At 44.1% G+C, this 56,565-nt stretch carries 58 protein-coding genes, 1 tRNA gene and 2 pseudogenes (1 of these 61 only partly in view); 33 read left to right on the forward strand and 28 right to left on the reverse strand.

The window, feature by feature from the left end; all coding sequences use genetic code 11:
- The 3 genes in view from H7K52_RS02275 to H7K52_RS02285 are tightly spaced (at most 42 nt apart) and all read left to right on the forward strand, a layout consistent with a single transcriptional unit that may run on beyond the window.
- Positions 1-18, forward strand: partial view of a hypothetical protein gene (locus H7K52_RS02275; protein WP_182629616.1) — the 3' end only. Its footprint begins 321 nt before the window's first position; the window shows 18 of its 339 coding nt (coding positions 322-339); its start codon lies beyond the left edge, outside the window; it ends in the stop codon at positions 16-18.
- A gap of 27 nt (positions 19-45) precedes the next feature.
- Positions 46-462 (forward strand): DUF2513 domain-containing protein, encoded by a 417-nt coding sequence (locus H7K52_RS02280; protein ID WP_182629617.1) that lies wholly within the window; start codon positions 46-48, stop codon positions 460-462.
- A 42-nt stretch (positions 463-504) separates the two neighbouring features.
- A complete protein-coding gene (locus H7K52_RS02285; protein ID WP_182629618.1) occupies positions 505-687 on the forward strand; it encodes a helix-turn-helix transcriptional regulator in 183 nt (60 codons plus the stop codon).
- Here H7K52_RS02285 and H7K52_RS02290 read toward each other — a convergent pair.
- Positions 671-1,840, reverse strand: a complete 1,170-nt coding sequence (locus H7K52_RS02290) for a tyrosine-type recombinase/integrase (RefSeq protein WP_182629619.1) — start codon at positions 1,838-1,840, stop codon at positions 671-673. The two genes, H7K52_RS02285 and H7K52_RS02290, sit on opposite strands and share 17 nt — an antisense overlap.
- 193 nt (positions 1,841-2,033) lie before the next feature.
- Between H7K52_RS02290 and H7K52_RS02295 the strand changes: the two genes are divergently transcribed.
- Together H7K52_RS02295 and H7K52_RS02300 are read left to right on the forward strand one after the other, a co-directional pair.
- Positions 2,034-2,108 (forward strand) — tRNA-Arg (locus H7K52_RS02295).
- A 179-nt stretch (positions 2,109-2,287) separates the two neighbouring features.
- The gene (locus tag H7K52_RS02300; RefSeq protein ID WP_182629620.1) at positions 2,288-3,547 is read left to right on the forward strand and encodes a tyrosine-type recombinase/integrase; all 1,260 of its coding nucleotides are present in this window, start codon (positions 2,288-2,290) and stop codon (positions 3,545-3,547) included.
- 245 nt (positions 3,548-3,792) lie between these two features.
- On the opposite strand, the gene H7K52_RS02305 is transcribed toward H7K52_RS02300, so the two are convergent.
- Entirely contained in the window at positions 3,793-4,188 is a 396-nt protein-coding gene (locus H7K52_RS02305) for a hypothetical protein (RefSeq protein ID WP_182629621.1), read from the reverse strand.
- Positions 4,189-4,685: 497 nt separating this feature from the next.
- Between H7K52_RS02305 and H7K52_RS02310 the strand changes: the two genes are divergently transcribed.
- From H7K52_RS02310 to H7K52_RS19025, 4 genes and pseudogenes are all read left to right on the forward strand, one after another.
- Positions 4,686-6,218: a recombinase family protein gene (locus H7K52_RS02310; protein WP_182629622.1), complete on the forward strand. Its 1,533-nt coding sequence runs from the start codon at positions 4,686-4,688 to the stop codon at positions 6,216-6,218.
- Positions 6,219-7,091 (forward strand): ParB/RepB/Spo0J family partition protein, encoded by an 873-nt coding sequence (locus H7K52_RS02315; protein ID WP_182629623.1) that lies wholly within the window; start codon positions 6,219-6,221, stop codon positions 7,089-7,091. It begins immediately after the preceding gene.
- A 7-nt stretch (positions 7,092-7,098) separates the two neighbouring features.
- Positions 7,099-7,971: a plasmid partitioning protein RepB C-terminal domain-containing protein gene (locus H7K52_RS02320; RefSeq protein ID WP_182629624.1), complete on the forward strand. Its 873-nt coding sequence runs from the start codon at positions 7,099-7,101 to the stop codon at positions 7,969-7,971.
- Positions 7,972-8,068: 97 nt separating this feature from the next.
- Positions 8,069-8,699, forward strand: a pseudogene (locus tag H7K52_RS19025) (tyrosine-type recombinase/integrase); the annotation flags it as partial.
- Positions 8,700-8,760: 61 nt separating this feature from the next.
- Here the strand turns inward: H7K52_RS19025 and H7K52_RS02325 are convergent.
- From H7K52_RS02325 to H7K52_RS02335, 3 genes are all read right to left on the reverse strand, one after another.
- Positions 8,761-10,404 carry a tetratricopeptide repeat protein gene (locus H7K52_RS02325; RefSeq protein ID WP_182629625.1) on the reverse strand — a complete coding sequence of 548 codons (1,644 nt, stop codon included), beginning with the start codon at positions 10,402-10,404 and terminating at the stop codon, positions 8,761-8,763.
- Positions 10,405-10,413: 9 nt separating this feature from the next.
- Positions 10,414-11,496 (reverse strand): protein kinase domain-containing protein, encoded by a 1,083-nt coding sequence (locus tag H7K52_RS02330; RefSeq protein ID WP_182629626.1) that lies wholly within the window; start codon positions 11,494-11,496, stop codon positions 10,414-10,416.
- A 114-nt stretch (positions 11,497-11,610) separates the two neighbouring features.
- Positions 11,611-12,222 (reverse strand): hypothetical protein, encoded by a 612-nt coding sequence (locus tag H7K52_RS02335; protein WP_182629627.1) that lies wholly within the window; start codon positions 12,220-12,222, stop codon positions 11,611-11,613.
- A gap of 131 nt (positions 12,223-12,353) precedes the next feature.
- Here H7K52_RS02335 and H7K52_RS02340 point away from each other — a divergent pair, with 131 nt between their 5' ends.
- From H7K52_RS02340 to H7K52_RS02375, 8 genes are all read left to right on the forward strand, one after another.
- The gene (locus H7K52_RS02340; protein ID WP_182629628.1) at positions 12,354-12,887 is read left to right on the forward strand and encodes a hypothetical protein; all 534 of its coding nucleotides are present in this window, start codon (positions 12,354-12,356) and stop codon (positions 12,885-12,887) included.
- Between the two features lie 202 nt (positions 12,888-13,089).
- Complete coding sequence (locus tag H7K52_RS02345) at positions 13,090-13,482, forward strand: hypothetical protein (RefSeq protein WP_182629629.1); 393 nt, start codon at positions 13,090-13,092, stop codon at positions 13,480-13,482.
- A gap of 9 nt (positions 13,483-13,491) precedes the next feature.
- Complete coding sequence (locus H7K52_RS02350) at positions 13,492-14,598, forward strand: relaxase/mobilization nuclease domain-containing protein (protein WP_259400607.1); 1,107 nt, start codon at positions 13,492-13,494, stop codon at positions 14,596-14,598.
- Between the two features lie 296 nt (positions 14,599-14,894).
- Positions 14,895-15,476, forward strand: coding sequence for a DUF4755 domain-containing protein (locus H7K52_RS02355; protein ID WP_259400608.1), 582 nt, complete (start codon positions 14,895-14,897; stop codon positions 15,474-15,476).
- A gap of 135 nt (positions 15,477-15,611) precedes the next feature.
- Positions 15,612-16,259, forward strand: a complete 648-nt coding sequence (locus H7K52_RS02360; protein ID WP_058707759.1) for an EcsC family protein — start codon at positions 15,612-15,614, stop codon at positions 16,257-16,259.
- Between the two features lie 165 nt (positions 16,260-16,424).
- Positions 16,425-17,606 (forward strand): DUF4236 domain-containing protein, encoded by a 1,182-nt coding sequence (locus tag H7K52_RS02365; protein WP_182629632.1) that lies wholly within the window; start codon positions 16,425-16,427, stop codon positions 17,604-17,606.
- Positions 17,607-17,667: 61 nt separating this feature from the next.
- Entirely contained in the window at positions 17,668-18,294 is a 627-nt protein-coding gene (locus H7K52_RS02370; RefSeq protein ID WP_182629633.1) for a hypothetical protein, read from the forward strand.
- A 68-nt stretch (positions 18,295-18,362) separates the two neighbouring features.
- Positions 18,363-19,181: a DUF4225 domain-containing protein gene (locus H7K52_RS02375; RefSeq protein ID WP_182629634.1), complete on the forward strand. Its 819-nt coding sequence runs from the start codon at positions 18,363-18,365 to the stop codon at positions 19,179-19,181.
- Here H7K52_RS02375 and H7K52_RS02380 read toward each other — a convergent pair.
- The 8 genes from H7K52_RS02380 to H7K52_RS02415 all read right to left on the reverse strand — a co-directional run bounded on the left by H7K52_RS02380 (position 19,178) and on the right by H7K52_RS02415 (position 25,904).
- A complete protein-coding gene (locus tag H7K52_RS02380) occupies positions 19,178-19,501 on the reverse strand; it encodes a hypothetical protein (RefSeq protein WP_182629635.1) in 324 nt (107 codons plus the stop codon). The two genes, H7K52_RS02375 and H7K52_RS02380, sit on opposite strands and share 4 nt — an antisense overlap.
- 154 nt (positions 19,502-19,655) lie before the next feature.
- Positions 19,656-20,063, reverse strand: coding sequence for a hypothetical protein (locus H7K52_RS02385; protein ID WP_182629636.1), 408 nt, complete (start codon positions 20,061-20,063; stop codon positions 19,656-19,658).
- A gap of 73 nt (positions 20,064-20,136) precedes the next feature.
- Complete coding sequence (locus H7K52_RS02390) at positions 20,137-20,562, reverse strand: hypothetical protein (RefSeq protein WP_182629637.1); 426 nt, start codon at positions 20,560-20,562, stop codon at positions 20,137-20,139.
- Positions 20,563-22,194, reverse strand: a complete 1,632-nt coding sequence (locus tag H7K52_RS02395; RefSeq protein WP_182629638.1) for a DNA-binding protein — start codon at positions 22,192-22,194, stop codon at positions 20,563-20,565.
- Positions 22,191-23,504, reverse strand: coding sequence for a site-specific integrase (locus H7K52_RS02400; RefSeq protein ID WP_182629639.1), 1,314 nt, complete (start codon positions 23,502-23,504; stop codon positions 22,191-22,193). The genes H7K52_RS02395 and H7K52_RS02400 overlap by 4 nt, the downstream gene beginning before the upstream one ends.
- Entirely contained in the window at positions 23,491-24,711 is a 1,221-nt protein-coding gene (locus H7K52_RS02405) for a tyrosine-type recombinase/integrase (RefSeq protein ID WP_182629640.1), read from the reverse strand. Before H7K52_RS02405 ends, H7K52_RS02400 begins: the two co-directional genes overlap by 14 nt.
- Positions 24,712-25,039: 328 nt before the next feature.
- The gene (locus H7K52_RS02410) at positions 25,040-25,651 is read right to left on the reverse strand and encodes a hypothetical protein (RefSeq protein WP_182629641.1); all 612 of its coding nucleotides are present in this window, start codon (positions 25,649-25,651) and stop codon (positions 25,040-25,042) included.
- Positions 25,652-25,691: 40 nt separating this feature from the next.
- A complete protein-coding gene (locus H7K52_RS02415) occupies positions 25,692-25,904 on the reverse strand; it encodes a helix-turn-helix transcriptional regulator (protein WP_074399304.1) in 213 nt (70 codons plus the stop codon).
- Positions 25,905-26,272: 368 nt separating this feature from the next.
- Between H7K52_RS02415 and H7K52_RS02420 the strand changes: the two genes are divergently transcribed.
- On the forward strand, positions 26,273-28,249 hold the full coding sequence (locus H7K52_RS02420; protein ID WP_182629642.1) for a hypothetical protein: 1,977 nt from the start codon (positions 26,273-26,275) through the stop codon (positions 28,247-28,249).
- 35 nt (positions 28,250-28,284) lie between these two features.
- On the opposite strand, the gene H7K52_RS02425 is transcribed toward H7K52_RS02420, so the two are convergent.
- Positions 28,285-29,094 carry a DUF6387 family protein gene (locus H7K52_RS02425; protein ID WP_182629643.1) on the reverse strand — a complete coding sequence of 270 codons (810 nt, stop codon included), beginning with the start codon at positions 29,092-29,094 and terminating at the stop codon, positions 28,285-28,287.
- 437 nt (positions 29,095-29,531) lie between these two features.
- Between H7K52_RS02425 and H7K52_RS18910 the strand changes: the two are divergent.
- Together H7K52_RS18910 and H7K52_RS02430 are read left to right on the forward strand one after the other, a co-directional pair.
- A pseudogene (locus H7K52_RS18910) lies at positions 29,532-29,709 on the forward strand (Arm DNA-binding domain-containing protein); the annotation flags it as partial.
- A gap of 296 nt (positions 29,710-30,005) precedes the next feature.
- Entirely contained in the window at positions 30,006-30,224 is a 219-nt protein-coding gene (locus H7K52_RS02430; protein ID WP_050540853.1) for a hypothetical protein, read from the forward strand.
- A 232-nt stretch (positions 30,225-30,456) separates the two neighbouring features.
- Here the strand turns inward: H7K52_RS02430 and H7K52_RS02435 are convergent, their stop codons facing one another.
- On the reverse strand, positions 30,457-31,272 hold the full coding sequence (locus H7K52_RS02435; RefSeq protein ID WP_182629644.1) for a serine protease: 816 nt from the start codon (positions 31,270-31,272) through the stop codon (positions 30,457-30,459).
- A gap of 60 nt (positions 31,273-31,332) precedes the next feature.
- Here H7K52_RS02435 and H7K52_RS02440 point away from each other — a divergent pair, with 60 nt between their 5' ends.
- Complete coding sequence (locus H7K52_RS02440) at positions 31,333-31,680, forward strand: hypothetical protein (RefSeq protein WP_008926505.1); 348 nt, start codon at positions 31,333-31,335, stop codon at positions 31,678-31,680.
- A 1-nt stretch (position 31,681) separates the two neighbouring features.
- Here the strand turns inward: H7K52_RS02440 and H7K52_RS02445 are convergent, their stop codons facing one another.
- On the reverse strand, positions 31,682-32,470 hold the full coding sequence (locus tag H7K52_RS02445) for a DUF4225 domain-containing protein (protein WP_182629645.1): 789 nt from the start codon (positions 32,468-32,470) through the stop codon (positions 31,682-31,684).
- Positions 32,471-32,552: 82 nt separating this feature from the next.
- Between H7K52_RS02445 and H7K52_RS02450 the strand changes: the two genes are divergently transcribed.
- Positions 32,553-33,035, forward strand: a complete 483-nt coding sequence (locus H7K52_RS02450) for an Hcp family type VI secretion system effector (RefSeq protein ID WP_008926507.1) — start codon at positions 32,553-32,555, stop codon at positions 33,033-33,035.
- Positions 33,036-33,339: 304 nt separating this feature from the next.
- Here the strand turns inward: H7K52_RS02450 and H7K52_RS02455 are convergent, their stop codons facing one another.
- Positions 33,340-34,209: a helix-turn-helix domain-containing protein gene (locus H7K52_RS02455; protein ID WP_182629646.1), complete on the reverse strand. Its 870-nt coding sequence runs from the start codon at positions 34,207-34,209 to the stop codon at positions 33,340-33,342.
- 177 nt (positions 34,210-34,386) lie between these two features.
- On the opposite strand from H7K52_RS02455, the gene H7K52_RS02460 reads away from it, so the two are divergent.
- On the forward strand, positions 34,387-35,286 hold the full coding sequence (locus tag H7K52_RS02460) for a DMT family transporter (protein WP_008926510.1): 900 nt from the start codon (positions 34,387-34,389) through the stop codon (positions 35,284-35,286).
- A 36-nt stretch (positions 35,287-35,322) separates the two neighbouring features.
- Here the strand turns inward: H7K52_RS02460 and H7K52_RS02465 are convergent, their stop codons facing one another.
- Entirely contained in the window at positions 35,323-35,556 is a 234-nt protein-coding gene (locus H7K52_RS02465; RefSeq protein WP_003848934.1) for a hypothetical protein, read from the reverse strand.
- A 291-nt stretch (positions 35,557-35,847) separates the two neighbouring features.
- Between H7K52_RS02465 and H7K52_RS02470 the strand changes: the two genes are divergently transcribed.
- Complete coding sequence (locus H7K52_RS02470) at positions 35,848-37,074, forward strand: L-lactate MFS transporter (RefSeq protein WP_008926511.1); 1,227 nt, start codon at positions 35,848-35,850, stop codon at positions 37,072-37,074.
- A gap of 48 nt (positions 37,075-37,122) precedes the next feature.
- On the opposite strand, the gene H7K52_RS02475 is transcribed toward H7K52_RS02470, so the two are convergent.
- Positions 37,123-37,998 carry an SMP-30/gluconolactonase/LRE family protein gene (locus tag H7K52_RS02475; protein WP_110411168.1) on the reverse strand — a complete coding sequence of 292 codons (876 nt, stop codon included), beginning with the start codon at positions 37,996-37,998 and terminating at the stop codon, positions 37,123-37,125.
- A gap of 263 nt (positions 37,999-38,261) precedes the next feature.
- Between H7K52_RS02475 and H7K52_RS02480 the strand changes: the two genes are divergently transcribed.
- Positions 38,262-38,435 carry a hypothetical protein gene (locus H7K52_RS02480; protein WP_008926513.1) on the forward strand — a complete coding sequence of 58 codons (174 nt, stop codon included), beginning with the start codon at positions 38,262-38,264 and terminating at the stop codon, positions 38,433-38,435.
- A gap of 75 nt (positions 38,436-38,510) precedes the next feature.
- Here the strand turns inward: H7K52_RS02480 and H7K52_RS02485 are convergent, their stop codons facing one another.
- The 4 genes from H7K52_RS02485 to H7K52_RS02500 form a co-directional block, all read right to left on the reverse strand.
- Positions 38,511-38,792: a lipoprotein gene (locus H7K52_RS02485; RefSeq protein ID WP_182629647.1), complete on the reverse strand. Its 282-nt coding sequence runs from the start codon at positions 38,790-38,792 to the stop codon at positions 38,511-38,513.
- A gap of 274 nt (positions 38,793-39,066) precedes the next feature.
- The gene (locus H7K52_RS02490) at positions 39,067-39,873 is read right to left on the reverse strand and encodes a hypothetical protein (RefSeq protein ID WP_182629648.1); all 807 of its coding nucleotides are present in this window, start codon (positions 39,871-39,873) and stop codon (positions 39,067-39,069) included.
- 9 nt (positions 39,874-39,882) lie between these two features.
- Complete coding sequence (locus H7K52_RS02495; RefSeq protein WP_003848924.1) at positions 39,883-40,335, reverse strand: universal stress protein; 453 nt, start codon at positions 40,333-40,335, stop codon at positions 39,883-39,885.
- A gap of 13 nt (positions 40,336-40,348) precedes the next feature.
- Positions 40,349-41,128, reverse strand: a complete 780-nt coding sequence (locus H7K52_RS02500) for an IclR family transcriptional regulator (RefSeq protein WP_003848922.1) — start codon at positions 41,126-41,128, stop codon at positions 40,349-40,351.
- 149 nt (positions 41,129-41,277) lie between these two features.
- On the opposite strand from H7K52_RS02500, the gene H7K52_RS02505 reads away from it, so the two are divergent.
- From H7K52_RS02505 to ypdK, 3 genes are all read left to right on the forward strand, one after another.
- Positions 41,278-42,876: an MFS transporter gene (locus H7K52_RS02505; RefSeq protein ID WP_182629649.1), complete on the forward strand. Its 1,599-nt coding sequence runs from the start codon at positions 41,278-41,280 to the stop codon at positions 42,874-42,876.
- Positions 42,877-42,878: 2 nt separating this feature from the next.
- Entirely contained in the window at positions 42,879-43,907 is a 1,029-nt protein-coding gene (locus H7K52_RS02510; RefSeq protein WP_008926516.1) for an HlyD family secretion protein, read from the forward strand.
- Positions 43,908-44,110: 203 nt separating this feature from the next.
- Complete coding sequence (gene ypdK, locus H7K52_RS02515; protein WP_099257831.1) at positions 44,111-44,185, forward strand: membrane protein YpdK; 75 nt, start codon at positions 44,111-44,113, stop codon at positions 44,183-44,185.
- A 51-nt stretch (positions 44,186-44,236) separates the two neighbouring features.
- Here ypdK and alaC read toward each other — a convergent pair whose 3' ends face one another.
- Together alaC and H7K52_RS02525 are read right to left on the reverse strand one after the other, a co-directional pair.
- The gene (alaC, locus tag H7K52_RS02520; protein ID WP_008926517.1) at positions 44,237-45,469 is read right to left on the reverse strand and encodes an alanine transaminase; all 1,233 of its coding nucleotides are present in this window, start codon (positions 45,467-45,469) and stop codon (positions 44,237-44,239) included.
- A gap of 117 nt (positions 45,470-45,586) precedes the next feature.
- Positions 45,587-46,111 (reverse strand): GNAT family N-acetyltransferase, encoded by a 525-nt coding sequence (locus H7K52_RS02525; RefSeq protein WP_003848913.1) that lies wholly within the window; start codon positions 46,109-46,111, stop codon positions 45,587-45,589.
- Positions 46,112-46,380: 269 nt separating this feature from the next.
- On the opposite strand from H7K52_RS02525, the gene H7K52_RS02530 reads away from it, so the two are divergent.
- Entirely contained in the window at positions 46,381-48,051 is a 1,671-nt protein-coding gene (locus H7K52_RS02530; RefSeq protein WP_003848911.1) for a sensor histidine kinase, read from the forward strand.
- Positions 48,048-48,776, forward strand: coding sequence for a LytR/AlgR family response regulator transcription factor (locus H7K52_RS02535; RefSeq protein WP_182629650.1), 729 nt, complete (start codon positions 48,048-48,050; stop codon positions 48,774-48,776). Before H7K52_RS02530 ends, H7K52_RS02535 begins: the two co-directional genes overlap by 4 nt.
- Positions 48,777-48,942: 166 nt before the next feature.
- Here the strand turns inward: H7K52_RS02535 and glk are convergent, their stop codons facing one another.
- Both glk and ipdC read right to left on the reverse strand, forming a co-directional pair.
- Positions 48,943-49,908, reverse strand: coding sequence for a glucokinase (gene glk / locus H7K52_RS02540; RefSeq protein ID WP_003848907.1), 966 nt, complete (start codon positions 49,906-49,908; stop codon positions 48,943-48,945).
- Between the two features lie 160 nt (positions 49,909-50,068).
- Entirely contained in the window at positions 50,069-51,721 is a 1,653-nt protein-coding gene (gene ipdC, locus H7K52_RS02545) for an indolepyruvate decarboxylase (RefSeq protein ID WP_182629651.1), read from the reverse strand.
- 219 nt (positions 51,722-51,940) lie between these two features.
- On the opposite strand from ipdC, the gene mgrA reads away from it, so the two are divergent.
- Together mgrA and H7K52_RS02555 are read left to right on the forward strand one after the other, a co-directional pair.
- Positions 51,941-52,930 (forward strand): L-glyceraldehyde 3-phosphate reductase, encoded by a 990-nt coding sequence (mgrA, locus tag H7K52_RS02550; RefSeq protein WP_182629652.1) that lies wholly within the window; start codon positions 51,941-51,943, stop codon positions 52,928-52,930.
- A gap of 172 nt (positions 52,931-53,102) precedes the next feature.
- Positions 53,103-53,522, forward strand: coding sequence for a DUF2502 domain-containing protein (locus tag H7K52_RS02555; RefSeq protein WP_039659602.1), 420 nt, complete (start codon positions 53,103-53,105; stop codon positions 53,520-53,522).
- A gap of 46 nt (positions 53,523-53,568) precedes the next feature.
- Here the strand turns inward: H7K52_RS02555 and H7K52_RS02560 are convergent, their stop codons facing one another.
- The gene (locus tag H7K52_RS02560; RefSeq protein ID WP_039659600.1) at positions 53,569-54,810 is read right to left on the reverse strand and encodes an Nramp family divalent metal transporter; all 1,242 of its coding nucleotides are present in this window, start codon (positions 54,808-54,810) and stop codon (positions 53,569-53,571) included.
- Positions 54,811-55,179: 369 nt separating this feature from the next.
- On the opposite strand from H7K52_RS02560, the gene H7K52_RS02565 reads away from it, so the two are divergent.
- The gene (locus H7K52_RS02565) at positions 55,180-56,370 is read left to right on the forward strand and encodes a NupC/NupG family nucleoside CNT transporter (RefSeq protein WP_003848895.1); all 1,191 of its coding nucleotides are present in this window, start codon (positions 55,180-55,182) and stop codon (positions 56,368-56,370) included.
- Positions 56,371-56,565 lie beyond the last annotated feature (195 nt).

Genomic DNA, 56,565 nt, shown 5'->3' on the forward strand with positions numbered 1-56,565 from the left:
TTAAAGCTGGTGTTATAACTGTCGTGACATGTCACGGAGAAAAATATGAAAATTAACCAGCAATATCTAAAAGATTTACTTATTGCCTTTGAAGATAATGAAGGGCCTCAAACAAACATTCTTGAATTACAAGAAGCTGGCTTTGATTTTTCTGAACAATTATTCATTTTTCATATGCGCTTATTAGATGATAAAAACCTTATTGCTCGAATTGATGGCGAGCCGGGCTTTGGCTTTTACACTGGTGCAGATGATAGCGGAAGCTGGGCAGTTTTGCCTTTAAGGCTTACTGCTCAAGGACATGATTTTATTCAGGCTCTTAGGCAAAAAGAAGTATGGAACTCAGTCAAAGAGAATTTCAAAGATGTAGGTATGTCTACATTGATTGATGTTTCGAAAGAGCTCGCAAAGGGTTTTGCTCTCAAACAAGCAAAGAGACTGACTGGATACGATCCTGATTAAACTTTAAAAATCCCGTTGCAGCGGGGGTGTGTGGAGAAAAATATGCATCAAGATTTCATGAGTGAAAAAGAAGTTATGGCTGAAATTGGTAAAGCGAGAACGGCGCTCTGGAGGCTGCGTAAACAACATGGCTTTCCTGCGCCAGTGCTAACACATCCGGCGCGGTATAGTCGCAAAGCAGTTGAAAAATGGATTTGTGATGGGGGTGTTAACCGAGCTGTTTAACGTGCCAGAATATTTTATCTGCGTACAGCTCATATGCCTTTCTCTGATCTTCCAGCCAGTCGTGTTTGTTGTACACAGCCATGACACCGCCAAGTTCATGCCCCAACATTTTCTCAGTTACATGGGGCATGATTCCTTCACTTGATAAGTTAGTCGCCAGAGAGCGGCGGAAGTCATGGGTGCGCCATTCAGGAATATCAATCGTCTCCCTCAGTTTCCGCATATACAGATTGGAGGAAGAGCGATCTATAGCTTTATCGAGCTCCTGACCTGGAAACAGAATCTTACTCCCATTATTAAGAAGGCGTTCAACCATGGGCTTCATTTGTTCGAAGATCGGACGCCTGATGATGTTGCCCATCTTTGAGTGCTCAGATGGCGTGGTCCATATCCAATCTGTGGTATTGAATTCAGCAGCATTAGCCAGGCGAAGCTCAGACAGACGAGCCCCCCAAAGCAACAGCATTTGATGCAGCAGCCTGTTAGATGTGACGATCTTATTGTTCTCAAGTGCCAGCCATATCTTTGCCAGCTCGCTGTAGGTCAGAACGCGATCACCAACATCAGGCTTCTTGCCAATATTTTTGACACTCAGCTTAGTGATCTCACATGAAGGAATCAGCTGACGGCTAATGCACCAGTGGATGACTGACCGGAGTTGAAGCAACAGAACGCGGGCTTTCTTCTTATTCAACTTCTCTTGCTTATCAAAAAACTGCACCCAGGCTGATACAGGGATGTTAGCAACGGGAACATCCTCAAACTCGCTGTACATTGTGTTGTACACAACCGATTTGTACAGCACCTGAGTATTGTGCTTCAGCCCTTTAACGTATTTTTCCCACCAGTTATCGAGACACTCTTTCAGTGTCAGCTCACCGGTGCTACCGGCAAAATAGGTTTTTGGGTTGACCCCCTTCATGTACAATCCACGCATCTCACCAACAGCAATTCGCGCATCTTTCAATGATGTTGAGGGGTAGCGACCAACAGTGAGACGAACAGGCTTTCCATTCCAGCGATAGCGGTACTGAAATGTAATCGTGCCAGACGGCGTGATTCGAACGCTCAAGCCGTCACCGTCAGTTAGCTCAGCTGGGCCGTTGTAAGCTTTGCCGTTGATACTTCTTAATTTGGTGTCACTCAGCGCCACTGTGATTTCCTGTACACACACTTTGAAAGCATTCTGTACTCAATGTGTACTCAATGGCAAGTGAACGAAGCAATGTTAAAGGTGAATAGCAGGAAACCGAGTGAAACAAAATAGAGCATAAAGCTTGTAAAAATCTGAGGTTTTACGATAGGATGCGAACCGTCGGAACAACTTCAAAACCTCCGCGAACAACGTCCTCTTAGTTAAATGGATATAACGAGCCCCTCCTAAGGGCTAGTTGCAGGTTCGATTCCTGCAGGGGACACCATATGTTAGCCCACCTAAGTATCTTAAAGTCTAGTCAACTCTTCAATTTCAAACGTTTACCTTCTTTTCGTAGCCCACTAACGTACACCGTCATATTTCAAAATCCACGCTGTTTTGTTGGTACATATGTTGGTATTTTAAGTTCGATAATGCAGATACCATCAGAAGAGGGTTTTTAGTATGGCGCTCACTGAGTTAACAGTAAGAAATACAAAGCCTTCTGATAAACCTGTCAAATTGACAGACGGTAATGGTATGCATCTTTTGATCACCACAAGTGGTTCCAAATACTGGCGTTTCCAGTATCGCTTCGCTGGCAAACAGAAAATACTCGCACTGGGTGTCTATCCTGAGGTTTCATTGTCCGAAGCCAGACGACGAAGAGATGAAGCTCGTCAGCTCGTTGCAAACCATGTAGACCCAAGTGAGAAGCGAAAAGCGCAAAAGATTGAGAGCAAGGGCTTGCTAACATTTGAGCAAGTTGCACGACAATGGCATACCAGTAACAGAACCTGGTCAGAAAGTCATAGAACAACTGTTTTGAACAGCCTTGTTTCCCATGTGTTCCCTGTCATCGGCAAACGTAATATCAGCGAGCTAAAAACTCGTGATTTGTTGGTTCCTTTGAAAAAAGCAGAAGCTTCAGGACACCATGAACTGGCTTCCCGCTTACAACAGCGCATTACGGCGGTAATGAGGTATGCCGTTCACAATGCTTTGATTGAACAGAATCCTGCAAACGACCTCGCTGGTGCTGTTGTTTCCACTAAAAGTGTTCATCGCCCTGCCCTTTCTCTGGAACGATTGCCAGAGCTTATGAATCGTTTGGAAGCATATAAAGGAAGAGGCATTACCCAAATTGCAGTGCAGTTAACACTCCTGACCTTTGTCCGTTCGAGTGAACTGCGATTTGCTCGCTGGTCAGAAGTCGATCTCAAAAATTCACTGTGGACTATCCCCGGAAAGCGACAACCTATGGAAGGGGTAAAATATTCTGCAAGAGGGGCAAAGATGAAAACGCCTCATTTGGTTCCATTAAGCTCACAAGCCAAAGCACTTATGGAAGAGCTTCATACGATCAGTGGTAACAAAGAACTTATGTTCATTGGTTTTACCGGGGACGACAAACCTATCAGTGAAAACACTGTCAACAAAGCACTCAGGGCGATGGGCTACGATACGAAAGCTGAAGTCTGCGGGCATGGTTTCAGGACTATGGCATGTAGTGCCTTAATCGAATCGGGATTGTGGTCAAGAGATGCTGTGGAAAGACAAATGAGCCACCAGGAACGCAACAGTGTCCGGGCTGCTTACATACACAAAGCGGAGCATTTGGAAGAACGGAGTCTCATGCTGCAATGGTGGGCTGACTATCTGGAAGCTTGTAAAGAAGCAGCACAGACACCTTTTTCCTTCTCTATTCAGCATTCAGAACAGTAAGTAGCAAACGATACGTATTAAATATTTTATAATCGATAACTCAATGTGGGCTGCGAATATCTATTAAGAATTTAAAGCTTTCCTTTGTAAGATAAACTCAAAGAGGTTGCTAATGAGCATATCGAAATAAATCTGATATTTGTGATAAGAAACTTCGCGATTTAGACTAATAAACTCAAACCGAATAAAAGCCAGCAATCAATGCTTGGCTTTTATATTTTAAAGAAAAATAATTTACATATACTTTATAATCTTTTTTTAAAATTATCATGCTCACCATCATCAGGACTTAATATGCTACTTACCTTAGTTTTTTCTTCTTTAACCCTTCTTCTGACCAGCATGTCCTCAAGGTTGTTCTCAAAATTATTATCAAACAATTCTTCTACGATCCAATGCTCAACCCTACCATTTGATTCGGTATAATGACCTGATAAATCAAAGTTATTTATTATGAACAGTGCTTTTTCAGCAAACTCAAGTTCAAAATATTTCCTAAAAATATCGATTACTATATTCCACCCTGGAAATTTTTTGAAGTGGTCATATACTCCTCTTTCAATAAGTAATTGTGATGTAGTCTCTCCAAGCCTAACCACGACTTCTTTTATATCATCATCTGTTATTTCTTTCTTATCCATAGTAAATCTCCTTTTTAATCGAAAATCATTAAACTATTAATCTTATTTTTTATAAAAGTCAAACCCACTCAATTAATTTATAACCAAAGAGAAATCATATTCTGATATTTTTGCTTAATTCTTATAGACAGTATCATTGAAAAAAATATTGATGTGTTTATTTTTGATTTATTCATTTTATTCAATAAGTTTTATCCTCAATATCAACCAGGCAATATTATCCAAAAAATATGCTCCTCCGAACTCTTTCACAATATGGCTCTCTCATCTTTAAAACGCCCTACTATTAATTCACACTTTATAGGTGAATTTCTATGAATTCTTCCTATTTCATACTGTCCTAACTCCCGCAACCTTAAGCGCTTACTCTCACAGATAAGTTGAGAGATGGCCCATTTGAAAATATGCCATGAGAAAAGAAAAAAGAGTTGCAACTGATAAAGAATTGATCAATTTTTATACAAATCAGTATTCCACAGTTGCACCAAGGCATTGCAATGGACAATAAAATAGAGCAAAAACAGAAGGTTAAAGTAGCCCAATATCTACGGATGTCTACAAATCTTCAGGAATTTTCGTTAGATAACCAAGCTCAGTTCATAAAAAAGTATGCTGACGACAACAATATGGAAATCTTGCATACCTATGATGATGCAGGAAAAAGCGGTGTATCCACGTCAGGAAGGCATGATTTTAATAAGTTAATCAACGACATACTCACTAAGGAAATCAATATTGATGCTGTGCTTGTATATGATGTAAGCCGTTTTGGTCGCTTTAAAGATCCACAAGAAGGAATCTACTATAAATATCTATTAAAAATGAATAAGGTAGATGTCATCTACTGTGCTGAAAATCTTCCTGCGAATAGTGATACTGAGACGTTCATACTTTCATCACTTATGTATGCTGCGGGAGCCTTTAGTAAAAACCTTTCAATCAAAGTATTTGCCGGACATGTAAATCTTGTTAAGCGAGGATACTATCAAGGTGGAGTGCCTGGATACGGACTTAAAAGAAAGTTACTTGATAATAATAACAAAGCGAAAATGATACTCAACAATGGTGAGAGAAAGAGTCTGCAAACAGATAGGATAGTCTTAGTGCCAGGAAGTAAAAAAGAAACGGACTTAGTAAAGAAAATATTTAACATGTTTATTTTTGAAGGATTGAATGAGTATCTCATTGCTTCAAAACTAAACCAAGAAGGATATAAATACAGCGACAAATCGGATTGGACACGAAGCCGGATACATTCTGTGCTTATAAATAATCGCTATACTGGTAAGTATACATATAATCGAACATCTCAGAAACTGAAAACTAAAAGAGTTCAAAATCCTGAAGAAGATTGGATTGAGTATAATTCCTTTTTTAAACCCATAATTTCTGAAGAAAAATTTAGGTTAGCGAAAGAAATTATTAATAACCGCTCAATAAAAATGAGCAATGAAGAGATTCTTGAATTTTTAAAAAAGATCCTTTCGACTCATGGAAAAATATCAGGTTTTATCATAGATGAAGAGGATAATGGTCCATCAAGCAGTGTAGTAGCAAGCCGCTTTGGAGGACTTCTACCAGCATATAAGCTGATAAATTACACACCCGAACGAGATTACCGTTATTTAGAAATAAACTCATCCCTACGTATTAAACATGACCATATTATAAATAAAATACACCAAGAAATTAATAACAGCGAAATATCTATATTAGATAATAAACTAATCACCATAAACAAAAGCTTAACCTTTACCATAATACTTTCTCGATGTAGAAAAATGGAATCTGGAAAATATAGATGGATTGTTAGATTAGACAGGGGGCTAAATCCTGAGGTTAGTGTGATTGCAAGAATGAACAGTCTTAATACCGAACCTGTAGATTATTACATTCTACCTTCGCTTGAAAGTTTTGAAAATGAACTGAGTCTAAAAGAGAATAATAACCTTCTATTTGAAATGTATAGATTTGATAACATCAGGACCTTCTTTGATATGCTTTCAACTACGGAAATGGAGGTGGCATAAATGAATGACGACCAAATTCACATGCTCGAAATATCAAAAATAAAAGTTGTAATTCCACGATCCCGGAACAAGTTCAAACATGCTGAGATAACAGATAGTATTGATACAAGTGGATTAAGAAAACCAATAACAGTAAGAAGGATTGCGGATAGAAAATACGAATTTGCCTTAATTTGTGGTCAGGGTAGACTTGAATCACTCTCAGCTTTGGGAGAAAAGCTAATACCTGCTTTCATACTGGACATTGATGAAAACAAAGCATACATAATGAGTTTGGTTGAAAATATGGCTCGCGTAATACCAAGGGCGGGCGAGCAGTTTCAACGAATAAAAGAAATGAATGAGCAAGGTTTATCTAACAAAGAAATATCCTATTCTACTGGCCTATCATTGCACTGGATTACCAGCCTGACTATGCTAATTAGCAAAGGAGAAAACAAACTATTATCTGCTGTAGAATCAGGAAGCATTCCAATCTCGCTTGCAGTTGAAATTGCCAGAGTAGACTTCGAAGGTGGGCAAGAATTACTAATCAAAGCTTTTGATGAAGGTTTAATAAAACATAAAGATGTTGGTAAAATCAGAGATATATTGGACTCCAGAGATGAAGGTTTGAAAGGATTTCTGAACAATAGTTTCGGAGTTGCAAAGAAAAAGAAAAAACTCACTACTGATGAGCTTAAACAGATATATCAAGATAATATTTCACAGCACAGAAAAATTAAAAACAAAGCTGAATATGTCGAGAGAATCTTACTCATAGCCAGTCAAATATTCAAAGAGTTATCTGATAACGAAGATTTTATTAAAATCTTAAGCGAAGAGAATTTAAATGAAGTAGTTAAAGTTATAATGAAGAATACTTCTTGCTGAGGTTAAAATGATTAAATACTGCTTTAATGAAAAAACAGTTAGCTTTAAATTATCTGATCTTATTTATACAAAAAAACCTCCTACCAATTATAAAAGTAGCCAAAAATACATTCAAATAAAGAGCACGATATCTGCACTTGGATTAGTCGAACCTATACTGATTTACATTGATGGGGCTGATGGCACTGCAAAAATCCTTGATGGTCATCTGAGAGTTGAGGCATTAAAAGATATTGGAGAAGAAAGAGTTGCTTGTCTCGTTTCAACTGTTTACGACACTTATACTCCCAATAAAAAAGTTAATAGAATCACAATCATTCAAATTCAGAAAATGTTAAAAGAAGCTGTTCGAGTAGGGGTTCCTGAAGACATGCTCTGTTCAGCCTTGAATATAAGCTCCGATTCATTAAAAAGTAATCTATCCGTTCTTAAAGGCATATGCCCTGAGGTTATAGAATTATTTAATGATAGAGATATACCTAAGAACACATTTATGATCTTAAAAAGAATGATTCCTTTTAGGCAAATTGAATGTGCAAACTTGATGATAAAATTTGATAATTATTCAAAGATTTTTGCTCAATCGCTTTATCACAGTTCATCACCTGAGCTTTTAAACGACAAAGGTAAACCTAACACTGATGAGAGATCTGGTAATAGAAAAGCAATTGAAAGACTTGAAAAAGAGATGGCTCAGGTCCATTTCGATACACAAAAGATAAAAGAAAACTACGGTTCCAATAGTTTGAAGCTAACGATTGTTATCTCTCACATTAAAAAAATACTCGAAAACCCTAAGGTTTTCCATTGGCTTCTTAGGAATAAACAAGATTACCTTAGTGAACTAACCAAAATATCTGACATTGAAAAATTAACTTAACGCTTTTTTTCATAAACAGATTTTAGGATTAGAACTATTCAAGGATGATATCAAACTCGCTTAAGTTAAGAAAATCTAGGCTATAGATTTAAATAACAGCGATGCCGGAGAAGTTAAAAAAAGCAGAGAAAGAGCATTGTGCTTAGAAGAGATTGCTTATGTTTTTAAAGCGTTCAGAGAGCACTCTGAGATCTTCTCTCGTGATAACTACCTTGCCTGTGCTCTCGTATTGCTCCTTGCTGTTCGCAAAAGTGAGTTAACCGAGGCTCCGTGGTCCGAATTCAATTTAAAAGAAAAAAATGGTTTTTACTAAACGAAAGGAGCAAATCCGGTGTAGGTATCGTCATATCGCTTCCTCCGATCGCTATTGAGATTTTAGAAAAAATAAAGGTTAGAGCATGGGATTCGCCTTCTTATATTTTCCCTAATCGCCGGACAAGTAAAAATCAGCACATGGGAAAAGACACTCTCAACAGAGCCATAGCGAAGTTGTTCGTTATCGAGCCTGGCAGGAAGAAGCAACCGACAAATGTTATGGGTGATATTGAATATTTAAATGTTCATGATCTGAGAAGAACGAGTAGGAGCTTGCTTGATTCATTGGCAATTTGGCAGTTCCTCCACATGTAGCAGAAAGATGCTTGAATCATAAACTCAAAGGTGTTGAAGGGATGTATGACAGGTATCATTATTTTGAAGAAAGAGAAAATACTCCAAAGGGATTATAAGATTTAATGAATAAAATATCGAACTAACCCCTTACTTAAATTTCAGTTATTATAAACTGTTCTACTTTTTTTTGTTACTTACCCAGATCGTTGGGTTTTTATTGCTAAGATTAAATCTTGATGTATTATCATTCACTAAAACCTCATCGTTAATATTACTTACATCTTCTGTAAGTAAAAATCTCCAATTAGAGGGATCTCTCCTTATTTTTTCTAATTTACACATATAAAATCTAATTGCAGGATCATTCCAAAGCCCGCCCCTACCTACTTTTTTAGTAATATTTTCGAACAAACTTTCACCCCAAGGAGACTTGGAAATTAGGGCTTCCCTAAGATGGTTGATTTCAGCTAATACTTGAGAAGGGTGGTTTATAGACAAAAACATATTGATAGACTTTTCATACCACTCCTTCCCAGAAATAAAGTCCCCTAATTTATAGAATATAAATCCCGAATTAGCATAAGCATGTGCTATTGTCCCCTTGTCCTTAGAATGAGATATATTTTTTATAAACTTTAATACTAAGCTAAACTTCTCAACAGTTAAAGGTTCATTTTTTATTTCAGCTAACGATATTTCAGCGAAATATTTATTTAAATTTAAAGTCTCATTTTCGGGTTCTACAATTAGACCTTTCTCAACAATGTTAACCATTTGTTCATAATCATCAAGCAAACCAGCTAAATAGCTACTTAATATTGCTGGCTCACAAGTATAAGGTTCTTCTTTTTGCCATAACATAGCGAATTTTAAAGCAGACTTCATATCACATTCGGCATAGCAAGCCCAACACTTTGCCTCATTTGAATTTTTTTGTTTTTTCAAAAAATTATCATCAACCAAATTTTTAAGATCACTAGTCCTTTCTGCCCATTTAGCTTGAGCCAAAACATTTGCATTAGGATGTTTTAAAGAATTTATAAAAAGAGATTTTGCTTTTTTTTGATTGCCATCTAATAGCTCAAGAGAAGCTAAACAACTATTTAATTCTGTAAGATGAAAATCAGATTGTATAGTTTCAGTTAATTTCTTCGCAACTTTCCAATTTTGAGGGTTTCTACCGTTAGCTTTTGCCACTGCAATTTCCGCAGATAAAATCCAGGGATCAGAAGTTAAATTAGGATTCTTTTTAAGAATTTTATGAGCAATGTCGTTTTCATTAATGCTAATGAAAAACCTTGCGGAAACCCTCGATATCCAACGATGATGGTTGGAAAGTTGTAAGCCAGTTAGTATACTTTTCCTTGCTGACTCATGTTCTCCGATAGATACAAATGCCCTGCCTAAATCAATCCAACTCAATGAATCTTTTGGATGCTCTTTTAACCATTTACGTTTTAATCGGATCTCATCTTCAGCAAGACGACCCACAGACTCTAAAGGAAAAAAAGCATTTCCATCTAAAATATGTCTCGCCAAATCTTTCAATCTCAAAGGCGAATTTTTGTCATTTAAAATAAAATTAGCCACATGGCTAACCTGAGATATGTTGTTAGTAAGAATAGCTATATTAAGTAGTTCAGCACCAACTCCAATAGTTCTGTTGTGATTGAAATCATGGAAAAGCTCTGAAAAATACGAGCTTTCAATTTCAGGCTGGTCTCTTGCTTTTAAAGCTAAAAACTCGACAGATGAAACCTCATTGGAGTGTTTCCATATAGGTATCAAATCTCGCCTATCAACTTTTTTAAATACGCTCATATCATATTCTCACTTAATGCCTTCAAGCTTCATTTTTTTTATCATAAGGTCAAAGTCACTTACGAAGCGCTCGATACCTAAAACTGGGTTCTTCATAGTTATAGTTTTTGACGAACCTCTTAATTTAAAATTAGGATGACTGCATTGATATACGATACCTTTCAATTTTTTAGACATCCACTCAGGATTAACAGTATCAAACTCTGTCAAAATTTTCTCAAAAGCTTGTGTAAGATGAGGCAAAGAAAGCTCATAAGAGTTTCCCGTTCCTCCCCATCGTTTCGGGGCTATGTCAGAAGGAAGTTTTAATTTCAAGAGTGTATTAATTGTGGAACCAGTAAAAAGAAATGTAATAAGAGAGCCGAATTGATACAAATCGCATCTTTGCCGTCTGTCGAACCATTCGTTTACGCTATAACTGTAGATTTGTTCAGGAGGTGCATAAGAAGGATCACCAGCAATTGGATATGCATCATGTATCTGTGGTTGACCTTGTAAGCTTGCCCTGCCCAAATCGCCAATTTTCGCACCTAACTCACTGAAAATCATGATATTAGACGGCTTTATATCTTGATGGGCTATACTTGAGTTATGCAACTGAATAAGTCCTAAAGCAACATCCTTTAAATGCTGTAGCTTAGCAAGAATAGATATTTCAGCTGATGTAGATAGATATTTCCTAATATCACCATGATCAGCCAATTCTAAAATTAAGTAAGGAACAACATGCATATAGTTGTTATCTAGTACTTCGTCGCCAGCATCTAATACTCTAACTATTCTTTTGAGTCTTTTACTATCACATAATTGATGAAGCATGTTTTCGAACTGATAAACAGAAGTCAGAGTATTCAAATCTGCCATAACATTGCCTTTGGCATCAATTGTATGTTGCAATCTCCTCATGAAATCAAAAGCTTTTAGAAAATAAACTTTACCATCTTCCTTATTTTCAACAAGATAAGAAACAGAAAAGTTTCCTCCGGTCCCTGGAACTCCATCTTCTCCACTGCTGATTTTCTTAGATACTTGCCACTTATTCTTTAAAAGCATACCTTCTAATCTTGTAGCTGGTGTTTGGGAATGCGACATATGATGCTCCTTTTTAGGAGTATTCTTACCCAGAAAAATACGTAAGTAAAGGTTAACCAATGCAATGTGTTACAATTTTTAATTTCCTCGAAAAAACATGTAGTTAACACTAATTTAATTTTCAATATATTCCAATGAGAAAAGATTAGCAACAGAAGTATTAATGTATCTGAAATTATTGATTTCATTAAACTTTTCATTACAATCGAGAAGTTTTTGAGTGAATATTTTCAAAAGATTTATGGCTGTTTTCAACTTAATAACATCATACGCAACTATATACTGCAATATATAAAATGCCTTTTTTATATCAAAAAGAGATAACAATCTGTTCATGTTTTTCAGAAAAATTTGATCATCATGTTTGCACCGATCAATGAAGGATACTATAAAACTATCATTCGCTATATCATGAAGATAGTTCATATTTAAAGCCTCTTTTTCTGTGGGATATTTAATAACATGACTATTATGGCCTATTTCAAAATACAAGTGCTTAATATTAAAACTATTTTTTGTTAAGAGTATATGTTTTATTGATTCTAAATTTTCCCGAAAGAAAGCCCTGTTGACATTTAAGTCTTCTAATTGCAATCCCAAATACTTAGCATTATTCAAAAAGATTGTATTTTTATCGTTAATATATATTTTGTTATAAGAGTTTACTTTGGTAAGTTTTTTAATTTTGTCACTAATATTTGAATGACAAGTGCTTTCAATTATCATAGTTTCATAATTCTCCTTTTTTATATCTAACTAATCGATATACAAGAAAAGTCAACTATCAAAAATCATTGATCATTTATTGTAAACAGTCTAAAATTATTGACATTGAAAATTAAACATGTGAGCGACTTATGTCTTCCAATCGTTTTATTCTTTCACGCGTTTGTGTTCCTGATTATTTTTTTCCGTTCCTTCCAAACACTCTTCAGTTATTTAAAGAAGAAAGTTTATGCCCTAGTGGCTTTATATCTGTTTATATGATATATGACAAGATTGAGAAAAAAACAGTTAGCACACATCATAATTACTCTTTTGCATTGAAAAAAACAAAAAAACTTAATAAAAGCAAAGATGTAAAATTAACTCTAAGGTGTGAAATTTCAAGTATAGATCCGAATGCTTATGTAAATCATATAATTGATTATTTCAATATTGAGAAATTAGAGAAAATTGATTTTTACGTGGTAATAAATAAAGAATATCAAACGATTCCAGAATATCAAGACACTGATTTCGTGCACAGTTTTCAAGAAAGTATTTTGCAAGAAGCATTCAATCAAAGAGTGAAAGTCATTGAAGATCAGGAATTTATTTTATTTCAATATGAACTTAATAACGATATAAAAATTAATGATAAGAAAAAAAATAAAATCGTACCTAAGTAACCTAATGTAGTGGATAAAATAATGAAGCAAGGGCTAACTGAGCGATGCTCAGTTGCCTTGCTTTTTCTGCCCTTCGGTTGAAAAAGAAAGATCAAAGCAAAAAACACCAAACCCAACCCATTGACGCGATTGATCTTTGTGGTATTTATTATAGTTAACATATGGATATGCTATTAATGAAATAATATCAAAAGGAGTTGATATGAAAGAACACAATATTATTTTTGACGATGAGTTCCCTTCTACATTTACCAATGACCCTGCCGTTAAAAAATTACCCCCTAATCGTCTTCGCAAACACTCAGTAACTGTCAGATTAAACGAAGTCGAGCTGAGTAAAGTAAACCAGTTCAGAGGACAGCTAAGCAGGAGCTGTTGGCTGAGATCTTCAGCTCTTCAGCAACTACCCCCTTCTGTTCCCGAAATCAACAAAGAAGCCTGGCAAGAACTTACTGGTTCGCTACAGAAACTGAATGATCTTACTTCGTTCCTGCTTCGCAGAGGCGAAGATGCTCAGCCACTATCGCATGAAGTAAGCGCTTTGAAATTGAAACTGTCGCATGTAAGAGATGCTCTGCTGACACTTGAAAAGTGATCATCCAAGATGAAGGGCATGAATAAAATAAAAAGGGGTAAGAACTTTCGAGGAGTCATCTCGTATGCGCTTGCCCCTGCTTCTCATCACAAGACTACACCAGTAGTGATTGGTGGCAATCTTGTGGGCATCACTGTAGACGAGCTGACCGCTGAGTTCGCAAACACTCAGAAGCTAAGAGAGGATGTTACTAAACCAGTTTGGCATAACTCCCTTCGTCTCCCTGCCGGTGAATCACTCACAAATCAACAATGGAGGAACATTGCTGATGACTACATGAAGCGAATGGGATTCTGTCACACTCACCTCCGTTGTTATGTCCTACACAATGATGAAGCTGGTCAGCACATACACATCATTGCTTCTCGTATAAACGTATTAGTAGATGGCCAGCTCTACTTAGGTAAGAACGAGAATCTCATCAGCACTCGTATCATTCAGGAGCTTGAAAAAGATCATCAGCTCACTCGAACTAAAGGTCCCTCTCCTGCTATACAGCCCAAGAAGCAAAGCAAGCTCACTCGTAAAGAAAAGATGATGCAGGACAGGACCGGAGAGAAACCTTCTAGAAAAGTGATACAGGAAGCTATAGATGCGATCCTGACCTTCTTCGATACCATCACTATCGAAGACTTCATATATGAATTACAAAAGCAAAACATATCAGCGACAGCAAACATCGCATCTACTGGCAAGATGAACGGTTTTTCATTTGAGCATCAGGGAGTCGCTTTTAAGGCATCACAGCTCGGTAAGGCATACAGTTGGTCAAACATGAGTAAACGAATCACCGTCACTCAACCAATAGATGCTGTTGCTCCTGAGTCGATTGCCGACAATGAAAACGTTTCGAATCCCATTGAAGTTCCTCCCACAGTTATACCAACGCCCCTTACGGCAAATTCCAGAGAACATATCCGATCTCGCTGGTTGCAATGGATACCTTACCTTGAGGAGCTTGTTGCCAGTTTAAAAGCTGTTGGCTCAACGATTCTCAACCCTCTCAAAAGAAACTTCATCTTGACCGTAATACGAACCAGCAACTCTGAAGCACCAGAGATTTCTGAGGTAAATTCTCAAGACTCGGCAAGAAAACCGCAATTTAAACCTCTTTAAACGGCTATTTTTCAGATATTTAAAATCATTCCCTAAGCCAAACACAACAAATATTTTCATTTCAAATCAGATTGATAGATAAAAACGATCGATCGTTATTACTGATCAATTATCTGTTCATGATAGCTATTGACTATCAAAAGAAAGCGATCGATCGGTATAAATGATTTGCTAGACCCTGTTTCCTAGCCGTAATGTAACTTCAAACGAAACCACCTAGCACACTGATTTATCAGCAGAATAAGCTGATGCATACGTGCGCCTTCGATTCAGAGAAACTAACCTTGGACGAACCTATGACAGCAACAACTGAAGTAAAACAGCCCAACTTCCTTATGATGAAACGGGTATGGATTGCAATTGCACTTCCGATTGTCATTTTCTATTTCTCTGGAATTCAGGGGTTGGTCCAGCTTGCAGTCGTATGGATTTTCGCAAGCATCATGCTCTTGATGTTTGCTTATAAAAAATTCCGCATCAAAAAGTGGAATGCCAGCACCAGAGACCATTTTGGCGAGCAAGACGGTATGTGGAGTCATGAGTTTGGTTCCACTTTTATGAAGCTCGACCAGCAAAGAGGACTTATCCATCTCAAGGAAGAGAACAAACAAAAGACCTATCCGTTCTCAGCAATCAAAGAGTGGCGATACAACTTGTCTACTACGAGAGAACGGGCTGGTATCAACAAAGAACTTGACCGCACTCATGATTTCAGAGAATCGGGCTTTTACATCGCAGTGGACGATGTTCAGTATCCAGAATGGAGAGTAATGTTCTTTCCCCAAAAGGGTGACTTCAACTCACAAGAAGGCATCCGGAATACGGAACTGCAACTTAAGCGCTGGATGCATATTTTTGACAACTTAATTAACAGATAAATTTTAAGATGTTATTTATCAAAAACTTAAAAAACCAATCATCTGATTGGTTTTTTTTTACCTGTTAACTGTAAAGATAAACTTAACCAATCCGATAAGTTCTATGTTTTCACAAAATTTCAATAGGGACTTAGAATGGCTGAAGCGTTAAACGAAGGTAAAATCATGCAGGCTCTGAACTGGGCCTACGATAAGGCTCTGGATGGAAGCATACCAGGAACAGACTCGGCCTATGAAATGGCGGAAAGCTATCTAAAAGGTGATGACACTTTAGTTGAAAAAGTAAACTCCCTCATTCGGTGGCAAAATACTAAATCAGCCACAACAGGATTTGTTTCCGGCCTTGGGGGAATCATCACCCTCCCTGTAGCAATCCCCGCAAGCATAGCTACAGTCATTTACGTTCAAATCCGCATGATCACGGCTATCGCTCTCATGGGCGGATATGATGTGAAAGATGATCGCGTAAAAACAATTGTCTATAGCTGCCTTGCAGGGAATGCCGCAAAAGATATACTCAAAAGCACGGGCATCATCATTGGTTCGAAAATGTCCACTCAGTTGATCAAAAGTATTTCAAAAGAAACCATTTTTGCCATCAATAAGCAGGTCGGTTTTAGACTGCTGACGAAGTTTGGTGAAAAAGGAGCTATAAACTTGGGCAAGATGATACCTATTGTAGGCGGGATCATAGGGGGCACTTTCGATGGTGTTTCAACCAATATCGTTGGAAATGTTGCTCGTAAAACCTTCATTGAAAATAGTGCATTACAGTCGAATTGAGAATCAGAATTCTTACTAAAAGAAACTAATACTGAAATGTTTTTAGCCTTAAAAATATAAATTTTCGAGCGACATTAATATATTTTTAAACTTGGCACTAAAATATTAATGAGTTAAGGGGGCGGAAATTATCACTCCTTAACTCACTATCACAAGGAATTACTTATGTCTCTCCGCTTCAGAAAAACATTTACCCTCTTTCCTGGAGTCCGTCTTAACATTTCCAAAAATGGTATTAGCGCAAGTATAGGAGTGCCTGGAGCAACGGTTAATTTCGGACAAAGAGGGGTAAAAGCAACATTTGGGTTGCCTGGTTCGGGTTTATCATATTCTACATCGACTATACCCTATGAAACCAAACCTTCAATCATTGAAGAGCCAGATATTGCATCCCAAAAGCATTTATTCGATATACCGCAATCATTTGATGACAACATTCCTTCCAATGCAAAAATATATATGCCTCAATGCGGTATGAATGAGATATCAAGTGCATCAGTTGAAGTTTTAACAAGTAACTCACTTTTACCTTTGAGAGATTTAATTGCTAAAGCACGAGAGCAAAGAGAAGAAGTAAAGTCTGATTTGAAAGAAGCTCTTACAGAAGAATCATTGCAAAAAGAAGAATTAACACGTCGGAAATCAAGCTTTTTCCGATGGTTTTATAAGAAAAGCATTGCTGAACTTGAGATAAAGTTACCTCAAACGCAGGCCGAAATATCTCGTTTAAAATTGTGGGAAGAAAACACCAAAATCGCTATAAACTTCGAAAGCAGTGATGCTTCACAGCGAGCATATGCAGCAATGGTTCGTGCATTTGACGCTTTGAAGTCCAGTATAAAAAAATGGGATATAACCGCCGATAAGTCTACTGATCAGTTCGCGGAAAGAACTCTCGCAACGAGAGCTGTAAATCGTCATCCCGTAAGTTTCGGTTACAGCTCTACTGAGCTTATTCAGTTCGCAGGAAAGGCTATGCGCTTTGAAAATATCAATGGTGACGATATTTTGCTCTATCCAGGTGTTGCTGTGATCCCTCGTGTAGATGGGGCATTTGCTTTAGTAGATATAAGAGAGTTAGACATCAGTTGTGAGGCTCATGGATTTCATGAGGAAGAAGATGTTCCTAAGGACACAGAAATAGCTGGCTATACTTGGGCTAAAACGAACAAGAATGGCTCTCCTGATCGTAGATTTAAAGACAATTATCAAATTCCGATTTGTATTTATGGAAATATTACATTTTGGTCTCAAAGTGGTGTAACAGAAGAATATATGGTATCTAACACTCACGCAGCTAAAAATTTTGTTGATTTTTTTAAAAACTATCAAAATTCACTCACCTAGTCATATTTATCTAATAATTAGTTTAATATTTCTTAATCAAAAAACTGGAGAGAAATCAAATATGATAAGTTTTTGTTCTGAAAAAACAGTCGAATTTTCTTTAGTTCCAGAATTTTCAAAGCTAATTAAAAATTTGGGTGAAAATGCCCCAATACAATACTGGAAAACAAGAGAGGGTAATTTAACTTCAAAATATTTGCATGGCTATGAAAATGTATACTTAGTTGCCTTCTTTTCACGTAGACCCAAAGTAGACACAAAAAAAAATCACATACTTCAAGGGAAGATAAATAACTATATATTTGAATTTAACGCTGCTGCTAAAAATATGCCCATAACTGTTTTTTGCGGTTTCCCATTAGCTAAAAACTTATATGAACTCAGTGACTCAAAAAAAATTTGGATTAATATCCCTAAGAATGCATCAGTTGATCAAGAAGTTTTATTTTTGGCGGAAGAGAATGAGGGCGAACATTCCATTTATTGCAAGCAGCCACTTAAAATAATAGAGCAAGAGGATGTTTGCGATATCATTAAGAAGGATAGCCACCCTATTACTTGGGTAGAGGCAATCGATGTTATGGAGAAACTTAAGAGAAAACCCGGTAGAGGCCACTGGTTTCTTCTTAACTGGTATTATAAACCTGTTTATTTTGTCATCAAAGCAAATATCTATGGTAAATCATAATTAAGAAGGTTATTGATTTTCAAAGAATCCTTGTATTATTATCAATTTTTTAATAAGGGCTTTTAATCATGGACAACTACTGGGACAGGAACAGACAATCAAACTATTTTCTAAGTATGGCAAGTCTTGAGGCTAATCACTTAGTCAATGTTGCCACATCCCTCTCACAGTTCCATCTCAAGGATGCGCTTGTCCGTGTAAAGTTTCAGGATGAAATAAGAGAGTTCTCCCGCTTGCAGATCCAGACCATTCGCACTTCTACCTCGGATGATAAGTGTCAGGAATGCATCCAAAATCTTAAGCAAGAAGCCCAAAACTTAAAGATTCAGGACCGGATGCTCAGAACAGGAGAAGCCCTAGTATCGTCTTCTGTGAAGTTTTACCATGACCATGAAAAGGTCATTGGCTATGTCATCGACGGAATAGGAGTTGTTCTCGGGACTGTTCAGTTAGCGGCTGGTGTAGGCTTGTTTGCTGGATCGCTCTTAAGTGGCAATGTTATCGGTGTTGTTGCTGGTTCTGCAATGATTGCTAATGGTGCAGGCTCAATGGTGGAAAGCATAGACAAGCTAAGAGGAGTTTCGAACCCTTCCAATCCGGTGATTGAAGCTTATGAGGATGTAGCTGAGTTTTTTGGTTTTGATAAACGCTTGGGTCTGCTTGCTTACCAAGTGGTTGATCTTACTACATCTTACTACGGAATTTTCAAATTAACTTTGAAACCCGAGGCTTGGAGAATATTTAAGTATCTCCCTACTGATTACTATCGCCAAGTACAGTTGATGAGCAAACAAGACTTGTCTATAAAAGGTGCAACAGCAATTTGGAAAGGTAGCGCTATAGGTGTGAACCTCTATCAGATGAACCACAATCAAAATGGAAACTAACTTTTGATCTTACCTGCAAACCTGTGTGCTTTCCAAGCCAGATTCATTGGTATGACAAAGTAAACGATTATGGCGCCGATGATAAGGACGATTGCATAAGAAATCAGGCTTTCTTTATGCCCTTTTGCTATACCATACATAAAAACTGATAAAATAATGAGCATCGAAATTATACCAGCCCAAAAGCGCTTGCTAAGCTCCTGAATAAGAGACTGAAGTGTATCTGATTTGTTCTCATCTCGGGTAAGAATTTCATTAAGCTTACGGATATCCTTCACCGAAAATCCATTTTGAAGGAGCTTTTGCTCAAAATCGTTCATTTCATCATCCTGAAAAGCCATAAGATAAAAGAAAATATATCATACATTAAAGCTGAGATGCCATATGACCCATTTGCAAAACACTCGCCCTAAGTTAAGTGTAAAGATCATATGGCATAGTTATTGTATCGCCATACTGAATAAAAAGTATATCCTAAACCCTTTTCTTCATTTTGAAACCATCGGCTTTAGGCTCTGATGTAGGCGTAAAGCTCTGTTTTTGAGTAGAAAATATTCTTTCAACTTCATACTCATTCCAGATAATGTATTCGATAATAAACTTGTAGAAATACAGCACGCGTTCAAGGCTAACAGTTGAAGGTATTGTATAGAAGTTTGGACTGAGCAAAGCCGAACTCAAAATTGCAATAATGTTGCTTGGTCCCTTCAGATAAGGATTCTGATAGTCTTGCTGATACTTCAAAAAGTATCCTACACAGAACAGGTAGGCATCTTTTACGATTTTTTCTTTGTTGCAGTCTGATTCATCGTATCTAAGAATGAAGCGATTGAGGAGTATCAAAAATTTCTGATCTGGCAAATATCTGTTTAATTTATTCATAGTAGCATCCTTGCTGTTGTGAATGTCATCCTGACATTTAAAGAAATATCATAATATTTAATCATGTCAATAGTTAAAACCTATCAATTTCCATTTGAATATCTTTTTTAGGTAACGGACGATTAAGCTCTTCGGCTGTCATTTGTTTTAAATGAGAATTATATAGCCATATCTTAAACTGCTCTAAATATTTGTTGTTCAATGCTATCAAGGCTTCGTTTTCAGTTTCGAGCCTTTTTATTCTCTGACAAGCAATTTTTAAATTAGCAGGTCTAACCGCACATGTTTCTTTCACACCAGACTTGAAAAGCTTCTTTTTTGAATTAAAACAATCCGCAATTTTAACATGACTACTCAAAGATTGCCTTGAAGGTCTCTTACCAATAATCTTTATCAACTCGTCACATAAAGCCTCCCAGGTCAGCTTCTCATCGTCATTCCAGGTATTAATAACTTTCATTATCGATTTTTCATCATAACCAGTAATATGTTTAGCCATTTATTCTCCTTTTATTATTTTAGTTTGAAATTCATACCATTTGTCAGCATTAACATTCCCATCATTTTTATCAAAATTGGTTTTTTCAAGAATTTTAGTGTGTATCCTCCTTAGTTGGCAATCATCCGTTCCAGAGTCTTGTAAGGGATAATAATTACAAGGCTTAAAAACATATGAGTGCTTGCAGTAGCCATGCTTAGTGACGAGCACAGCTCCATCATTCAATAAATCGAAATCAGTTATGTCCATAACAGATATTTCTTTTTTCCTATGGCTATTACCGGCTCCGATTGAAGTTTTATCTTTCATGAGATTGATCATTTGTATGTGTGATCGGTGATCGTAGGAAACATTTTGTGAGACCAACTTCCTTCCAGACCATCTGGCGATGCTAAACTCGTCCATACCATTGATTTGAGAAAACGTATTAAGTAGATGTCTTAACTGATGCGTTCTTAGCGAATATGGGCTACCGTCTTCGTTAATATAACCGTGTCTTTTAAACAAGTTTGTAGTGCCTTTGATACTTGCAAAGGCATCAATATCCGATCTAAAAAACTGAGCAGTGGGTCTGAACAAAGGTGCCAAATGATTGCTCGTTTTCTTACATAATTGTCCCTCAAATAACAGACATAAAGCATTTGAATATTTGATTTTCTTCTCTTCATCATACCAGGGAAAATTTTGAGGTTTTTTACTAAAGAGTCCATATCTATATGACTCAGGAACCTTCCCTTCCATCGTTTTTGCAACAAACCTTGGATGGGTGGACAACTTTCTCAACCGGGCTATGGCCTTTTTAGCTACAGGGACCATTACTGAAGGAATCCATTTGATGTCTCCAGCATACCCCTTCGCTGAAAAAAACCTTAAACCATATCGTTCAATGCCGTTCTCATCATGCTCTGTAATCGCACAATCCGCAGGAAGGCTTAAAATTTCCGAGATTCGTCCTGGTGCACACATCAGCAGTGCAAGAACAGACGTTGTGAAGACGTCCCTCAAAGACAGTTGGCTTTCATCTTTTGAGAAAATCTCCGCAATGGCTATGACGGATTTTATATCTGGTAATTTTGAGTGCCCTTCCAGCGAAGGTTCATAACCTTGCCAACTCTGAGTTATTTTATGCCTTAACGGATTTACCCAAAAAAAGTATGATGAACTTGTCATTCTGTTTTCACTCAAAAATAAACATAGTTTCTCAAGTTCCTTACCAATTCCAACTGCTTGTGATTTTTTATATTTAGTAGTTGCTACTCTTACACACTCATCAAAAATGTTATTATTACACTTGACTACATTGGCTTCACCGTATGATTTCAATAACATAAACTCAACGATCTTCAACATTGCCAAAGCATTCTGGTTTGATTTTGACTTGTTAAACGAGTGAATATGAAACATGTAACCCTTAGCAAAATCAATAAACATGTCATCTAATCTTACTTTGCTATTTCGATTATTGTTGATATCAAATTTATTGAATTTGTAGCATCCCTTCCATATATGGCTTTCCCATGTAATCGCTAACTTTGAGTTGAATATATTACTCTTACAAAACTCAATAAAACCTTCAACATTTAATGATGGATTATTTGTATTTATTGGCTCGAATAAAATTACATTGGTCATTCAGAACTCCAGGCTGTAAAGTTTTTGCAGGTAAAACACTCTATGTGTTCGTGTTTACAATCAGTGAATCCAAAAGAATTTAAAACATATTCTGTAAAAAGCTTCTTGTTCTGTGTGCTATCGCCACCAAGAAAGATCTTTGATAGAGGTTCAAAAAATGAATGAAGTTTCATATCAATATCGTGAACATTATCTGGGCTATTTTTTACGTATATCCCTGATGAGTTAATAGATTTATGGTCTAATGCTTTAGCGATCACTTCAACTGAGGCTCCTTCCTTTGCTAAACGTGACCCAAGGGTATACCGGAATCGTCTGGCATTCAGCCTTATAGGATTATGGGTTCTTGATGACTGTATATTAAATTTAGTGGTGATTTTATCTAATTCTTTAGAGATAATTGAATTTTTCATATGGAAAAAATCAGTTGCCATACTGGTATCTAAACTTTGGCCAGATTGAATTGATATAGATTTTTTGGTATTCATGAATATAGGTAATTCATTTTTTATATGACCAATACTCTGACCAACACCATCTTCAATATGTTTTTGATTCATATCAATCAAGGTTGTTAGTTTCTCATAAAGGCAGTCATCGATACTTACCAAGCTAAACTCACTTCTAAAGTCCTTCCTTTGTTTTACTTTCGGTATGTTTAGAAACCAACCTTCTCCCGTTCTGATGAGATCTTTCGCTTTTAAAGAAGTTAACTGTAAAGGCCTCCTTCCCGTTGTTGCTAAAAGAATGACATAGCAATAAAGATAACTGGGAATTTTATCTTCTTTTAACAAATTGCTGATACTCTTAAGAACGACTTCCAGCTCTTCTCCAGTTAGCGGTCCAGTATTTGGGTCTCTTCGTTTGACGGCTTCTCCTGTCAAATTATTTTTAACCTTTATTTTTTCCAGCATTGTTAAAGCTGAGGTTTCAACTCCTACATAACCGAGCTTTTTCCACTTCGTTAGAAACTTCTTTATAGAATTTAGTTTGTAGTTTTTCTCAGGGCCTAAATTAACATTAAATTGATAAACGGCATTAGCATCTATCGTCTTAATGTCTATCACCCCTAACCATTGACTAAAAATCTGGTTTATGTTTTTTGTGTAACCTGCACTGTATTCAGCCGAAAAGTAAGCCAAGGTAGTAAGGTAACCAATACGCATCGACTCTGGCATTTTGTCGGCAATTTTATATGGAAAAATACAAGTCTCTTTATCTAATTGCCATCTGATATCAGAAAGCTTGAAGCTATACCCCTGCATTGTTGCAAAAACCAGATTCTCTTTTCTTAGATTACATATTGCCATTATATTGACCCTCAGTTATCTTTTTCAAAGATTCATATACTCTTCCAATAACTTCTTTTTCTTTTTCTGATATATGTTTGAAATTATAGTTTTCAGACATTTTAGAGTCTTTTGACCACCCCATGAGATAGCATCTCAATCCTGATTTACGACTGATTTCCAAATTTGAACCATCAATTTCATTTGAATAGAAATAGTTCCATGAATGCCTCAATCTATGCCCCGATAAATTCTTTAATTCCGGGCTTACTTTTTTAATAGTTGAAATTATTTTCTCATATGCTGAAACAGATAATGGTTCTCCTACCGTTTTACCTGCGCTGTGAGTTACAAACAGGAAGTCATGTTTTTTCTTTTTAGTGATTTTACTTCTACAAGTTTGTATGTAGTCGAAGATCTCCATCACTAACTCGTCTGATAATGGGATTATCCTTTCGCCAGTTTTGACTAATGGCTGATTTAGCCTCCGGTCTTCAATGCAGTCATGTCTTCTGAAGATACTTAGTGTGTTATTTCTAAGATTTAGATCATTTACTTTAAGATTTAGTAACTCACCTGCTCTCAACCCACAATTCAGTAGCAAGGTAAAAATGAGCCTGTTCCTTCCTTGAACCTCCTTCTGAAAGGGGTTTTGGCTCCCTTCGACTTCCAACAGCTTAAACAGAGTTTTTATTTGTTCTTCACTCAATGATTTGTCTTTTCTGTCGTTCATGCTGTGTGATTTATTTCGTGGGAGATGTGCTCTCAAATTTTCTATGAAAGTATCGATTTCATATCTGGCATGGATTCCCTTCATAGAATGAATCAATCCGCACAACCATTTTAGGTAATTTGAAAAAACGTGTATCCTGTAACTAAAAGTTCGTGTAGCAATCTGCTTTCCTTTGAGTAATCTTACATTCGTAATTTTTTGTTGATCGAATCTTTGCTTTGCATACCGTATCAGGTCATCTACTTCAGCTACACTTAGGAACCGCTTGCTTTCAATCCTATCAATGATTTTAATGTTCCTGCTTTTCATAAAATTGCTAAGGATAAGTAGATTCGTTGCGACTATCTCCATCGTTGATGCAGTCGCACTTCTGTTCCTGACATTAGTTGTGAGATAAAGGTTCTGATAGTAAACTGGTAGCAGTGTTTCTTTGTTGAGAATCAAGCAGCCTCGCTCTCCATTACTCATGACAAATTTTTTTATTTTGAATGACATTATAATAACCCTCCGAAAACTTTACATTTAGTAATCACTACGGCTTATCATTATTTTATCGATTTAAACTTTGCAATTTTATTTTGTTATTTTTGGGTTTATTTATAATCCATTTAGATACTTAAAAAAATTTCTTTCACGTGAAAGAAACCAGTACGGCTAGTTAATAGTAGTCATACCCGATTCAAGAAGAAAAACTAATAAAGCCTTATTGCATAAGTAATACAGCGGCGCCAAAAAATAATTTGGAAAGTATTCTGTTAAGTTTTGATGTTTTTTGATCTTAATACTTTACAATTTTTTAAATCATTAGATATGAAATAAGTATTCATCTTGCCGTTTTCCCATAGTAAATATCTTCTACCTCATTCCAGTATTCCTCTTGAATAACTTTAGCTTTACTGCGGAGTTCATCTCCCATATGAACTACCAATGCTCCTCTATCCAACATGTCACCCAGCAAAATTTTTGCTATATCTTCAGTTGTTAGCTTAAGATGGTCAATGTCATCTGTCATGAAGGAATCTTCATCTTGGAAAAGACCCGGCATTGTTTTCACATAATGGTCCAGCATTCCTTTTGCCATACTTAAGCTACAGAGCAACACATGGCCTTCGCCCTTTTCAGTCTCTTTTACAGCAATATTAATTTCATTCTTGGTGATTTTCTTCGATAAATTTCTGAGTAGCTCATTACATTTAATCACTGATAGTATGGTTTCATAAATATAGTTTCGGCTCTCTTCATTTAACTCAGGTAAAAACTGAAATGGATTGTATTCGCTATCTTCGAGGTAATAGCTTAAACAGGCCACGGATTTCTTACTCAATGTATTCACAGGTAATAACCTGATAGCTTCAGCATCAAAAATCTTATCAAAATTTTTTTGACTTACAAGCCGTGAAAGGCTCCCAACATTCATGAATTCTTTGATTTCCACATTGTCCTCACTTTGCAGTTGTTGTTGGTCTGGATTCTTACTATCGAGCCATTCTCGAATTGCTAATGGCGTCAGAAATCCACTGATCGATCTCCGCCTCAATAAAGGCCACAGCTCTCGAACCTAACTTGATAGGTTTAGGGAATCTATTTTCAGAAATCAATCGGTAAATCCATGCTTTCTTGTAACCTGTTTTATGTAGCACTTCAGGTAAGCGAATGAGTCGAGTGGTTTGTGTAGTAGATGTGTTCATGATTGTATCTCCTCGTCTTGTCGATGAGTTGATACTAAGTAGACGGGAACAGGCTTTGAAGGGATGTAGTGGACATTGTTTCATAAGAGATGAACTACTTGCGATATGCTTGATGAGACAATTTATTTTGCTTTGTGCATTGACTTTTTACTGTGAAAATGGTGGTTGAGATTTTGCATACATGAATGTCTGTTTTTCCTAAGAGAAATGATATGCACATTCTTCCCAAGCTATTACACAAACTACGGCATTTTTAATATAAACCTGCGGCCAAAAATACAAGAAACCGCTGGCACCTTCTAAAAACTTCATTTATAAATACCTATGAATTAATTTTTCTTTGAATTTTTAGATTTGGAATTATGTATATGGATGTCAACATTAAAAGTATGCCAGCAACAGGCCCCGCAGGTGCCGGTGACTATAATTTGCCATATGACAGATTACCCGTCCCTGAAGTTTTCGAATCTTTTTGTCGCTCCTTAATTCAACTTAAGGAACAAAATCATCATAACGTATTGTCTGTAAGTGTTAAATCTACTGGTGGTAGAGGCTGTGTTCAATTAGGTGGCGATATTATAGTTAAAATCACTGACAATAATAATGAGTCTGTTAATGACTTATATGATTGCAAAGGAGGGGCGACATTATCTGTATCAAAATACATAAAAGCGGTTGATAAATTCATTGTTAACGTATCAGAATGGGATTTTAAATTAAGATCTTTTAATATAATTTCAGCAAGTTTCATTTCAGCCAGAGTCTTCAATACTATATCCGAACAACAAGAGCGGTTGCGTAAATTCGGTATCCGCCATGAAGTTTATGGCCGCGAAGATATTGAATCTTGGATGAAGTCAGTTCATTCTGATAATTTGATAGTTGAGTTTTTTAGTAAGGAATATATTGAAAGACTTCGTGGTGAAGAAGGACTTTGGCAAATCAAGAATCAGGGCATCTGGGGGAAACTAAAGCAAAACTCTTGGAGTAATTACCGTGGGGAGAAAGAAAATAAAGAGTCAGAACCCTATAGTTACATTAATGAGTATGTAAACATTGTTTCCTGTTTACCCACACCAGACAGGCAATCAATTTCATGCTTTATTGAACTTAGACATCATGATTACAATCATTTGTTAGTTACTTTAAGCCAAGATTTTCTTTTAAGTTATGCTTTCGAAGGTTCGGCAACACCACCTGAGTCTGAGTGCCGTCCGTGGCTTTTCAAATCCAACGACAATGAATTTATATGTGATCTCGGAAATCTTCGGATCTCTTTACCATACAATAGCGTTAAAGGTATTTGTAAAGCTTTTGATAAACTCTGGTTTGCTTATAAAGAAAAAATTCAACAAATTGGAAGTTTGTTTTGCAGTTATAACTTTGATGATGATGGTTATTGCAATAATAGTGTTCCCATCATGAAGATTCCTCTATGGATGTGGTATAGGCTGCATAAGTTCTGTGCGGATTTCGATTATGTAGAAAACGAAGGCGAATGGTCAATATTTAACGCTTTGCATAATAGAATCATGGTATTTAACCATTTTAATCATAGTACTTTTCCCTGTCGCTATGTTTCTTTTAGAATAGTGCCCCCACAAAGCATCGATAAATTCAATATTCGCGAAGCTGTTGTTCTTTGGGAACCACCTCAATCATTTAGTCTCCTTACTCAAAAACCATCTGATTTAGCTATCAGGGAAAACCTATATGCTGATGCTTTGACCACTCATGATTGGTTAATCGAATTTTTACTACCGACAGCACATGATTGGTATTTAAAGACCAAAGAACTTCCCCTTCTAACTAAGATTAAACCTTCATATTTATTTAGAGATAGGAATCAAGAAAGGTTTCACATTAAACATATTGTTTCGCTTTACAATAAACCCTCTCCAACTCTTCTTTCATCCGATTATGAGATGAGTGCTTTCTCAAAATTAATAGCTGACTTGCAAAGTTTTTACCACTGCGGTTCTGATAGCGTTGCATTCCCAAGAGACGAAATGCTCTCTCTATTCAATGCACTTTTAATATTAATAAATAATACTGAATTCCGATATTTAGGATATATCTGTGGATGCTTAAACGCATATCCATCAACTTATGAAAATTTACTATCATCGATAGATGATTTGAAAAAAAGAATCAACGATTATGATAAAAGAACAATGTTAATTGATATGGTTTTTCGCTGCTTTATTGCTTGTGAAAGAGATGGAAAGCTCGTTCTTAATAAGCATAAAATATCACAAATTAATAACCTTCTCTCCCCATTTGTTGATAAAATGCACGACAGAAATTTATTAATGAAACAAAAATTGAAAAATGGTTCCTACTGAAGATTCAACCTTTTAGTTGAATAATCATTTGCCAACTATAATTTCTTTAACATTGCGAGAGTGACATCCATAAGATGACGATTCTTATTTATGAAACTCTCAACGTTCTTACAGGTCTCACCTGACATAGCTCTCTCAGCTATTGGTCGATCTGTGTCCTTGAGTTGCTCATCTCCTCGAACCTCATCTGTGAGCTTAGGATAAAGAACTCTGGAAAGGATGGTGTTCGAAAGAGAGACATCATTTAACTTAGCCCACATGAGCAGATCAATCATTGGAAGGATACGGTAGTCAACCAACTTCAGAATCTTTCCCAGACCGAAAGCCTCTTGCTTCCTGCCCTTGATTCCATAATCTTTCCTCCACACAGGAAGTAGTGCACGAAGCGAGCCTATGATTTCTTCATCTGATGAGCTTTCGAGGTCTAAGTAGGTGTATACGCGGCTTTCATTGGTTCCCAGAAAAACGGCTCTCATACTTTGAGTGAGTGGCTGCTCTTTGATCTCTTTCTTAAGTTGATCAGTTCCTTTGACAAACGATTCCTGAGAGAACATCCTAAGAGATCTTTTGAGTGCTTCAACATGATTGAAGGTGACTTGTCGTATGTGCGTTTGGCTTTCCGTCAGATGAGTGTTGCTATCAAACGTTTTACTGATTAAGGGCTTACCTGCAAGGATCTGGTCAAAATAAACATCCCCTTCTCCAAAAAACTCAATTGAGTCGAGGATGTTCTTTCTGACCTGTAACTCCTTATGTAATCCTTTCAAAGTGCAAGACTCAACATCAACATAGTTGTCGTAGTTAAACCAAGCCTGTAGCTCTTTGTAGATCTGAACCGTATCCATACCGAGGCCTTATATTTGTGTTTTATAGCTCAATGTAGAAGTCAGCTCATCATCACCTTGAACCAGCTCTTCAATCAACAAGCTGTGAAACAGTAACAACGGCTGATAAAATTGAGTATAATTAAGACGCTTTTTTCAGTGTCTCACAACAGTTTTTAAGGTTATTTTTGAGTGTTGGTATCTATGATGGTATAAAAGGTTTAACTTCAATTAAAACCTTTAAAATCAGTAAATTAACTACTAGTTCGATTTCTGCAGGGGACACCAAATGCCTGTCTCTCAACGTCAACTTTATCCATTCCATTCAGTAAGTTAATTCAATTCTATAGTCTACCTGCGTCTCCAGCAGGCTCACAAAATCCACAGTGTTATGTTGGTATAATTGTTAGTATGTTTGGTTCGATAATGCAGATACCATCAGCCGGAGATTTTTTACTATGCCACTCACTGAGTTAAAGGTAAGGAATTCAAAGGCTGCTTCGAAGCCTGTCAAAATGACAGACGGTAATGGTATGCATCTTTTTATGACCCCCACACGGTTCCAAATACTGGCGTTTTCAGTATCGCTTTGGCAGCAAACAAAAGATTCTTGCTCTCGGTGTTTATCCTGAGGTTTGACCTGCTCCCCGTTGATTAACACGCCGCGATGTTAGTAATGTCTTCATAAGCCACATGAGGACATCCCCATGAACGCGGGATCCGCGATAAGGAAATGCAGTTAAAGCAGTGGTGTGAAATTTTCGACCAGATCCTCAACAAATCCATAGCAAAATAATGAGCACCAAAATCATATAAGGAATTAAAAATGAATAGATTTTCAACAGTTGCAGCCCTGTCTTTAGCAGTTTTGCTTACCGGCTGCGACAGCAAACCCTCCTCTTCCGAAATCCAGAAAGCTATGCAGGACAACATTGAGCGCACAAACCAGACAGCGATTCGGTGAGAATAGCAAAGACATGCTCACGACTCTAAACCAAGCTGATAAGGTTTCCTGTAAGGAGTCAGAGGAAAAAGGGAAATACCTTTGCAAAGTGGATACTGATATAAAACTACCCATGATGGGCGAGAAGCAAACTGTAGCTGAATTTAAATTCATTAAAAACGATGGTAACTGGAAAGTGTCACCGTAACCTAACGCATCAATCTACAATAGAAATTCTTAGAAAAATCCCGAAGGAAAGCTATTTTATTAAATTGCAGCGCCAGAAAATATATCAAAAAAACAAATCATTCACACCATTATCAGGATTGTTTGAGGGGTGAATAACACTCACTATTAATTTACACAAATTAATGAATGAGCTTTTGCAACTCTCCTTAACTGTGCGAGAAGGTATAAGAATTATATTTCCCAAACCCTATCTAAGCATCATCATCATTTAAGTATGAATTAAGATTATCAGCAAAATCAATCAATGTAGAACCTACCAGAAAATTACCTCTTTTAGGTCGATGTTCTTTGAATATACCAATAGCTTTTAAAGAAACTCCGCCGTCCAATTTATTAATTATCAACTGAGCAATCACGCTTCCACTCATACCTGCAAGCGAAGTAACGGTTTTATTAGTACTGGCACCCTCAAAACAGATGTTTTTTTCTTTTCCGCCAGCAATAAAATGGAAATAAATATCTTCGGTTTTTCTTTCATAAAAAAAGTTGTGAAAATTAATATTAAAAGGCGACAAGCCTTTCTCAGGGTGCATTTTATGTAACTTATTAACTTTTGATGGATATCCCATGATCACAAATGAAGATGTTTTCTCAAAAAAATCGTTATTAACCTTAGTGTCAAAAAGAACGCTATTTGGTATAGCCTTCATGATTTCTTCAGACATAGGAATAATAGCGTAATCTTGTTCATCATTAAAAAATACTTCCAGATGCTCGAACTTAAATTTATTTCCGTCAATCGATATGAACGACAATTCACTTTTTTGCATCTCTTTAATTACATGGGAAGCAGTAACAATACAAGGTATATGGTCACCTAATAGATATATAAAACCGCTTCCGATCAAAAAGGCCTCTTGTTTACGGTGAGGTTGAGTCATAAAAAAAGACACTAGTGAACTCTGCCATTCCAAAGCTAATTCAGTAGTCCTGCTCTCATCAATCCACGTTGGGGAATAGTGTATAATTGAAAAATGCGGATAAATTAATTTTGAGTCCTCTAACACTTTCATTTCCTTTTGAATGACAATATAATTTTTTCTGGTAAATTATTAGCAATGTGAGTTATGATCAATATAAATCTACAATTTGGTGATGATATGAACATTTTTGAAATTGAAGAAAAACTTGCTGAAAACGGTTTCAATGCGAAAGATATTGCGGCTTTAAGAATGCAAGCTGAAAAAAGTGGAACGACTTACCCGGCTTTACTTAAAGAGCTTAGCATACGTTTTATTGCTTCAATGGTCCTTGTAGCCATTCTTGCTATAGTCTGGATATACACGCTTATGTACAAGGATAGCCTCGCTGTTACCTCATACTCAATCACAATGCTAATCATAGCTCCTATTTTTTACATTTTCACACCCATGAAGTTAGGCTACAAATCATTCCGGTACACGAGAAAAAAGTGATTTATTTTTTATTATCGTAAATTGATTTCAGAGCCGAATAGTCATTATATATTTCCACGCCTAATTCAAAGCGGCTCATATCTTTGATACCCCTAACGAAGTCGGAGTTTACGTAGTAAAAAAGTCGAAATGTTTGAGGTTTTCTTATCAGCCTGAACATGCCATAGGCCGAAAGAGCAAGATCCATACTGCTGTAGGCAATTTCACCTGTTTTTTGATCAAAACCCAAGAACCTGGCTGCTCCAATGTAACCATCTTTCAAGAATCCCTGGGCGTCATTTTTTCCTGTAATAACATTCATTACACCTTCCTGAACGCCATTCACGCCATGAAGCGTGAGCATCGCACCAAAACCAACCCCTATTATATTTCCGGTTGCAGCTGAAGCGGCCATAACTCCAAACCCAGCCACCACCTGTAATCCACTCAGTACTACCCCCACACCATCGATAATATATCCCCAGATATCACCTTGCTGAACGAATTTTACTGAAGCATGCAATGCCGCCTGACCAGTACGAAGAAGCTGATCTTGTCTCATGAGATTACGATGTTCTTCTTTCAGGTTTTGAATGCATTGCTGGCATTCATCATCGCTGGCACCTGTTCGAATCGTATCCATCTGAGCATTAACGAAAATCTTCACTTCGTCCTGAAACTGAATCCTGTTGTAACCCTCAGACAGGTGAATCAAAGATAAGTGATTTGTCGTACTAAGCAGCTGATTAGCTTCAGCATTAGCCATAGTCAGAAAGTAATCCTTGAATCGGTCTGGTTTCCAGTAGTCCATGACTGTGCCTTTATGTCATTATACGTATCGTTAAGTTTATTTAATCAGATTCCCTTACACAGGGAAAGCAAAAGGACCAGCTATGAGTACAGACATCTTCTTAAAAATCGATGGCATCACAGGCGAATCACTGGATAGTAACCATAAAGGCTGGATTGCTATTGAATCTTTCACCTGGGGTGCAAACCAACCAGGGAATATGTCTGCTGGAGGCGGTGGTGGCGCAGGAAAAGTTCAGTACCGGGACCTGTCGGTTCAGGCACTTATTGACAAAGCTACGCCAGCGATAATGCGCTACGTATCCAACGGCAAACATGTCGCCAAAGTTGAGCTTTCGGTATGTAAAGCCGGAGGCAGCCAGATTGAGTACTGTCGCATTACGCTTGAAGACGTCCTTATCACTAATGTGGTTTTCAATGGCACTACAAATCGCGACCTTATCGGAGTCTCATATCAGTTCCAGGCATCAAAAGTCAGAACACAGTACTGGGAACAGTCAGCGAGTGGCGGCAAAGGCGCTGAAACTCAGTCAGGGTGGGATATTAAAGGTAATAAAGAACTGTAATGCCTCAAGAACATTGGATGGTTTAACACGTTCCGAAGCTTTTTATTTAAGGTGTCCATCAAGATTGGCACCTTCATATTTTATCTGCTAATAAAAATGTTTCTCAAAGTATAACTCTTAATCCGATGAGACAGTCTTGACACATTCATGAAGCATTAATGAAAATTAAGACTCATATGTTAAGCCAGAATTCAAAAAAGTTTTAATGCTCTGAAGAATCATTGCCGACTGGCTAAATGGTAATCCAGGGCTGGTTATTTAGTGTGGCTTAATATCAGTATCTATAGCGGCAAGTTCAGGAATTTTAACAACCCCCCCGCCGGCACGCCGAAGGCGTCATGCCATAAACCTGACGAAAACGATGACTGAAGTGTGCTGAAGAGTGAAAACCACACTGAAAAGCAATATCGGTCAGCGTCAGGTCAGGTCGCTCAAGCAACGTTCGTGCACGCTCCATACGACGGCGCATCACAAACTGGTGTGGCGCTTCACCTGAAGTGTGGCGAAACATACGGGCAAAGTGAAACTCGCTCAGCGCCGCTTCATGCGCCAGCACCGCCAGAGTTAAAGGCTGGTCGAGATGGGTTTCAATAAATTCCAGAACACGTCGTAATACCGCCGGCGCCAGTCCGCCACGCACCTGTGGCAGTTGCCACCTGACTTCGCTGTAGTGCTGCAATAGATGCGTCAGAAGCAGTGTGGATGCACTGCTCAGCATCAACTGACTCGCGGGCTGTTGCCAGTCACTGCTCAGAAGAAAGTGCCGATAAAGCTGGGTAATGCGATCATCAATGGAAAAGATTTTTTCATGCAGATTTAACTGCGCCGGGCTGCGGTCCCAGACCCGTTCGGCCAGCTGCCGCAGCTGGTTTTCGCTGCAATAGAGATGAACAAAGGCGAGATCGGCTCGCAGATCCCAGGTTGATTCCGTGCCTGCCGGCATCAGACAGAAGCGATCCGGTGCGCCACCATTACGCCAGCCGTGTGGGGTTTTATGCCAGGTATCGTAGCCGCCCGCGACATAAAGGCTCAGGGTGTGATGATCGCTGAGGTTGGTGACGCGATCGCCGCTGTTGAACCAGGCTGCCAGCTGAATGCCACTATTAAGATGCACATGGTCACGCAGTTGCGCTTTGTGACGTTGCAGCATTTCAAAGGTCTGGTAGGTACGCATCAAAGTATCAGTTCAGATAAAACAGAAGATCAGTTTACGGATTGTAAGGGACAGAGAACAGGTCACATTGGGACGGAGGATAAAAATGCGCAAGATTTTGCAAATCCGGCGCAATGCCCTGCAAGACCAGAACGCAGTGCAGATGCAGAATCAACGGTTTAGATCGGAGAATCTGGCATGAACCTGTTTTTGTATCTTTCTGTTGTACTTATCTGGGGCACGACCTGGATCGCGATTTACGCGCAACAGTCTGCGGGCGATAACGCCGTGGTCGTCGCGGTGTTCTGGCGGTTTTTGCTGGCTTCACTGGTCATGCTATTGCTGCTTACGCTGATAAAACGGCTGCACAGACTGACACTGCAGGATCATCTCTTTTGTATGCTGCAGGGCTGTTGTGTCTTTGGCTTCAACTTTGTCTGTTTCTATTACGCGTCCGGCTATATCAGCAGCGGACTGGAGTCAGTGATTTTCTCAATGGCTGTCATGTATAACGCCATTAATAGCTGGGTATTCTTCCGTCAGCGCCCCTCTGCACGTCTGATTCCGGCGGTAGTGCTGGGGATGGCAGGCATTGTTGCCCTGTTCTGGCACGATCTGCGCAGCACGCAGGCCTCGGCAGAATTGATATGGGGCATTGGATTGAGTGCACTGGGCACCCTGGGATTTTCATTCGGCAATATGATCAGTCAGCGACATCAGCGTCTGAAACGCGACGTACTGACAACTAACAGTTACGGCATGTTATACGGTGCGGTTGCGATGGCCCTTGTCTCGCTGGCACAGGGGATTTCGCTGCAGCCAGCATGGAATACCCAGTGGGTGGGAGCCTTAACTTATCTGGCTCTGGTAGGGTCAGTGATAGGGTTTGGCGCCTACTTTACGCTGGTCGGTCGCATCGGAGCCAGTCGTGCTGCATATACAACTGTCCTGTTTCCGCTGGTTGCACTGGCACTTTCCACCCGATACGAAGGGTACGAATGGCATGCCAGCGCCATCCCTGGCCTTGTCATGATTTTGCTGGGCAATGTTGTGATGTTTGCCCGCTGGCCGGCAAGCCGTCGCCGGGTCATTATCTGACATGAATGCGGGCTAAGGCCCGCGTCCGGATGGGCGTTACGCCGACTGCTGCTGAAGAAGTTTCTGTGGTTGATTGATCGCTTTACGCGCAATCCAGTAAAGCAGAACACGCTCATCGTCACTATCACGATCGGCCATGGAGAGCAGTTTCAATGCCAGGGTCGATTTAGTCACAGGCTGCTGTTCTGTACTGAGTTCAATCACCGCCTGACCGATGATGCAGCAAACGTCATCCTCACTGCTATTGGATTCATATGTCCGGTCTTTCATATTTCCTCCTGTTAAGTGAGTTGTAAGTCTGGCAAATAATCTGGAAACCCGCTCACAGAAACAGCGAAATGAAACATTATCTTACGGCTAATTACGCTTACACATCATGATGCCGTATTGGTTACTTTTCCCGTTACGCCCCGTCGCTGCACCTGTGACGATGTCGTTCATACCCTCTGAAGAGCATTTCATTCCCTGATCCGTTCTATTCATGCCTTTATTGCACACGCACGCGAAGCACGGCTTTATTCTGACCGCAGTTTCCAGATTCCCGGACGGGAGAGAAAAATCATGAACCAGACTCAACAGGCTTCTTACCAGCGTTCCCGCTGGCTTACATTGTTCGGCACGGTAATCACTCAGTTCGCGCTGGGGTCAGTCTACACATGGAGTTTGTTTAATGGCCAGCTGTCACAGAAGCTGGATGCCCCCGTCAGTCAGGTCGCTTTTTCTTTCGGCCTGCTGAGTTTAGGTCTGGCTATCGCCTCTTCGCTGGCCGGTAAATTACAGGAACGTTTTGGTGTACGCCGCGTCACTATCGGTGCAGGTGTACTGATGGCACTGGGTTTCTGGCTCACCGCTCACGCAAATAACCTGATGATGCTCTATTTCAGTGCCGGCTTGCTGGTCGGTCTGGCCGATGGCGCAGGTTACCTGATGACGTTGTCTAACTGCGTGAAGTGGTTCCCTGAGCGCAAAGGAATGATCTCTGCCTGTGCGATTGGGGCATACGGTCTGGGCAGCCTGGGATTTAAATTTATTTGCGGGGCGCTGCTGGCGACGGTGGGTCTGGAACAGACCTTCATGATCTGGGGCGTGCTGGCGATGTCGATGATTATTCTCGGTGCGCTGCTGATGCGTGAAGCACCACTGCAGCAGATCGGAACCTCAACTAAAGGTCAGCAACATACGCGGGATTACACGCTGGCACAGTCGGTACGTCTGCCGCAGTACTGGATGCTGGCGCTGATGTTCCTGACCGCCTGTATGAGCGGCCTCTATGTGATAGGCGTTGCCAAGGATATCGGCGAAGGCATGGTGCATCTTTCCACGCAGACAGCTGCCAGCGCAGTAACAGTGATCGCGATTGCCAACCTGAGCGGTCGTCTGGTACTGGGTGTGCTCTCTGACAAAATGATGCGCATCAGAGTCATTTCACTGGCGCAAATTGTGTCTCTGATCGGAATGAGCGTGCTGCTGTTTACCCGGATGAATGAGATGACCTTCTTCCTGTCACTCGCCTGTGTCGCCTTCAGCTTTGGCGGCACTATCACAGTGTTCCCATCGCTGGTGAGTGACTTCTTCGGGCTCAACAACCTGACTAAAAATTACGGTCTGCTCTATCTCGGCTTTGGTATCGGTAGCGTGCTGGGTTCACTGGTCGCCTCACTGTTTGGTGGTTTCACCGTCACCTTCAGCCTGATTATGACGCTGCTGGTCATCTCGCTGTTCCTGTCACTCACTATCCGCTTACCTCAGAGTTCCATCACAGCAGAACCGGTGTTGCAACGCCATTAACGCTTACTGACAATGATTACGGGCCGCAATTAAGCGGCCCGTAGTCGTTTAACCGCGGAATCGCGGCTCTGCCATTCCCGCCACCGCCAGGTCTACTGCAAAGATATCGCCGGACTGCGGATAGCGTGCCAGCTCCTCTTCCGTGCGATCTTCACGTGAACTGGTAATGAACAGCGTTTTAAGATCGGCACCGCCAAAGGCCACCATGGTTGGCCACTTCACCGGCAGCAGGATCTCATCGACGATTTCGCTACTCTGCGGATCGATACGTACCACGCGTCCGCCATCAAACTGTGCAGACCAGTAAAATCCTTCACTGTCCACAGCAGCGCCATCCGGTAGCCCGCCCTTCGCGTCGAAACGGCGGAACAGCGTGCGCTCACCCGGTTCGCCCTGCTCATTCAGCGGATAGCGATAGAGTGCCTCATTCGGCGTGTCGCTGTGATACATCCAGCGTCGGTCAGGAGAAAATGCCAGCCCGTTGGAAATTTTAATGTCGCGCGCCTTCACCTCCAGCTTCAGGTCAGGCGTCACACGGCACAGCAGGCCGCCGTTTTTGTCCTGCGGTTCCCACAGGCTGCCGCACCAGAAGTTACCCCAGGGATCAACGCGGCCATCATTAAAGCGACTTTGCGCAGCGATACCGGGATTCTCTGCGACCTTTTTCTCCGGCTTACCCTGCGCATCCAGCAGCCAGACACCGCCGCGCAGTGCCGCTATTATCCCGCCCTGCTCACGCAGCCCAATACATCCCACCTCTTCCGCCTGCGGGAAGGTTTGCAGCTCGCCGCTGACTGGATTAAAACGGTGAATGGCCGGTGCCAGGATATCGACACAGTAGAGCATCTGCTCCTCCACTGACCAGAGCGGGCATTCGCCCAGCTCTGCCTGTAAAGCCAGAATATTTTTAACGTCATGCGGCATGTTTCTCTCCCATTGAACTGACATGCTAATAATGTAGTGGTAAAAACTTTTAAATGAGAATTATTTTCGCTTGATTTTGAGACTATTCTCTTTGATAGTATTTATTATTCAGTTCATTCCGATGTTTTTAATTCCCTCTGCTGCATAATTCAGCATTTTGAAATATTCCGTCATATCTTCTTAAATAACTCTACAAAGCCTGCATCTTCACTCCACTTTTCCGGCGTAGTGTCGTAGTCATTGGAAAAGAGGAGAAGCTTCCGATGAAGAGATTAATTAAAGTCGCTTCTGTCGTTGCACTGATGACGTTATTAAGTGGTTGTATCATCAGCCCACGACACGACAATGGCTGGCATCGCGGTGGTGGCGGCGGATATCATGGAGGCTACTATGGAGGTTATCACGAAGGGTATCATGGCGGTTACTATCGCCACTGACGGGCAAAGATGTCACACAGCATAAAATAAAAGCATTACATTTTAAGGGCGGGATATTTATCCCGCCCGTTTTATTTAACTTTTCAATGCGTAATTACACTGGAACCACGCTTTCTTCAGTCCCGGAATATGACTCTCCTCGGCAGGCAGCGCTTCGACCTTATCAAATCCTTTACTGCTGCAGTAATTCGCCAGATCAATATTCATTGCGTCACGATTGACCTTTGCCGGGTCAAAACGGTACTGAACGGTATTTGAATCCGGATCTTCATCAACACGTTCGAATGCCCCGGGTTTGCTGGCAGTACATCCACTCAGCAAAATCAGCGCTACTGCGCCGGTAATTAGTTTTTTCATAGTTGTTGTCCTCACGTTGCCGCGCAGTGTATGACGCAGCATGTCGATCATCCATAGGATTTATGCGCGAAAATTAAAAATTGAGAAGCTTTTGCCGATTAATGTAATACGATTAAACGGCTATCGCTATCGTGTCAGAAATGACAGGATGTACTCAGACAAGACGAAACGAAGACTGCACCACACCAGGAAATGCCAAAAATAAAAAAGCTGTTCCTCTCTCTTCCCTGCCCGCGCTTAGCGGGCTTTTTTTTGCCCGCTATTCCGCGGTCGCTTACTGACCCGTCATTGCCACCATTCTACGTAACAGGTTAGCGGCGCGTTTGTCAGGTAATGCCAGAATGGCACTGTAGAGATCAATGGACATGCCACACAGCGATGAGCGATCCACTGCCGTGTCAGCTGGCATATTTAGCTGCTGCAGTTTGTCGCCCCATTTCAGAAAGAGGCGTCCGACGATCTTTTGCAGATCATCCTGCGCCTGCGTCTTATCGAGGGGCTTTTCGGGCGGAGGGCTGTTAAGCAGCAACTGCTCCATGGCATCCGCTTCTTTGCGATTCAGCGAAGACGGTAGCGTAGTCTGTAAATTAATTCCTCCACTCACCTGCGGATAGAGAAAACGGAAGCAGAGACCCGGATCGATTTGATTCAGCGCCCGCATCTCTTCTACTGAGACGCCGATATAGTTAACCACCGCTGCATCCGTTGCGCGCATCAGCCGTTGGTTGACCACCTCAATCAGCCAGCCACGCAGTTCACCTGTTGCCTGCAGAGCGGGCTCGCCTGCACGGATTCGACGGGTCAGCTCCTGGGTCAGCAATAACCAGAGCGCGGGTTCCTGCGTTTGCAGCACGCGATAGCCTGGCATCTTTGCCAGTTGATTTACTGCCTGCTCATGCTGGCTTGCCTGCAACTGATGCGGCGCGACCCAGCTGAACCAGAGCAGATTAGCCATGATCAGGGGCAGCAGAAAAATGAGCAGCCCCTGCCACAAACGCAGTCGGGTCGTTTTGATCAGCACAATAACGATCAACGCCAGCAATGAAAACGCAGCCAGCGTAATAAAAATCAGAGAATTCATGCTGCGGGGTTAATCCTTACGCACATCGATTAGCACAGGACAGTGAGCACGCTCAATCACCGCTGCGCTGACCGAGCCTTTTAATAATCTGTTAAACGAAGAGAGGTGGCGACGTCCCATGATAATCATGCTTGCCTTAAGCTGTTGTGACTGGGCAACAATGGTATCTGCCGCCTCACCCGCCAGGATCACGCCACGCGCATTAATGCCAGCGCGCAGTAACGGTGCCAGTGCATGACGCACCACCATTTCCGCCGTATTTTGCTCATCCTGTGCTGCCACAAAATCGGCCGGGTCTTCACCCGCATCGATTTCCATCGGCTGATTACAGGAGGAGTAGGCAGGATCGACGCAGCACAGCACCACCACATCGGCGCGATGTGCCAGCGCTTCTTCAATCGTCAAGGCAACCACTTTCCCGGCAACCGGAGAGTGGTCTATGGCCATCAGCAGGGTTTTCATCAGATGCTTATCCTTAAATCGCGGCAACTTTGCCGATTTCACGCACCAGCGCCTCTTTACACTTCAGCATCTCGTCACGAAAACGCGCTTCATGTCGCAGAAAACGAGCAGAGGGCACCAGTAAAGAGACAGAAAAGCGACCAAACAGCGTATCCAGCGCAAACGCCATGGTAGAGATCCCTTCCAGGGTTTCACCGCGATCCACGGCGATACCGGTTTCGCGGACTTCCCTGATAAGTTGTAGCAATTGTGGCAATGTTTTCACCGTCTGATCGGTCAGCTCCTGCCAGGCGTCGCCAACAATCGTCCGGACATCTTTTTCACACTCCAGTGCCAGCAACGCCCGTCCCCCGGAGGTACTGTAGAGCGGCAGATTCAGTCCCATATGCGGGACAACCCGAAGTTCACGTGACGCCACGACATGGTGAATAATCGCCAGCTGGCTGCCGCTGGCGCGCGCCAGCGAGACCGTTTCATTAGTATCCGAAGAGAGTTTTTCCAGTAGCGGACTGACCAGATCAACCACGTCGGTATGCACGCTGGAGATCAGTTTTAACAGGGCAGGTCCCAGACGCAATCCGCCCGCCCCACTGCTGCGCACAAGCTCTGCGCTGTCGAGCGCAGCGACAATGCGCTGCACCGTTGAACGGGGCAGTTCCACCGCCTGAGCGATCTCGCCAAGGCTCATGCCGCCCGGCTGTTCGCCCAGCGCATTAAGAATTTTTGCCGCACGGGCGATGACCTGGATACCGCCCGTTTTTTCATCCTCGCGGCTGGAGGGTTGATGTGCCATAGCGTCGTCCTGTTTGAGCTGCCTTACTGTAGCGCGAATGCCGCACTTTTTACAGCCTGTACCACATTGCAATACAGCATACCGGGATGTAATATTACGCCCTGTACCACATTGCAGTACACTGCATCATAATAACGAGATTGCCAGTAATGAACGCTAAGCCCGCCACGCCGCCGGCTCCTCATCCTTTTACACTCCGACTAGCTCTGGGCCTGATCGGCGTGCTTATTGCTGCGCTGACCTCCGGGCTGAACGACCGCGTCAGTGATATCGCGCTGGCTGATATCCGTGCCGCAATCGGCATCGGTTTCGATCAGGGTAGCTGGATTATCTCCGGCTATCAGGCGGCAGAAGTTGCGGCGATGATGATTGCCCCCTGGTTTGCCGTCACCCTGTCGCTGCGGCGTTTTACACTCGGCGTGTCGGCGGGATTTATGCTGACCGGCATTCTGCTGCCGCTGGTGCCGGATCCCACGCTGTTTATCAGCCTGCGCGTGCTGCAGGGGTTGTTTGGCGGCGCACTGCCGCCGATGCTGATGACTGTGGCTCTGCGCTTTCTGCCGCCGCCTTTTAAGCTGTTCGGCCTGGCGGGCTATGCCCTGACCGCGACGTTTGGCCCCAATATGGCAGCGTCGCTGGCCTCAATATGGACCGACCATGTCAGCTGGATCATGGTGTTCTGGCAGGTGGTGCCTGGCATGCTGATTGCGATGGTGCTGATTAGCTGGGGGATACCGCAGGACCCGCTGCGTCCGGAACGTTTTCAGCAGATCGATCTGTTCGGCATGGTGACCGGTTGCATTGCTGTCGCGCTGCTGGTGCTGGTGCTGACCCAGGGGGAGCGTCTTGACTGGCTGAACTCGCCACTGATCGCCGGTATGCTGCTCGCCGCGCTGCCGCTGCTGCTGGTTTTCCTGATCAATGAGTGGTTTCACCCGCTGCCGCTGTTTAAATTACAGATGCTCAGACGGCCCAACCTGGCGCACGGCCTGCTGGGGCTGGCCTGCGTGCTCATCCTGGGGCTTTCAGGTTCCGCGCTGCCTTCGGCCTACTTTGCTCAGGTGAGCGGCTTTCGCACCCTTGAGTTTGCCCCGCTGGCACTGACCGTAGGCCTGCCACAATTGCTCATCGCGCCACTGATTGCTGCCCTGCTCAATATCCGCTGGATTGATTGCCGCTGGATGCTGACGGCGGGCGTCGGCCTGCTGGTGACTGCCTGTCTGCTGGGCTCGCAGATCACCAGTGACTGGGCGCGACAGAATTTCTGGCTGCTGCAAATCCTGCAGGCGTTCGGACAACCGATGATCATTTTGCCGATATTGATGAGTGCCACCAGCGTTGTGGCCCCACCTGAAGGCCCTTTTGCCTCCGCGATGTTTAACACGGTGCGCGGGTTTTCCAGTATTGCCGCCTCCACGCTGGTTGAGGTTTTCCTTTCTCATCGTGAGCAATTTCATTCCAGTGTCCTGATTAATCAGGCCGCCAGCCGCAGCTGGCTGATGACCGCGCCGACAGCCGATCAAGCCAGCCGCAGTTTGCCGCTATTGCCGGATGGCAGCATCAGCGCCAGCGATAATCTCAGCGGATTCGCCACCCTGGTCCGGCATCAGGCCACGATCCTGAGCCTGAGCGACAACTGGCTCATGCTGACCGGCTTTGCCGCCTGCCTGTTATTGCTTACAGCCATCCTGCCAAAACGGGTCTGGCCGCCTCAAACTTTGATTCAACACCCTCCCCGGAATAACTGAATATGCGTACTTTTGAAATGAGAAGAACCCTGCTGCTGAGTCTGCTGCTGCTGGTGTTACTGGCCATTGCCTTTGTTGTCTGGACGATGATGACCAGCAACGATCACCGCACCAATGATGCTTACGTCAATGCGGATTACACCCTGGTAGCACCTAAAGTCTCGGGCTACATAAGCCATGTTGAGGTGCAGGATAATCAGCAGGTCAAAGCGGGCCAGTTGCTGGCAACGCTGGATGACCGTGACTATCGGGTGGCGCTGGAGAGTGCTGAAGCTGACCTGCAGGTGAGTCAGGCGAAACTGCTGAGCAGCCAGGCTCAACTGGAACAGCAGCAGTCGATGATTGATCAGCAGAAAGCCAGCGTCGCGGCAAGTCAGGCTTCTGCGCAGTATGCGGGTCAAAGCGCCGATCGCTATAACCGCCTCTATAAAAGCGGCACCGTCGCCGCTGACGATCAGCAAAAGGCCAGCTCAAATCAGCGCTCGGCGCTGGCAGCTGTCCATCAGAGTCAGGCTGCACTGGCATCGGCAATAAAACAGGTGGGCGTATTACAGGCGGCGGTGCGTTCAGCAGAAGCGGATGTTGCCGCAGCCAAAGCCAGCGTCGATCAGGCCAGGCTGAATCTCTCCTACACGCGCATTACGGCTCCTGTTGACGGCATGGTGGGTCAGCGTGCGGTGCGGACAGGCGCATACGTTTCAGCCGGAACCCGTCTGCTGGCCGTGGTCCCCCTGCAGCAAACCTACATTACGGCTAACTACCTTGAGACGCAGTTAAGCGATGTGCGCCCAGGACAGCGGGTCCGAATCCGGGTTGATGCCCTGCCAGGCGAGACCTTTACCGGTCATGTGGACAGCATCGCACCGGCCACTGGTGCAACTTTTTCAGCGATCGCTCCCGATAACGCCACAGGCAACTACACTAAAGTCGTTCAACGTCTGCCGGTGAAAATTGTGCTGGATGGCGACCAACCGCATCTGGCTCAGTTACGTGTCGGCATGTCGGCGATCCCTGAAATCGAGGCGCCCTAATATTGTGAGCAATATCTCAGAACGGGCCTATTTCATTTGGGTGGGATTACGCGTAAATTAGCGCCTGATCCTGTTCTGAGAGTTATTCAGATCGACCCGGAAGAGAGCAGACCATTACTGAAATGGCGATCTCTTTTCCACATCTGTTCGCGTTGCACTGGTTTGGGATCGCCATCATCGTAACCGCTCAGAGGAGTTGCTTTGTGAAATATGCCTTGATGGGAATATCTTTTTTCGCGTTACTTTGGTTCGGAACCTTTGTTCTGCTGCTGAAGTAATGGCGTGACAGTGCCGCCATGGGGCGACCATCGTGTCGCCCCTGCTGGCTGTCAGCTCTCTTCTTCTGTTTTCATGCTGCCCGGCAATACGCCATCGGCACGAAACATCGCCTTAATTCCCCGCACTGCCTGACGAATACGATCGCTGTTTTCAATCAGCGCAAATCGCACGTGCGTGTCGCCATAGTCACCAAACCCGATACCAGGGGAAACACAGACTTTCGCCTCCTGCAGCATATGTTTAGCAAATTCCAGCGAACCCAGATGTGCATAGTGGTCGGGAATTTTTGCCCAGACGTACATCGAGGCTTTGGGGTTATCCACCATCCAGCCCGCTTCATGCAAGCCTTTGACCAGCACATCACGGCGGCGTTTATACTGCTCAGCAATGTCACGCACGCACTGCTGATCCCCTTCCAGCGCCGCAATGGCTGCCACCTGTAGCGGCGTAAAGGTGCCGTAGTCATGGTAACTCTTGATACGCGCCAGCGCGGCGACCAGCTCTTTATTACCCACCATGAAACCGATACGCCAGCCCGCCATGTTGTAGCTTTTCGACAGGGTAAAGAATTCAACGGCAACATCACGCGCGCCCGGCACCTGCATAATCGACGGCGCTTTCCAGCCATCGTAGACGATGTCAGCATAAGCCAGATCGTGGATGACCAGTACGTTGTACTGCTTCGCCAGCGCAATCACCCGCTCGAAAAAGTCGAGTTCAACACACTGTGCGGTCGGGTTGGATGGGAATCCAAGGATCATCATTTTTGGCTTGGGGTAGCTTTCCCGAATAGCACGTTCCAGCTCATTGAAGAAGTCGACACCCGCCACCAGCGGCACCGAACGCACCTGCGCTCCGGCAATCACTGCACCGTAGATATGAATCGGATAGCTGGGATTGGGCACCAGTACGGTATCACCATGATCCAGCGTCGCCAGCATCAGATGCGCCAGCCCCTCTTTGGAGCCGATGGTGACAATTGCCTCAGATTCAGGATCGATCTCCACCTGATAGCGCTCAGCGTACCAGCGCGAAATCGCTCTGCGTAGACGCGGTATGCCGCGCGAGGTGGAATAACCGTGGGTATCGTCACGCTGCGCCACCTGGCATAATTTTTCGACAATGTGAGGCGGAGTCGGACCATCAGGGTTACCCATTGAAAAGTCGATGATATCTTCGCCGCGCCGACGCGCAGCCATCTTCAGTTCAGCGGTGATGTTGAAAACGTAAGGAGGTAAACGTTCAATACGCGAGAAACGACGGGGTGTGCTGTTATCAGCCATGATGTCCTCTGGATTACGTAAGCGCCCGGACCGTCCGAGCGACGTGGGTCACTGCGGTGACCCGTTACGAACATAACGTGGCGAGGATCATTTTGTCGAGGGTGGCGGAAAATTTTTTTATTTTTGCGGATTCAGCCGTCCCAGCAGCCAATCGTTCACCCAGTGGCCATCCAGCAGATAATTATCCCGCAGCGTGCCCTCCAGCTGAAAACCGTTTTTCTCCAGAATACGGCGTGACGCCCAGTTCCCTTCAATCACCATCGCCTTGAGTTTGTGAAAATCGGCTTCAAGCAGAAACTGACACAGCGCCGCCAGCGCTTCGCTGCCATAGCCCTGACCACAGTGGCGATGCAGCAGCATATAGCCCACCTCCGCCTGACGATACGGCTCCCATTCCGGGCTGCAGCCAAACAGGCCAATGGGCTCACCGCTGTCCTGGCGTCTTGCCACCAGGCAGAGCATATGAAAACTGCCCGGCTGCCAGGGTGCCAGACGTTGTGTGAAACGCTGTCGAATATCCGCTTCATCCGGGATTTCGCTTACCCATTTCATGGTGTCGGGATCTTCATGGACGGCACGAAACAGTTGCCAGTCTTCGGGTTGTAATTTACTCAGGGTTAATCTGTCGGTGACAAGTTGCATCTGTGGCTCCCGATGGGCGCGGTTTTCCAGCGGTTACTGGCGCGCGTCATCGCGCAACATAGCAAAACGGCTTCACAGCGACCAGCATGAAAAACTGTTCCCCTTTATTCCACTCAACTTTTCCTCTTTTTACGGGATTGCCGTAAAAATTGATCTGAAGCATTAACTTGTGGCGGGATTGATCGGGGTGCTAGCGGTTCGCGATCACATTTTTTATCATAGAGGCACTTTCCATCGCTCACGAGTCGCCTGTGTCCTCCCACTTCACGATGTTACTGGCAGTTTTTGACCGCGCCGCCCTGATGTTGATCTGCCTGTTCTTCCTGACGCGCACCCGGCCTTTTCGTCAGCTGCTGCAAAAAGATGAGCACACCCGCGCGGAAAAAGTGGCGGTCACTGCCATCTTTTCCCTGTTTGCGCTGTTCAGTACCTGGTCGGGCGTCAATGTCGACGGTTCGCTGCTGAATGTGCGGGTCATTGCCGTGATGGCGGGTGGGATTCTGTTTGGTCCCTGGGTTGGCATCGCCACCGGTGTGATTGCGGGCCTTCACCGTTTTCTGATCGATATTCATGGCGTCACTTCCGTGCCCTGCCTGATTACCAGCATCATTGCCGGTGTCGTCGCGGGCGGGATTAATCGCCGGGTGCTGAAAGAGCATCGCTGGCGCGCCGGTATCGTCGGCGGCATGCTGTGTGAAGCCCTGACGATGTTGCTGATCGTCCTGTGGGCGCGCCCTGCCTCACTCGGGCTGGCGATTGTGTCGGAGATTGCCCTGCCGATGATCCTCGGCGCGTCCAGCATCGGCATCATTGTGTTGCTGGTGCAAAGTGTTGAGGGAGAGAAAGAGGCTATTGCTGCCCGCCAGGCCAAGCTGGCACTGGAGATCGCCAACAAAACGTTGCCGCTGTTTCGTCAGGTGAACAGCGACTCGCTGCGCAATATCTGTGACATTATCCGAAGAGAGATCAAAGCCGATGCGGTGGCGATGACGGATAAAAAGCAGATTCTGGCCTACGTCGGCTATGGCGAACATAATTATAAGCATGGCGATGATGGCATCAGCCCCACGACGGCGCAGGCGATCAACAGCGGTAAAATTATTATTAAGAACAATGATGAAGCGCACCGCACTAAAGATATCCACTCAATGATCGTCATCCCGCTGTGGGAAAAAGGCAAAGTCACCGGCACGCTGAAAATCTATTATCGCCGCGCACACCGTATTACCGGCTCGCTGAAGGAGATGGCGATTGGCCTGTCACAAATTATCTCAACCCAGCTTGAAGTGTCGCGCGCCGAGCAGCTGCGTGAGATGGCCAATAAAGCGGAACTGCGCGCGCTGCAAAGTAAAATAAATCCCCATTTCCTGTTCAATGCGCTGAATGCTATCTCCTCTTCTATCCGGCTCAATCCCGATACTGCCCGCCAGCTGGTCATTAACCTTTCACGCTATCTGCGCTACAACCTGGAACTGAACGACGATGAGCTAATCGACATCCGTAAAGAGCTGTGGCAGGTGAAAGATTATATCGCCATTGAGCAGGCGCGATTCGGCGATAAACTGACGATGATTTATGACGTCGATGAAGATCTGCATTTTCTGCTGCCAAGTCTGCTGATTCAGCCACTGGTAGAAAACGCCATTGTGCATGGTATTCAGCCCTGTAAAGGCAAAGGCGTGGTCACGCTGAGCGTCCGGGATCTGGGCGATCGGGTGCGGATCTCCGTGCGGGATACCGGTCAGGGCATCAGTGACGAAGTCGTGGAACGGGTGGCACGCAACGAGATGCCCGGCAATAAAATCGGTCTGCTCAATGTGCACCATCGCGTCAAACTCCTGTCAGGTCAGGGACTGAACATCGTGCGGCATCAACCGGGCACCGAGATCGCTTTTACGCTGAGTAAAAATGGCCAGCGCCTGGCGGAGAATCTGTTATGAAAGCCATTATTGTGGAGGATGAATTTCTGGCCCAGCAGGAGCTGAGCTGGATGATTCAGCATCACAGCAAAATCGAAATTGAAGCCTGTTTTGATGATGGTCTTGATGTACTGAAGTATCTGCAACAGCATCGGGTCGATGTGATTTTCCTCGACATTAATATCCCCTCGCTGGATGGCATGTTGCTGGCACAGAATATCCATCAGTTTGCCCACAAGCCGCTGATCGTCTTTATTACCGCGTGGAAAGAGCATGCGGTAGAAGCATTCGAGCTTGAGGCATTTGACTACATTCTCAAGCCCTATCAGGAGTCGCGGATTGTCACCATGCTGAACAAGCTGGAAGCCACCGCACAGGCGCAGCAGGCTGTGAGTCATCTTAGTGCCACACCTGCGCCGCAGACCGTCAACCTGATTAAAGATGAACGCATTATCGTCACTGACGTGAATGACATTTACTACGTTGAGGCGCATGAAAAGCTGACGTTTGTCTATACCCGGCGCGAGTCCTACGTCATGTCGATAAACATCACCGAGTTCTGTTCACGCCTGCCGGAGCAGCAGTTCTTCCGCTGTCACCGCTCTTACTGCGTCAGCCTGAGCAAGATCCGCGAAATCGAGCCGTGGTTTAACAACACCTATCTGCTTAAGCTGCGCGATCTGGAATTTCAGGTGCCGGTCAGCCGCAGTAAGGTTAAGCAGTTCAGACAGCTGATGCGTCTGTAATGCAGGAGAGTGAGGGAACGATTCAGGCAGAGAAGTGGCTTTCAGAACAACAGCAGGAAAAGGCAGGAGAAGTCAGGCGGTGATTTCCCGGGCCTGAACGGCTGAAGCCTCCAGGTCGGGAAAGCGATCGCGCGCACAAAGGCTGTGCGCGCGGAGTAAAGCAGAATCAGATTTCGCGGCCCAGCGTCTGACGCAGATGCGCGCCCGCACCCAGCAGGCCAGGCTGATCGTGCGTAATCATGTAAACCGGGATGCTGGCAACATAGTCGCGGAAGCGTCCTTTATCTTCAAAAGCCGCACGGAAACCGGACGCCTTAAAGAATTCCAGGAAGCGAGGCACAATGCCTCCCGCAATATAAACGCCACCAAAAGTGCCCAGGTTCAGCGCCAGATTGCCGCCAAAACGGCCCATAATGACGCAGAACATGGAGAGCGCGCGACGGCAGTCGGTACAGCTGTCATCCAGCGCACGTTCACTGACATCTTTCGGTTTCAGATTTTCCGGCACGCGGTTGTCAACTTTCACAATGGCACGGTAGAGATTAACCAGACCGGCACCCGACAACACACGTTCAGCTGAGACATGGCCCAGTTCTTCACGCAGCACTTCCAGGATCTGATCTTCTTCTTCGCTGTTGGCCGCAAAATCGACATGACCACCCTCACCTGGCAGGCTCACCCAGCGCTTGTCCACATGCACCAGATGGCTGACGCCTAAGCCGGTACCGGCACCATAAATGGCGATAGGTTTATCTTTGACCGGCTCTGAGCCGCCAAACTGAATTACGTTTTCGGCGGTCAGCATCGGAATAGCCATGGATACCGCAGTAAAATCGTTAATGATTTCCAGGTGTTCAAAACCGATGTTCTCTTTGAGCTTGCGCGTAGAAAACGCCCAGTCATGGTTGGTCATTTCAACCCAGTCATCGGTAATCGGGCAGGCGATAGCAATACAGCCATCTTTAACGTCCTGCTGTTGTTCATCAAGATAGTGGCGGATGACGGCTTCGAGGCTGTCGTATTCTGATGTTGAGAATGTTTTGGCCTGGGTGATGCTGCCGCTTTCCACCTCACACAGGGCGAGGCGCGCGTTAGTACCGCCGACATCGCCGACCAAGGCATAGGTTGTCATTCTTCTGTTGCTCCGCTTGGGGTCTTAAGAGTTGGAGGACACTATAAAATTCTGCCCATAAAACAACAACGCTCACCGGTGCGATTGGTGAGCGTCTTACTCAGTTGTGCTACAGCCTAACCGCGTTAGTCCAGCCTGCACAGCGGCAACTATCTGAATCTTAGCCGCCGTTGCGTTGATTCAGGCAGGCGGTGACTTTTCTGAGCAGTGGCGGCAAATCGTCTTTCAGCATAACCACCTCAACCAGCGAAAGCCATTGAGGCGCGGCAAGTCGCGTCATCACCTCGTCTAACTGCACGGTTTCACTGATGCGCCAGCTCTGCGCCTGGCCCTGAAGGCTAAGGGCGTGTGGCAGAGCCGTCCAGTTCCACGGGGCGATATCATTGTAACGTTGTGTTGCGCCATGAATCGCCCGTTCGACGGTATAGCCGTCATTATTCAGTAAAAAGATTATCAGTCGCTGCCCATCGCGCAACATCGACCCCAGCTCCTGAATAGTCAGTTGCGCCGAACCGTCTCCGATGATCAGGATAACCCGTCGATCAGGGTTGGCGGTCTGCGCGCCAAACGCTGCCGGAAGAGTATAGCCGATTGATCCCCATAATGGCTGAACCACCAGCTGTGCCCGCGAGGGTAATCGCAACGCGGCGGCACCAAAGGCGGCCGTCCCCTGCTCGGCCAGAATCAGGTCGCCGGGTTGCAGAAATCCCTGCATGGCCTGCCAGAAGGCGTGCTGACTGATCACCGCCGTGGGTTCTGCTGGCTGCGCGGCGGGGATTGCGGCGGCAGGCTGCCACTGCTGACCATAATGTTCAAACAGCGGTTGCAGTTCACTGAGCGCATCCGCCATCGACAACGGCGCAAAACGTTCATTACCCACGCTGGCACTGAAGGGCTGCAGATCGATCAGTCGCTCGGTGGCAAACTGCTGTGTAAAACCTGCCGTAATGGTGTCGGTAAAACGGACACCGACGCAAATTGCTGCATCCACCTGTTCAATCTGTTCACATACCTGCCCTGCACTGGCCGCGCCGGCATAGGTACCGACGTAACCTGGCTGCTGCTCATCCAGTACGCCTTTGCCCATCAGCAGACTGGCGCAGGGAATCGCGCTCTGTTCGCGCAGCGCGGCCAGCGCAGACTGCTGCTGCCAGCGCAGCGCCAGAAAATCTGCCAGCAGTGAGACACGCTCTGCCGGTGCCAGTAAACGTTCTGCCGCGGCCCTGAAAGCGCGACGCGCGTCAGCCGATGCAGGCTGATGGGTGTTCAGCGGCTGTGCAGGTGGCTGCACAGCCATGGCTGCCACGTCCACCGCCAGCGACAGATAGCCGGGACGACGGGCCTGCAGCGCACTGATAATCACCCGATCAATCTCAGCCGTGGCATTGTCGGCAGTCAGCAGTGCGGTTGCCACACTGACCTCGGCAGCCATGCGAATAAAATGCTGGAAATCACCATCGCCCAGCGAGTGATGCACGCAGTCACCCTGCAACTGCGCCTGCGTGGCTGGCGCACCCACAATATGAATCACCGGCAGATACTCAGCATAACTGCCCGCAGTGCCATTAATCGCGCTGAGCTCGCCAACACCAAACGTCGTTAACAGTGCCCCCGCGCCGTTGCAGCGCGCATAACCGTCCGCCGCATAGGCTGCGTTGAGTTCATTAGCGCAGCCCACCCAGCTGATTTCAGGATGGGCGATAACGCGGTCCAGGAATTGCAGGTTGTAGTCGCCCGGCACACCAAACAGATGCTTGATACCAATCTCCTGCAGACGGGTCAGCAGGTAATCTCCGACAGTGAATGTGGACATTGCGCGTTCCTTTCAGGGAAGAGTCGGGTTAAGTATCTGACAGAGGATAAAATTAGCGAGGAGAGTAGCTATTTTAACCAGCCGCAATGCCTGGCAAGACGACGTTACGCTGGCGGAATATTCTGTAAAATCGCGAACTGCTGCGCGCAGTCACTAAGTGTAACCGTATACACTGATAGACTTTTGGCACATATTCCCGTTTTTGCTCAGGAGCGCTAAATGTCCTCTTTCCCCCATCCCGATCGCTATCAACAGATGGAATATCGCCGCAGCGGCCGCAGCGGCATCAGACTGCCTGCAATTTCGCTGGGACTTTGGCACAACTTTGGTGACAGCACGCGGGTCGATAACAGCCGTGAGTTGCTACGTCATGCATTTGACCTCGGCATCACCCACTTCGACTTAGCGAATAACTACGGCCCGCCTCCGGGCTCGGCGGAAGAGAATTTTGGTCGTATTCTGCGGGAAGATTTTCGTGCCCATCGTGATGAGCTGATAATCTCCACCAAAGCGGGCTATACCATGTGGCAGGGGCCTTATGGAGACTGGGGGTCGCGTAAATATCTGATTGCCAGTCTGGATCAAAGCCTTAAACGCATGGGGCTGGAATATGTCGATATTTTCTATCACCACCGTCCCGATCCGGAAACCCCGCTGGAAGAGACGATGCGCGCGCTCGATCATGTGGTACGCCAGGGCAAAGCGCTTTACGTAGCTCTTTCTAACTATCCGGCTGAACGGGCTGCCCAGGCGATTGCTATCCTGCGCGATCTCGGCACCCCCTGCCTGATTCACCAGCCGCGTTATTCGATGTTTGAACGTACCCCTGAGCAGGGATTGATTCAGACGCTGGGCGATGCGGGCGTTGGCTGTATCGCTTTCTCTCCCCTGGCAGGCGGTGTGCTCACCGATCGCTATCTGCAGGGCATTCCGGAAGATTCGCGTGCGGCCAGCGGCAGCAAATTCCTGAGCGAAAGCCAGCTGACCGAAGAGAAGATGGAAAAAGTCCGCAGGCTGAATGTCATCGCACAGCAACGTGAGCAGAAACTGGCGCAGATGGCGCTGGCGTGGGTATTGCGCGATGATCGCGTCACGTCAGTGCTGATTGGGGCCAGTAAAACGGCGCAGATTGATGACGCGGTGGCCATGCTCGTCCGTCGTCAGTTCAGCGACACCGAATTAGCGGCCATTGACGCGGCTCTGATGTAAGCATTCACCGCCCGGCGCAGGTCGGGCGTTTTTTTTCACCAGAATAATCTCAATCCCCCTTCTCTCCCCAATTTCCTCACAATTTTCCGACACAATGATGCGGTAACAACAGTAATACGCAGGCATAATCACTGCGCCGCAACAGCATCAGCCTGTTGATGAGGAGAATATAATGAAAAGAGCTCTAATTTTTGCTGCCCTGCTGGCGCTGTTTTCGCCGCTGGCCTGTCACACAGCCGAGGCGTCCAGTGCCTCTATTTCTCTGGCCCCTGGCGTCACCCTGAATCTGGGCGATCGCGATAATCGTGGTAATTACTGGGATGGCGGTCGCTGGCGTGAACCCCGCTGGTGGAATGACCGCTATACCTACAATGAACGCCGCTGGTGGCGACACGAAGAGTGGCGTCGTCAGCAGCAGTGGGAGCGTGAACGCCGCTGGCAGGAGCGCGACCGCGAGCGCCGCTGGGATCATCAGTATCGCCGCGATCGCGACTGGGATCATCATGACCGCCGTGGTCCAGGTCCTGGCCCGCATGGTTTTGGGCCCCACGGACCCGGTGGACCCGGTCCGCATGGCCACGATCGTCACTAACAAAAAACGCCCGGCATAGCCGGGCGTTTTTTGTTTCCAGAAACCCTTACAGTCCCAGCGCTTCACCCACCAGCAGGTAAAGATTCAGCGCAATCACCAGCAGCACGATCAGTCGCCCGGTGTTCTGCATCAGACGCGAGTTCACCATATCATCGCCCATCAGCTCGCGGTTGCCGGTAAAGGAGAGCAGCGGAATCAGCGCCAGCGCGATACCGAAACTCAGCAGCACCTGACTCATCACCAGCACCTTTGTTGGGTCCCAGCCTGCCCAGATGACAATAAACGAGGGCAACATGGTGACAGTTCGACGCACCCAAAGTGGAATGTGGAAACGGATAAAGCCCTGCATTACCACCTGCCCCGCCAGCGTACCGACCACTGTTGAGGAGAGTCCCGCGGCCACCAGGCTCAGACCAAATACCGTTGCGGCAGCCTGACCTAACAGCGGTTGCAGCGTCAGATAGGCCTGATCGAGCTCTGCAATTTTGCTGTGACCACTAAAATGAAACGCCGCTGCCGCAGTTGCCATCATCGCCAGGTTTACAAATCCGGCAATGGTCATGGCAATCGCCACATCCAGTTTAGTTGAGGAGTAACGCTGACTTTTACTGTCCTCACTTTTGCCCTGCGTCAGCGCAGAGTGCAGATAAATTACGTGCGGCATGATGGTCGCCCCAAGCACGCCGGCGGCCAGGAATACGGCATCCGACGTCGGTAACGCGGGCAGCGCCATGCCGACCACCAGCTCTTTAATATTGGGCTGGGAGAAGAAAAGTTCGACAATATAGGCCGCCGCCACAAATAACAGCAGTCCACCAATCACCAGCTCCAGCGGCTTCTGTCCGCGACTCTGTAACATCAGTATCAGGAAGGTGGCGATGCCCGTCAGCACCGCGCCCTGCATCAATGAAATGCCGAGCAGCAGTTTGAACCCCAGTGCGGCACCGATAAACTCCGCCAGATCGGTGGCCATCGCGATAATTTCCGCCTGCACCCAGTAAAACCAGACGGCAGGCCGGGGAAAGCGATCGCGGATGTGTTCGGCAAGATTTTTGCCGGTGGCGATACCCAGCTTGGCAGACATGAGCTGAATCAGCATGGCCATGATATTGGCCCACACCACCACCCACAGCAATTTGTAGCCGTAAGCAGCGCCTGCCTGAATGTTGGTCGCAAAGTTGCCCGGATCGATATAGCCAATAGCGGCAATAAAGGCGGGCCCCAGCAGTGCGAGTTTGACTTTTCTGACTCCGCGAGCAGCGCGCTCGGCGGTACGACTCTCAAGCATATCCGGTACCCTGTCTGAACATTTGCCTGCCCCGGCAGCTTAGGGGTTAGCATGTGCAAGTGAAATTCGTTTATTGTTATCGGTGTAATAGATGCTGCTATAAAGTATAGCCATTGCTATACATTACAGTAAAGGAAGTGAGTGCTAAAAATGTGAGCAACGGTGTCACTTTACGCTCTGTGTAAAATTCAGACAATAATTATGTGGTTATCTGGGTTGAACGATTTTTAAACAGGGCGTGATCTCTGGAACTTTTCTGGAAAATATAGCGATAGCGAATACTTATAATGTGGTTCAGATCTCGTTTTTAAGTAACGCGTTACATAGAATACGCAACAAAATACAACCCTCCTCAAATTTGGAGCAACTATGTCCCATATTTTGCAATTTCTTTTAGCACTGGTGGTGGTCGGGATACTCTCCTTGCTGGTGAGTCACGATCGTAAAAGCATTCGCATTCGCTACATTATACAGCTACTGGTGATTGAAATTGTGCTCGCCTGGTTCTTCCTGAACTCAGAAGCGGGACTGGGTTTCGTCAAAGGCTTCGCCGGCTTCTTTGATCATCTGCTGAAGTATGCGGCCCAGGGCACAAACTTTGTCTTCGGTAACATGAATGACAAAGGCCTGGCGTTCTTCTTCCTCAACGTATTGTGTCCAATCGTCTTTATCTCTGCGTTGATCGGTATTCTGCAGCATTTCCGTATCCTGCCGTGGGTTATTCGCGGTATCGGTACTGTGCTGTCGAAAGTCAATGGCATGGGAAAACTGGAATCTTTCAACGCCGTGAGTTCTCTGATACTGGGACAGTCAGAAAACTTCATTGCCTATAAAGATATCCTGGGCAAGATGTCACAGCGCCGCATGTACACCATGGCCGCGACGGCGATGTCGACCGTTTCGATGTCTATTGTCGGTGCCTACATGACCATGCTGCAGCCAAAGTATGTGGTCGCCGCACTCGTGCTCAACATGTTCAGCACCTTTATCGTGCTGTCATTGATCAACCCTTACCGCGTTGAGAACGAAGACGATCTGCAGTTGCAGGATCTGCATAAAGGTCAGAGCTTCTTCGAGATGCTGGGCGAATATATCCTGGCCGGTTTTAAGGTCGCGATTATCGTTGCCGCGATGCTGATTGGTTTTATCGCGCTGATTTCAGGTCTGAACGCCCTGTTTGATCTGATCTTCGGCATCAGTTTCCAGGGCGTGCTTGGCTATGTCTTCTATCCGTTTGCCTGGGTGATGGGTGTGCCGTCGGGTGAGGCGTTGCAGGTCGGCAGTATTATGGCGACCAAGCTGGTATCGAATGAATTTGTCGCCATGATGGATCTGCAGAAAATTGCAGGTCAGTTGTCACCCACTTCAGAAGGTATTCTTTCCGTGTTCCTGGTGTCGTTCGCCAACTTCTCTTCCATCGGCATCGTGGCCGGTGCAATTAAAGGTCTTAATGAAGAACAGGGCAACGTGGTTTCCCGCTTTGGCCTGAAGCTGCTGTACGGCTCTACGCTGGTCAGCGTGCTCTCCGCCGCTATCGCCGGTCTGGTTCTGGCGTTCTGAGTGCAGTGCTGAACATTTGAGGGCGAGCCTGTCTCGCCCTTTTCGTTTTTCGCCATCCCTGCTTTTCTTCCCGCTGAATACCTCTTCAGGCGACGTCCGCCCTTATACAATACACTCAGATTCTGCATGTAAAGCGCGCACGAGGCGCAGCACAGCGTTATCCGGGCAGAACGCGGCGGCGCTTGCCGGGTATGT

Source organism: Pantoea hericii, from assembly GCF_014155795.1.
GTDB classification, from domain to species: Bacteria; Pseudomonadota; Gammaproteobacteria; order Enterobacterales; family Enterobacteriaceae; genus Pantoea; species Pantoea eucalypti.

Coding starts and splice junctions, on each gene's coding strand:
- H7K52_RS02280 (WP_182629617.1), top strand. CDS start 46: ATGAAAATTAACCAGCAATATCTAAAAGATTTACTTATTGCCTTTGAA.
- H7K52_RS02285 (WP_182629618.1), top strand. CDS start 505: ATGCATCAAGATTTCATGAGTGAAAAAGAAGTTATGGCTGAAATTGGT.
- H7K52_RS02300 (WP_182629620.1), top strand. CDS start 2,288: ATGGCGCTCACTGAGTTAACAGTAAGAAATACAAAGCCTTCTGATAAA.
- H7K52_RS02305 (WP_182629621.1), bottom strand. CDS start 4,188: ATGGATAAGAAAGAAATAACAGATGATGATATAAAAGAAGTCGTGGTT.
- H7K52_RS02310 (WP_182629622.1), top strand. CDS start 4,686: ATGGACAATAAAATAGAGCAAAAACAGAAGGTTAAAGTAGCCCAATAT.
- H7K52_RS02315 (WP_182629623.1), top strand. CDS start 6,219: ATGAATGACGACCAAATTCACATGCTCGAAATATCAAAAATAAAAGTT.
- H7K52_RS02320 (WP_182629624.1), top strand. CDS start 7,099: ATGATTAAATACTGCTTTAATGAAAAAACAGTTAGCTTTAAATTATCT.
- H7K52_RS02325 (WP_182629625.1), bottom strand. CDS start 10,404: ATGAGCGTATTTAAAAAAGTTGATAGGCGAGATTTGATACCTATATGG.
- H7K52_RS02330 (WP_182629626.1), bottom strand. CDS start 11,496: ATGTCGCATTCCCAAACACCAGCTACAAGATTAGAAGGTATGCTTTTA.
- H7K52_RS02335 (WP_182629627.1), bottom strand. CDS start 12,222: ATGATAATTGAAAGCACTTGTCATTCAAATATTAGTGACAAAATTAAA.
- H7K52_RS02340 (WP_182629628.1), top strand. CDS start 12,354: ATGTCTTCCAATCGTTTTATTCTTTCACGCGTTTGTGTTCCTGATTAT.
- H7K52_RS02345 (WP_182629629.1), top strand. CDS start 13,090: ATGAAAGAACACAATATTATTTTTGACGATGAGTTCCCTTCTACATTT.
- H7K52_RS02350 (WP_259400607.1), top strand. CDS start 13,492: ATGAAGGGCATGAATAAAATAAAAAGGGGTAAGAACTTTCGAGGAGTC.
- H7K52_RS02355 (WP_259400608.1), top strand. CDS start 14,895: ATGACAGCAACAACTGAAGTAAAACAGCCCAACTTCCTTATGATGAAA.
- H7K52_RS02360 (WP_058707759.1), top strand. CDS start 15,612: ATGGCTGAAGCGTTAAACGAAGGTAAAATCATGCAGGCTCTGAACTGG.
- H7K52_RS02365 (WP_182629632.1), top strand. CDS start 16,425: ATGTCTCTCCGCTTCAGAAAAACATTTACCCTCTTTCCTGGAGTCCGT.
- H7K52_RS02370 (WP_182629633.1), top strand. CDS start 17,668: ATGATAAGTTTTTGTTCTGAAAAAACAGTCGAATTTTCTTTAGTTCCA.
- H7K52_RS02375 (WP_182629634.1), top strand. CDS start 18,363: ATGGACAACTACTGGGACAGGAACAGACAATCAAACTATTTTCTAAGT.
- H7K52_RS02380 (WP_182629635.1), bottom strand. CDS start 19,501: ATGAACGATTTTGAGCAAAAGCTCCTTCAAAATGGATTTTCGGTGAAG.
- H7K52_RS02385 (WP_182629636.1), bottom strand. CDS start 20,063: ATGAATAAATTAAACAGATATTTGCCAGATCAGAAATTTTTGATACTC.
- H7K52_RS02390 (WP_182629637.1), bottom strand. CDS start 20,562: ATGGCTAAACATATTACTGGTTATGATGAAAAATCGATAATGAAAGTT.
- H7K52_RS02395 (WP_182629638.1), bottom strand. CDS start 22,194: ATGACCAATGTAATTTTATTCGAGCCAATAAATACAAATAATCCATCA.
- H7K52_RS02400 (WP_182629639.1), bottom strand. CDS start 23,504: ATGGCAATATGTAATCTAAGAAAAGAGAATCTGGTTTTTGCAACAATG.
- H7K52_RS02405 (WP_182629640.1), bottom strand. CDS start 24,711: ATGTCATTCAAAATAAAAAAATTTGTCATGAGTAATGGAGAGCGAGGC.
- H7K52_RS02415 (WP_074399304.1), bottom strand. CDS start 25,904: ATGAACACATCTACTACACAAACCACTCGACTCATTCGCTTACCTGAA.
- H7K52_RS02420 (WP_182629642.1), top strand. CDS start 26,273: ATGGATGTCAACATTAAAAGTATGCCAGCAACAGGCCCCGCAGGTGCC.
- H7K52_RS02425 (WP_182629643.1), bottom strand. CDS start 29,094: ATGGATACGGTTCAGATCTACAAAGAGCTACAGGCTTGGTTTAACTAC.
- H7K52_RS02440 (WP_008926505.1), top strand. CDS start 31,333: ATGATCAATATAAATCTACAATTTGGTGATGATATGAACATTTTTGAA.
- H7K52_RS02445 (WP_182629645.1), bottom strand. CDS start 32,470: ATGGACTACTGGAAACCAGACCGATTCAAGGATTACTTTCTGACTATG.
- H7K52_RS02450 (WP_008926507.1), top strand. CDS start 32,553: ATGAGTACAGACATCTTCTTAAAAATCGATGGCATCACAGGCGAATCA.
- H7K52_RS02455 (WP_182629646.1), bottom strand. CDS start 34,209: ATGCGTACCTACCAGACCTTTGAAATGCTGCAACGTCACAAAGCGCAA.
- H7K52_RS02460 (WP_008926510.1), top strand. CDS start 34,387: ATGAACCTGTTTTTGTATCTTTCTGTTGTACTTATCTGGGGCACGACC.
- H7K52_RS02465 (WP_003848934.1), bottom strand. CDS start 35,556: ATGAAAGACCGGACATATGAATCCAATAGCAGTGAGGATGACGTTTGC.
- H7K52_RS02470 (WP_008926511.1), top strand. CDS start 35,848: ATGAACCAGACTCAACAGGCTTCTTACCAGCGTTCCCGCTGGCTTACA.
- H7K52_RS02475 (WP_110411168.1), bottom strand. CDS start 37,998: ATGCCGCATGACGTTAAAAATATTCTGGCTTTACAGGCAGAGCTGGGC.
- H7K52_RS02480 (WP_008926513.1), top strand. CDS start 38,262: ATGAAGAGATTAATTAAAGTCGCTTCTGTCGTTGCACTGATGACGTTA.
- H7K52_RS02485 (WP_182629647.1), bottom strand. CDS start 38,792: ATGAAAAAACTAATTACCGGCGCAGTAGCGCTGATTTTGCTGAGTGGA.
- H7K52_RS02490 (WP_182629648.1), bottom strand. CDS start 39,873: ATGAATTCTCTGATTTTTATTACGCTGGCTGCGTTTTCATTGCTGGCG.
- H7K52_RS02495 (WP_003848924.1), bottom strand. CDS start 40,335: ATGAAAACCCTGCTGATGGCCATAGACCACTCTCCGGTTGCCGGGAAA.
- H7K52_RS02500 (WP_003848922.1), bottom strand. CDS start 41,128: ATGGCACATCAACCCTCCAGCCGCGAGGATGAAAAAACGGGCGGTATC.
- H7K52_RS02505 (WP_182629649.1), top strand. CDS start 41,278: ATGAACGCTAAGCCCGCCACGCCGCCGGCTCCTCATCCTTTTACACTC.
- H7K52_RS02510 (WP_008926516.1), top strand. CDS start 42,879: ATGCGTACTTTTGAAATGAGAAGAACCCTGCTGCTGAGTCTGCTGCTG.
- alaC (WP_008926517.1), bottom strand. CDS start 45,469: ATGGCTGATAACAGCACACCCCGTCGTTTCTCGCGTATTGAACGTTTA.
- H7K52_RS02525 (WP_003848913.1), bottom strand. CDS start 46,111: ATGCAACTTGTCACCGACAGATTAACCCTGAGTAAATTACAACCCGAA.
- H7K52_RS02530 (WP_003848911.1), top strand. CDS start 46,381: ATGTTACTGGCAGTTTTTGACCGCGCCGCCCTGATGTTGATCTGCCTG.
- H7K52_RS02535 (WP_182629650.1), top strand. CDS start 48,048: ATGAAAGCCATTATTGTGGAGGATGAATTTCTGGCCCAGCAGGAGCTG.
- glk (WP_003848907.1), bottom strand. CDS start 49,908: ATGACAACCTATGCCTTGGTCGGCGATGTCGGCGGTACTAACGCGCGC.
- ipdC (WP_182629651.1), bottom strand. CDS start 51,721: ATGTCCACATTCACTGTCGGAGATTACCTGCTGACCCGTCTGCAGGAG.
- mgrA (WP_182629652.1), top strand. CDS start 51,941: ATGTCCTCTTTCCCCCATCCCGATCGCTATCAACAGATGGAATATCGC.
- H7K52_RS02555 (WP_039659602.1), top strand. CDS start 53,103: ATGAAAAGAGCTCTAATTTTTGCTGCCCTGCTGGCGCTGTTTTCGCCG.
- H7K52_RS02560 (WP_039659600.1), bottom strand. CDS start 54,810: ATGCTTGAGAGTCGTACCGCCGAGCGCGCTGCTCGCGGAGTCAGAAAA.
- H7K52_RS02565 (WP_003848895.1), top strand. CDS start 55,180: ATGTCCCATATTTTGCAATTTCTTTTAGCACTGGTGGTGGTCGGGATA.